Below are 57,671 nucleotides of genomic sequence, written 5' to 3'. Positions count from 1 at the left end.
GTGGTCAAATAATCTTGGGTTTAGATTCTAGTCATCAACAGGCTATTATTCAAGTTAAAGATACGGGAATTGGTATTCCTTTAAACGAACAATCTCGAATCTTTGATCGATTTTATCGAGTCCATAGCGATCGCTCTCGCAAAACCGGAGGATCAGGTTTGGGATTAGCGATTGTTAAAGCGATTATTCAAGCTCATCGTGGTAGTATTGAGGTGGAAAGTCAACCCGGAAAGGGTAGCACTTTTACAGTTCGATTTCCCTTAAAACCAACCGCAACTTTTATGCCTTATTCATAATATCAAGCAGAGAGCTAATTTCTCCTTGATATTATGAAGATTTGCTATTTTTTATAAAGTTTTATCAACTTCACTAGACTCTCCAGCTACAGGAGACTTTATCATAGATCTATCAGTAAAACTGGTTAATTCATCAGAGGGACTGAACCGTCAACAACCCACCACTGACTTGAGTACAAGTACAGTGGGGGCTTGAAATACAGCCCTAGTTGACCCGCCTAAGTCTTAACTGACTCCGTTATTTAGGTCAAGACACCGGAGGATGCGTAGCTAGTCCCCTGCTCTGTCGCTGAGTATTAAACAGCCATTTGGGAGGCAGTGTACTCAGCCTAACNATCCCCCTCCATTTTCCTTTGATTTTAACATTGATCTACAACTTTTTACTCACACTCTACAACCGATTTTAAGGAAAAAATAACCGAACAACCGCACTAAATCCGGGTAATAATGGGGATGTAATTTCATCGGTTTCTAATAAGGTTGCAACTTTAACTAATTGTGCTTGTTCTCGACGATAAATTTCAACTTGTTTCGTGAAATAATTAATAATCCAATATTCTTGAACTCCGGTAATAGAATAGAGTTTTAATTTAGCTTGTTTATCGCGGCGTTCATTTTGTTTTCCGGGGGATAAAACTTCAATAACTAACTCAGGTGCACCTGTTAAATGTCCGGCTTCATCTTCAATTTGTTCAAGTCGTTCATGAGTGACCCAAACGACATCAGGAATGACGCTATCAAACTCGGAAAAGATTAAACCTGGAGCAAAAATTGTTACGCCTAAATGACTCGACTCTGACCAACTATCTAGTTGACTAAAAATTTTACCACAAGTCTGTTGATGGCGACGATGGGGAGAGCGAGTCATAAATAGTTCTCCATCGAGAATTTCATAACATATCCATTCATTTTCTGGTAGTCCCTCAACATCGTGAATTGTCCAGCGTACTTGTTCTAGGGTTTGAATCATAATCACCCTCCATTTTCCTTTGATTTTAACATTGATCTACAACTTTTTACTCACACTCTACAACCGATTTTAAGGAAAAAATAACTGAACAACCGCACTAAATCCGGGTAATAATGGGGATGTAATTTCATCGGTTTCTAATAGAGTTGCGACTTTAACTAATTGTGCTTGTTCTCGACGATAAATTTCAACTTGTTTAGTGAAATAATTAACNAAACCCCAAGAATTCACTATGTTGCATAGACCCCGCCCTCTCTTTCCTCTCACCGCCAAGCTGAGTACAGCTATGGCGGGAGTCTCCAGGGAGGAAGAAAGATGAAAAATAATCGATCTAAAACCAAATTAACAGGCGTTTTGATTGTCACAGGAATTGCTTTTATTTCTCTGGGTAATTCCCCGCCTTTGTTTGCACAACCTAACTCAACTTCTCCCCAACCAGCCCCTACAAATGGCAATAATTTTTATCCCCCCTGTCAACAACTGATGGGGCAAAATCGTCCGATGATGGGTCAAGGTGGAAGGGGAAATCGTTCAGGACGAAAAGGGCAATATTCTGGGCCCATGTATGATCCCAATCGTGCAGAAACTGTCCAGGGAACGATATTAGAAATACAACCCGGAAATCGAGGAAATCAAATGCCTCACGGTATGTATTTATTGATGAAAACGAATACAGAAACCCTCGGACTTCATGTTGCCCCCGTGTGGTATTTAGATCAACAAAACTTTCAAATTCAACCCAATGACACCGTAGAAGTTACGGGAACACGAATTGACGGGGGAGGACAACCCGATTTAATTGTTGGAGAGATTAAAAAAGGAAATCAAACCTTACAATTACGCGATGAAAATGGTTTTCCCCGATGGATGGGATGGCAACAACAAACCCCTAGTAATTAATCCTTAATAGGTTAATATTAAGTAAATCCGGTTTTCTTGATTTTCAATTGTCAAGGATAGCCGGATTTTATTAATTGTATCTCCCAGATTAATGATTAAAAGATATATTCAAAGTTAGCAGTATGAACTGTTGTTTCTCCAAGGTTAATATTGATCAAAATTATTATATCTGCGTTCTGCTTCCCAAAAATGGTAATATCAGCAATCAGCTTGTTCGATAGACAATGATGGATATAGCAGAGTTAGCAGCGCCTTTAGAAACCTTTGGACGACAGAGCCAATTTCAGCAGATCACTCAGGCGTTGGCCCGTGATCGGGATTTGTTAATTGCGGGGGTTCCGGGTAGTGGCCGCCGAACCCTCGTCAGACGGGCTGCGGTGGAGGTAGGGGCGAAAATCATTGAAGTGGACTGTATTCGAGCAACGGATGGCTTGCGGTTGACTCAACTGTTGTGTGAGGGGATTTCCCAGGCGGTTAAAAGTCCAACAGCGATTCAATGTTTGCAACAGTGGACAACAACAGAAGCTGCTGAATTTTTTGTTTGGCAAGGAAATATGGCAAAAAGTTTGCGGTTAATTGCGAAACCGGAAGAAGTTTGGCAAGCCTATCAATTATTAATTCATTTTCCTCAACAGTTAGCAGAATTTGTGGGGCGACAAGTGGTGTTAATTTTGCAAAGTTTTCCTCATATTCGCTCTTGGGATCGACAGGGAGATTGGGAAAAGTTATTGCGTCAAGAAATACAACAACAAAATTCTGTGAGTTATGTTTTAGTGGCAACTTTGGCAGAAACAAGTAATCAAGAGGAGTTTCATAAAAATTTAGATATTGTGCAGTTAACACCCTTATCTAATGATGTAGTAGCGGCTTGGGCGCATGGGGTTTTGCATCGAGAAAATTTAACATTTGATCCGCGATCGCAAGCATTAAAACACTTTTTAGAAGCGGTGCAAGGACATATTGGAGATGCTTCGGCTTTAGTGCGTCGCTTGTGTAGAGTAAAAACAAATAATGGTTTAATTGGGGATGAAGAAATTGAGGAAACGTTACAGGAATTATTAGCGGATCTTTCAACGGTGTTTGAGTCGTTGTTAGTGTTACTTCCATCTTCCCAAGCTCAATTATTAGAGTCTTTAGCGTTAGATCCAACGGATAAACCCCAAAGTCGAGAATATATTACGAAACATCATTTATCGAGGGGAGGAAGTTTACAGGGGGCGATCGCAGGTTTACAACATAAAGGCTTAATTTATGGTTCAGAATTAGGCTATAAATTAGCTTTACCGCTATTTGGGTTATGGATCAAACAACGGTTAAGTTAAATTGATTTTGTTGAATGTTGAATGTTGACTGTTAACTGTCATCCTGAGCTTGCGAAGGATCAACACCTGAAACCCGAAACCCGAAACCCGAAACCTATTTATCAATAATCGTTATAATTTTATGAAAAGAACAGGTTTATTTCTATTGTTATTTTTGTTAACAGGTTGTGAAATCTTATCGGAACATTGGCAACAACTTTCAAAGACCATGAATATTGTTAGCACGAATTCCTCTGGGAAAATCGAACAATGTTCTGAACAACCCCAAGCTAATATTGATCCGAAAAATATTAAATTAATCACTTTAACGGCGGTTAATACCAAAGAATCGGGTCAAATTCGCCAAGGAAATTATTTGGCTTATCAATTTCCTGCCAAAGCAGGTCAACAGTTAAATTATCGCACAGAAGATAATTTATGTATTTGGATTTATGCGCCAGATCGACAACTGATTAAAACTAAAGATTTGCCCCAAACAGGTCAGTATACAATGGTATTAACGGCTTTAAAAGGGGCAACAACTTTTGATATCAAAATGAATTTAAGTTCTCGTGGTGTGACAGGAACACAACCCCTACAACCCTTACCGCCTTTTGCTAATTCTCCGACTCCTTCCCCTACCCCCACAGCAACCGCCTCTATTTCTCCTGAAGTTAAAACCCCAACAGAACGAGTCACTTTTGACCCAGGAACAACGGGAAAAACGGTTACAGGGACGATTAAACCCACTGAAAAACGACAATATACATTAGAATGTGCTGCGGGACAAAAGATGTCAATTGATGTCAAAGAAGGGACGGTTAATATTAATATTATAGACCCTAATGGTCAAACAATCGGCACGATTAAAAATGGTAAAAACTGGCAAGGAGAATTACCGACTAATGGGGATTATTCTATAGAAGTTTCTGCCCCAAAAGACGCGAATTTTAAACTTAATGTTGATGTTTCTGCTTTGTAATGATCTCACTTGAATTCTGAATCAATATTGGATACTATAGAGTGATTAGAGCAAATTTTTAGGGCATAAGTTGATATGACTGTGCAATCTATTTCCCGTTATGTGAGTCGTAACCCTGAAATCCTTCAAGGTGAACCGATTATTTTAGGAACCCGAACTTCGGTGCGAGCTATCGTTGGGTTATGGCGTTTAGGAATATCTCCTGAAGAAATCCCAATACATCTACCCCATCTAACATTAGCACAGGTCTTTGATGCCTTGAGTTTCTATTTAGATAATCAAGAGGAAATTAATCATTATATTGAACAAAATCGAATTCCTAAAGAATTATTAAAACCCTAGCGAGCGAGGACACTCACACTACAAAGATTTCAGGATTTAAAAATATAACAAGGAGTAGAAATGGTGTTTAAAACTTCTTTGTGTCTTTGTTTCTTTGTGGTTAAATTAGAACTGTATTAACTCAACCCAAATAAATGAAAAACTTTATTGATTTGTTTTCTGGCGCAGGGGGAATGTCCTGTGGATTAGAAATGGCGGGAATGAACTGTTTATTAGGAATTGATTTTGATCAATCTTCCTTAGAAACCTTTCAAGCTAATCATCCCCATTCTCAAACAATTTTAGGAGATTTACGCGAAATTACCACAGAATCAATTCAAGATATTATCGGAAATCAAACAATAGATTTAATTTGCGGAGGGCCACCTTGTCAGGGATTTTCGACCATTGGAACTAATGATAAACAAGATTGTCGTAATTTTCTATTTTTTGAATTTTTGCGAATGGTAGAAGCTTTTAAGCCTAATTTTATTATTCTGGAAAATGTTACAGGTTTATTATCTAAGCGCAATGAAAGTACATTAGCATTAATGATTAACAGTTTTAATCAATTGGGTTATACTGTGGATGTTAAGGTATTATCGGCACATCATTATGGTGTTCCTCAAGCGAGACGACGGACTATTTTATTGGGAAATCGTTTCGGAGTTAATAACATTTATCCAGAAAAACAATTTAAAGATTCTGAAAAAGATCCTGATGCTTTACCCTTACCCCGAACTGTTGAATGGGCTTTTAACACCTTATTAGAGTTTGAAGGTCAAAGCTTTAATCATAATTTGCAAACGGCTCAAATTAAAAATGAATTAGAACGCAAAAGAATTCATTATATCCCTGAAGGTAAAGGGATTCGTTATGAACGAGATCAGTTAGCGTATCTTCCGCAGTCATTATGGTATGATATAGATTGGAAAACAATTCGAGAAGAACGATTTCGAGAAACGAAATTAAAGCGTTTAGATCGTTACTCCCATTCAGGTACAATTAATACGAATAAAACCACTTATTATCATCCCACAGAAGATCGTTATTTGACTCCTAGAGAAGCCGCTGCTATCCAATCTTTCCCAGCCCATTATATTTTTTATGGGACATTATCTCAACAATGGCGACAAATTGGTAATGCTGTTCCCCCGTTATTAGCTGCATCAGTAGGAAAAGCTATTTTAAAGTTAGATAAATTGAAAGATAAGTTAGAAAAATCTTATTCTATACCCGATTTTAATACTGTTCGTTCTTATGCGTTTAATTATAGGTTTAAGGAAAAAATAACCGAACAACCGCACTAAATCCGGGTAATAATGGGGATGTAATTTCATCGGTTTCTAATAGAGTTGCAACTTTAACTAATTGTGCTTGTTCTCGACGATAAATTTCAACTTGTTTAGTGAAATAATTAATAATCCAATATTCTTGAACTCCGGTAATAGAATAGAGTTTTAATTTAGCTTGTTTATCGCGGCGTTCATTTTGTTTTCCGGGGGATAAAACTTCAATAACTAACTCAGGTGCACCTGTTAAATGTCCGGCTTCATCTTCAATTTGTTCAAGTCGTTCATGAGTGACCCAAACGACATCAGGAATGACGCTATCAAACTCGGAAAAGATTAAACCCGGAGCAAAAATTGTTACGCCTAAATGACTCGACTCTGACCAAGTATCAAGCAATTTAGAAATCTTAACGCAAGCCTGTTGATGGCGACGATGGGGAGAGCGAGTCATAAATAGTTCTCCGTCGAGAATTTCATAACGTATCCAGTCATTTTCCGGTAGTCCCTCAACATCGTGAATTGTCCAGCGTACTTGTTCTAGGGTTTGACTCATCATAGCCCCCTTTTTGGGTTTGATAATTGTAATTATAGTAAAAATGGTGCCTGTGTAATTATAGTAAAAATGGTGCGTGCGTTAACACTTACGCACCCTACTGGTTAGCAAATACATTAAAATGATTATACCAGAAATCGACCATGACTTCTTGCAATTGACGAGGACTGGCAAAGGCTCTTAATAACCGTCCTCGTTTCGCTTGCTGCATAATTTTTTGATTAAAGCTTTGTTTAATTTTCATCATCGATTTGCTATCTAAACCCAGGGTTTTTGCTTGTTCTAGGGTTTGTTTTTCCGCTAGAATCACCTCACCGGGTTGCCAAATTAATGTATTTAAAGGGTTTAGTCTATATAGTTAATCATTATTTAAACTAGATCTTGAAACTAACCCGAAACTTAAACCCTGATCAATTCGTAATTCGTAATTCGTAATTCGTAATTCGTAATTCCCTATTCCCCATATTGAGCCTCAATAATAAATTCTAAAATTTGACCTTGGGAACTGCCAAATTTTAACTGCATTCCTGATATTAACGGAATTTCTTGATGATGAATGCGCTGCCATTCTTGAGTATTAGAAACTAATGTTCCATAACGGGAAAAATCCCTTAAAAAATAATTGGGTTTGGTTTTACCATCGGAACTATGACGACAAAAAATTTCGGCGTGTTTGGAAGAAACCCACTGTTCAGAAACAATTACATCATTTCCTTCTCCTCGACCCACCCGCACTAATCCGGTTTCAACGGGCCAAACTTGTGCCGCAGTATTCCCCACTGGATTATACAATCGTAACCACGCCCTAGGAACATCCCCAAACCCCGTGACAGCCGTATTAGGCATTTCTGTTCTAATTTGTTCTAACGGCTGCACCAACACCCCGTTAAATTCCGGGTGCATATACAATATGGGTAATGTCCAAGCGGGTTGATTAAATTTATACAAGGCTAACAACTGCTGACGGGCCACCGCAACGGCCTGATCTACCGGAAGACGTTCTCCTAATGCTCTGGCGAAGGCCTGAATAAAGCTTAACGCCTCTGAGTCAGTAATTGAGTCCCGCATTCCCAATACGGCCGGAACCCCGTGATGGATCAAAACCTTTGCTAAACTACTACTAGGGATGGCTTGAAATAAAGGATTAGAAGAAGTTGATACGGCTTCGACCGCAGGTTGAGCGCTCCAACAGGTATTAAACACCGCTAAAATAATTCCACATCGGACTAAAACTTGAGCGAGTTCTGTGCCATTAACGGTGGTATCGGGACGTAAAAATAATAACCCACCATCGGGAGCAGGAACCCCATGTCCGGCATAAAATAAAACATTATAGCGATCGGTTTCTAACTCAGCAATCAGTTGTTCAACGGTCGGTTGAATTAAGGTTTTGACATTACAGGAAACATGGGTATCGATTTTATTTCCTTGAATATCAATGCCACATTGTTCAAAAGCTTTACCTAATGCGATCGCTTCTTCTTCTAATTTTAGTTTTAATTTTAACAGGCAAGATGCCTGTTCCACAACTGCATTGTGAATTTGATTTTCCCCTAAAATTAATAAAATATTTAACCCTTGAGCGACCAAACGCTGGGGTAAGGGGTTAACATCAAAGGTTGTGCGACTAAACCACAGGTTTGGACTCAAGGAAATCGCGGGTTGACCTGCTTGGGGTTGCATTGTTTCCCAAGGAATGGGGATTAAATCTGGATCTCGTAAATCTAAGCGAATTCGTAGGGGTTGATCCTGTCCAATAGCAATACCTTGACTGCGATGTAAACTGGCTTGAATTGACCCTTGAAATAACCATTGCCAGAGATTAATTCCCAATTGTTGCATTAAACGGGTACTGTAACTCAATTGCCGCCCCGAATCAGACGGGGTGATTAAGGGTAAATTAGCGGTTGGTGGAGAGCACAGACTATTGGGAACACTTTGGGGCGAAAATAGTTCTAACCACGCTTGCCAAGTTTGGGAAAGGGGTTCTGGCCAGCTACTATCGTGGTGAACATATCCATTCCAATCGGGAGATTGTACCACCCAAGTTGCAAAATGATCAGCAACGGAGGTATTCATCCGAGCGATGGCAATACTTAAGCAAGGGATTTCTGACAACGACATTCAACTCATCACCCAGTAGGGGGAGGGTTTCCCCGCCCATTTGTTGAAATTAATAGGGATTTTTTGCTATTTTATCTTGTTTTCAGCCGGGATGATCAGTTGTCGGAGCAGTGTACCCCAATTAACGGTAATCTAGGTTAACGTTACAAACTAGAAACCAACATTTCTGTTACACAGAGAATTATTCCACAAGAAACGGGGTCAAGCAATTGAACTTAGCAATTAACAACACAGAAAACCCACAAGGAGTTAAAGGCGTGAATCTTGAGGTCTTGTCCGGTCAAAGTTTCCCCTTGGGATCTACGGTTTATCCAAATGGGGTAAATTTTTGTGTTTTTTCTAAAAATTGTATTGCTATAGAATTATTACTGTTTGATAGCCCGGATGCGTCTGAACCGACTGATATTATTCCCTTTAACCCGAAACAAAATAAAACCTTTTATTATTGGCATATTTTTGTTCCCGGAATTGAAGCCGGACAGATTTATGGCTATCGCGTTTATGGCTTATATAAACCAGAATTAGGCTATCGTTTCGATCCCGAAAAGGTATTATTAGATCCCTATGCTAAAGCCATTGTTAATACTGAAAATTATAGTCGATCAGCGGCTTCTGTGCCGGGAAATAATTGCGCCCAAGCGTTAAAAGGAGTTGTGATTGACAAGAGAACTTATGACTGGGAAGGGGATAAACCTTTAGAATTGCCCTACTCCCAAACGATTATTTATGAACTGCACGTTGGCGGTTTTACTCGCAATCCTAACTCAGGAATTGCCCCAGAAAAACGGGGAACCTATGCGGGATTAGTGGAAAAAATTCCCTATTTAAAAGATTTAGGAATTACCGCCGTTGAATTACTCCCCATTCATCAATTTGATCAACAGGATGCAGTTCCTCCTCGAAGTAACTATTGGGGATATAGTACCATTTCATTTTTTGCTCCCCATCGAGAATATAGTTTCTGTCGAGATGATTTTGGCCCGGTTAATGAATTTCGAGATATGGTCAAGGCATTTCATAAAGCCGGAATAGAAGTAATTTTAGATGTGGTTTATAACCATACCGCCGAAGGGAATGAAGACGGCCCGACGTTATCTTTCCGGGGATTTGATAACAGTATGTACTATATTTTGGAAAAAGATAATCTGGCTTATTATAGTAATTATAGTGGCTGTGGAAATACGATTAAAGCGAATCATGAAATTTCAGGACAGTTAATTATTGATAGTCTGCGATATTGGGTTTCAGAAATGCACGTTGATGGGTTTCGCTTTGATTTGGCTTCGATTTTATCGCGTGATAAAGAAGGAAATCCGATTGATGATGCGCCGATTTTATGGATTATTAAATCTGACCCGGTATTAGCCGGAGCTAAATTAATTGTTGAAGCCTGGGATGCGGGAGGATTATATCAAGTTGGATCATTAGCAGGCGATCGCTTTGGAGAATGGAATGGACAATTTAGGGATGATGTCCGTCGTTTTGTTAAAGGGGATGAAGAACAAGTTGAAAAGTTAGCTTATCGAATTATGGGAAGTCCTGATATTTATCCCCATCCCGATCGAGAAGTGCATTGTAGTATTAATTTTGTCACCTGTCATGATGGCTTTACTTTGAATGATTTAGTCTGTTATAATGAAAAACATAATGAAGCCAATGGCGAAGAAAACCGAGACGGTTCTGAGTATAATTTTAGTTGGAATTGTGGAGTTGAAGGTTCAACGGATGACCTATATATTCAAGCCTTACGCCTGCAACAAATTAAAAACTTTTGGGTGATATTATTACTGTCTCAAGGAACTCCGATGATGTTAATGGGGGATGAGGTTTGTCGAACCCAATTCGGGAATAATAACGCCTACTGTCAGGATAATGAATTAGGCTGGTTTGATTGGAGTGATGTCGGCAAACATCCTGATGTATTGCGGTTTGTGAAAAGCTTAATCCGCTTTAAAAAAGAACTCCATCTGTTTCAATTAGAGGATATTTTAGAAGTGGATATCCAGAGTGAGTTACCCCATGTTATTTGGCATGGAGTTCGCATCGGAAAACCTGATTTAGCTGAAAATTCTCGCACGATCGCGTTTAGTTTATATCATCCTGAAAAAGGCGAACATCTCCATATTATGTTAAATTCCTATTGGGAACCCTTGAACTTTCAGTTACCTCCCCTCTCTAAAGGGGAACGTTGGCATCGTTTGGTTGATACAGCCTTAGCGGTTCCTAATGATATTAGTAGTTTAAATGTTGCACCACCGATTACAGGAAAATATTATCATTTGAGTCCTCGTTGTGCTGTGGTTTTAATAGCTCAATCCTAACTAGGTGTAGCTATAAGGGAATTAAATTCTGCCATCACCGGAAAATGATCCGACGGCCAAATATCTTCGATTTGATTAATATCAATGGTAACAGATTTTAAGGGTAAACGATGGTCATAATAAATCGTATCAACGGCGGCGATCGCTTCCCCTGTAAAATCATGAAAGGTTTGTTGAGATTCTAAGGGAATATCGGATAAACTATCTAATAATTTAATTTTATTAGAAAGGGGTTTTAATAAAGCTAGTCGTTCTTCGCTATTGGGTTCAGCGTTAAAATCTCCGGTTAATATTAATAACGAATTCTCCGGGTTAACTTGACTCAATTGTTTTTGAATTAACGGAATACTCAATTTTCGAGATTGTTCACTGTGATAATCTAAATGGGTATTAAAAACGGTAATTTGTTGTTGGGTTTCTCTGGAAATAAACACCCCAAAACTCACTAATTTAGGCGTAGAATTTCCCCAGGTTGAACTCATACTCCCCACTAAGTTCGGGGTATCACTTAACCAGAAATCTTTTGATTTAATACATTGAAACCGTTTAATTTGATAAAAAATAGCACAATATTCTCCAGTTCCATTACCAATTTGATCCGTCCCAATACTTTGATATTGGGGTAATAATCGATGTAAATCTAAAATTTGATGGGCTTTTCCTTCCTGGGTTCCAATAATATCCGGGTCATGGCTTTGAATTAATTTGGCGATCGCATAACGGCGAAACTTCCAGTCATTGTTACCTTGATCGGGTTTATCATAACGAAGATTTAAAGTTAGAATTTTCATGAGTTTTAATTAAAGCGATCGCCTCCAATTGAAAAACCGTTCTAAAAGGGTTTGTTGCCAAGTATTCGCTGCATATTGTTGTTTTTTTAATAATAAAGCTGCTTTACTATTAACTTCAGATAAAGTCGGATAAATATGAATCCCCGTCAAAGCAGAAACCTTGAGACGATGAGACATCGCTAAAACAATTTCATGAATTAACTCTCCAGCCGATGCACCCACGAGATGAGCCCCTAAAATCTCGCCATTGCCTTTAGTAATAATTTTAGCAAATCCTAGGGTTTTTGCTTCAGCTTGGGCGCGATCAACACCGGAAAAAGGTTGTTTCAAAACATAAACATCCTCTCCATACTGTTCCTTTGCTTGCTGTTCTGTTAACCCCACTCTCGCTAATTCCGGGTCGGTAAATGTCGCCCAAGGTATCACCCGATAGTTAACTTTACTAATCGGAAAAAAGAGGGCATTGGTTAGCACAACAACGGATTCATAACCCGCAACATGAGTAAATTGATACCCACCAATCACATCTCCGCAAGCGTAAATACGGGGATTAATGGTTTGGAGTTTATCATTAACTTTAATACCCGATTGACTAATTGTAACACCCGCCGCTTCTAAATTCAAGGATTCAACATTAGGAACTCGTCCCACAGAGACTAATATTTCATCGACTAAAAAGGTATGATTCCCAGCTATAATTTTCTTTTGACTATTTTCGATTTCTATGCGTTCCGCTTTGGTATTATTTAAAATCACAATATCTTCCGATAACAATTGATCTTGAACCACTTTTGCCGCTTCAGGATCTTCTTTGGGTAAAATCTGATTTCGACTGGATAAAATTGTCACCTTTGACCCTAAGCGCGAAAAGGCTTGTCCGAGTTCACAGCCAATTGGCCCTCCTCCCATAATGGCTAAAGATTGAGGACAATCTTGTATAGAAAACACCTGTTCATTGGTGAGAAAACCCGCTTGATTTAACCCTGGAATATTGGGAATAGCTGGACGCGAACCCGTTGCAATTACAAAAGCTCTAGCGGTTAATTTACGTCCGTTAATAATAAAGGTTTTGTTGTCTAAAAACTGACCGTCTCCAAAAATTACCTCAACCCCTAAAGATTCAAACCGTTCAGGAGAATCATGAGGTTGAATAGTAGAAATAACTTGTTGAACATGACTTGCTGCTTGGGCAAAATTAATGTTATAATTGTCGGTATAAATGCCAAATTTAGCTGCATTTTTAACTTCATAAGCCACCCGTGAGGCATGAATTAAAGACTTACTGGGAACACAGCCAAACCATAAACAATCTCCCCCTAAGCGATCGCGTTCTATTAAAGCAACTTTGGCTTTTAATTGCGCCGCAGCACTCGCAATAACTAACCCCCCAGAACCGCCACCAATCACAACTAAATCATAATCAACAGCCATAATTTATCCTTTAAATTGTATACCTAATTATGAATCAAAATTAGAAATTGAGTAACCAATTTTGAACCCTTAAAATTTGATCTTCAGCCATCAAAGCGGGTGCATGACCAATATTAGGAAGATGAACAACCTCTAAATTAGAATGATCTAGCTGCATTTTTTCAATTGTTTCTGGAAGTAATAATTCCGAATTTTCTCCATGAATTAATAGGGTCGGACAGGTAACTTTAGACCAAGTATCCCATAACTCAATATCTTTTGAAGTTATGCCATTTTGTTCAGCAAAGGGAGCCGCCAGTTGCGGATCATAATGCCAACGATATCCAGCATCAGAATCAGGAACAATTGAGATATTTAATAACTGTTTCCATTGTTCATCGGTGAGATCTCCAAAACCAGCATAAATTGACCGCAGGTTATTTTCTGCAAGTTCTAAATTAGAAAATTCTTTAGGAGAAAATAATAAATAGTTGGCAATTTTTTCCAGGGATTTTTGAGATAGGAACGCTCCCACATCATTTAAGACTAATTTTTTTATCTGTTGGGGAAATTCTGCCGCCATAAACATTCCCATAACTCCGCCTAGGGATGTTCCCAACCAATCAACCTGATGCAAATTTAACTGTTGTAAAAAATACACCAAATCAGCGAAATACGTCGGCCAAACATAATATTTAGGTTCAGTTAACCAATCACTATTTCCTCGACCGACTAAATCAGGACAAATGACTCGATAATGGGAGGATAAAACCGTTGCTAACCTCTCAAAACTTCTCCCATTTAAGGTTAAACCATGAACACAAATTAAAACCTCTCGATTATTTGGATCTCCCCATTCCCAGTAAGCCATGCGATGTTCTTCGGGAGTCGGACAATCAATAAAATCATATCGGGCAGTAAATTCTAACATAAACTATAATTGTTGATGGTTGACTGTTGACTGTTAACCCAAACCTTGATCGGCTAAACCTGAGCCAGACAAAAATCTGTCCTCTGTTTATCTTGAGACTCATAAGCAAGATACGATGATAGTCACAGTATAGATAGAGAATCATCCGATTGTGGATGTTCCGACCCACGTTGTTGACTGACTAAAATAGTTTGCTATGATCAATCTGACTGACTGGCGTTCTGTGTATTCTTCTCTACAATGTTTTCCTGAAATTTGGCCGATTTTGAGCCAAAATATCGGTCAAATTATTGCGCTACATGACCCTCATGGGAAGCCAGAAGTGCGTCTGAGCTATTCGCAAGTGTGGCAGCAAATTCAACAATTTGCCACCGGGTTACAAACCTTGGGAATAGAAGCCACAACGGATGGGCTACCGCCACGCATTGCCCTATTCTCCGATGATAGCCCTCGTTGGATGATTGCGGATCAAGGAATACTCAGTGCTGGAGCGGCGGATGTTGTGCGCGGGGGAACAGCCGATCCCGCCGAATTAGCTTATATTCTTAAAGATAGCGGTAGTACAGGCTTAGTGCTAGAAAACTTTGCTCTGTTGAAAAAATTGCGTCCTGAAATTGAAGATTTACCGATTCAATTTGTGATTTTGCTATCGGATGAAACCCCCAATTCTCATGATTTACCGACGATTCCAGTTTTAAACTTTAGTCAACTGATGGAAAAAGGGAAAAATACCCCTTTTAAACCTGTTCAATACAGTCGAGAAACCTTAGCCACACTCCTCTATACTTCAGGAACAACCGGAAAACCCAAGGGAGTGATGTTAACTCATGGGAATTTACTGCATCAAATTAATGCTATTCCTGATGTAATTAACCCCGACCCCGGAGAAGTATTTCTGAGTATTCTTCCCACTTGGCATACTTTTGGACGCACCGGACAATATTTTTGTTTATCCCAAGGTTGCACCGTTGTTTATACGAGTATTCGCTATTTTAAACCAGACTTAAAACAATTTAAACCCCATTATATGATCAGTGTGCCTCGAATTTGGGAATCGATTTATGAGGGTGCACAAAAACAATTTCGAGAACAACCTCCTAAGCGACAAAAAATAGTTAACTTTTTCCTTTCCGTCAGTGAAAGATATATTTTAGCCCGTCGGGTTGTGCAAGGATTAACTTTAAATTTAGAACCTGCTTCAAGCTCTGAAAAATTCCTCGCTCAGTTACAAACTTGGCTATTAGCGCCTTTGCATCGTTTAGGCGATCGCTTAGTGTATCAAAAAGTTCGAGAAGCCACCGGGGGACAACTGAAATTTGCCATTAGTGGCGGAGGTTCCCTCGCTATGCACCTGGAAAATTTCTATGAAAGTGTGGGGATTAATTTATTAGTGGGATATGGGTTAACTGAAACCGCCCCGGTGTTAAGTGCTCGTCGAGAACGGCATAATTTACGCGGGTCATCGGGTAGACCCATCCCCGAAACTGAACTGTGTATTGTTGACCCCGAAACCCGTCAAATCTTGCCCTGTGGGGAAAAAGGGTTAATCTTAGCACGGGGGCCACAGGTGATGACGGGCTATTTTGAAAATCCCCAAGCCACAGCTAAAGCGATTAATGAGGATGGATGGTTTGATACCGGAGATTTAGGTTGGTTATCCCCGCAAAATGACTTGGTATTAACAGGTCGGGCAAAAGATACAATTGTTTTAACAAATGGTGAAAATATTGAACCCCAAGCCATTGAAGATGCTTGTTTACGCAGTCCCTATATTGATCAAATTATGTTAGTGGGTCAGGATCAAAAAAGCTTAGGGGCGTTAATTGTTCCCAATTTAGAGGCCTTAAAACAGTGGGCAACTCGGCAAAATCTCAACTTGAAACTACCTGAAGAAGCCCTTAACTCAACTCAGGGAATCACCTTAGACAGTCCCAACATCCAAAACCTGTTCCGAGAGGAACTTAACCGGGAAGTCAAAAACCGTCCCAGTTATCGGATTGATGATCGAATCGGCCCGTTTCAGCTACTTCGAGAACCTTTCTCGATTGAAAATGGGATGTTAACCCAAACTTTGAAGGTCAAGCGCCCGGTTGTAATGGAACGCTACCGCGATATGATTAACAAAATGTATGAAACCGTCACCCGTTAGCAATCTAAGCTGAATAGAAACTGATCAACTGAGGATAGCCGTCACCGTCCTACACATTTTGTGTATTCAAGTCGATGAACGGTTGTGTACGGGCGACGTGCGCGTCGCCTTTACGTTGCACGGGTGACGGAGGACTGACAACGGACAGGCATAACAACTTATGGACAATCTCAGACAATTACTGTTAAAACGACCGATCAACGTGAAAGCGGTGGTCACACCCCGTTGGAAGGAAGAAGCTCAACAGCAACTTCAAGTCCAAATTAATCAAATTGATAGTGAGTTGCAACAGTTAGAAATGAATGGACAACGGATGGTGGCAGAAATTAAACGCCAAAGTCTGCATCCCCTTGGCCCCGACGCATTGCAACAAGTAGAAAATATACAAGTTCAGGTTAATGAACGCAAAAGTCAACTCTTAGATCAGAAAAATCAACACTTGCAACAACTTCAACAAGTTCAAACCTTAGAACTTGAACAAGAAGTCAGTCAGGGACAAATTGAAAGTATCTTTACCGTTGTAGAAGGTGACAATTTGATCACTAAAATGCAAGTGGAAGTTCTTTTACGAGATGGTGTCATTGAAGAAATTCGCGGAGACATTTAAAGATTGTTGTCGGTTATCGGTTGACGGTTAATTGGGAATCGGGAATGGGCATTCTCGCAACACCTCAACATTCGTAGGGGCGGGGGCACCCAAGGAGTGTCAACAATCGCGCTAAAAGTAGGCTTGTTACCGAAAGTTCTTTGATTTTTTTGAAGCGTCCTAGATCCCCCCTAACCCCCCTTAACAAGGGGGGAACGATCCCCCCAACCCCCCCTTTTTAAGGGGGATTTAGGGGGATCTAATCTGGGCTATAATCACCAGTTTTTGGCTTAAGTTGACACGCTTTGGGGGTTACCCCGCCCGGACATCGTAAACAATCAACACTGATTTCACGTTTGAACTCTATTTCTGATCACGCTTATGGCAATTCATGAAGTTTTTATGCCCGCCCTGAGTTCCACGATGACCGAGGGTAAAATTGTTTCTTGGCAAAAGTCCCCCGGCGATAAAGTTGAAAAAGGGGAAACCGTTCTGATCGTTGAGTCAGATAAAGCCGATATGGATGTAGAATCCTTCTATGAAGGCTATTTGGCAACGATTATTGTTCCGGCTGGAGAAGCCGCCCCGGTGGGCAATACCATTGCGTTAATCGCAGAAACCCAAGGGGAAATTGAACAGGCGAAACAGAAAGCCTCCTCTGCGAGTGCTTCAGTTTCCGCCCCAGCACCCGCCACTCAAACTGTTGCAGCCAGTCCCGTTGTGGCGACGGCTGTTATGGAAGCGACTACCGTAACGCCTCGGAATGGCCGGATTGTGGCCTCTCCCCGTGCCCGCAAATTAGCGAAAGAACTGAATTTAGATTTAGCGACATTAACCGGAAGTGGGCCTTATGGTCGCATCGTCGCTACTGACGTGGAAACAGCCTCTGGACGTCCGGCTGCACCCCAGACTCAACCTCAGATCCCAGCCCCCGCCGTGAGTCAGCCTGTGGCTAAGGCTCCGGCTCCGGTGGCTGTGGCTGTTCCTCTGGGTCAAATCGCACCGATGAACACCCTGCAAAGCGCCGTTGTCAGAAATATGACGGCGAGTTTGTCTATTCCGGTGTTCCGGGTGGGATATACGATTACAACGGATGCTTTGGATCAGCTTTATAAACAACTGAAATCCAAAGGTGTAACCATGACGGCACTGTTAGCAAAAGCAGTGGCATTAACGTTACAAAAACATCCGATTGTGAATGCCAGTTATGTCGAAAATGGGACTCAATATCATGCGGGTATTAATATTGCGATCGCCGTAGCAATGCCCGATGGCGGTTTAATTACTCCGGTGTTAAAAAATGCCGATCAAATTGATATTTATTCCCTGTCTCGAACTTGGCAAGATTTAGTCGAACGGTCTAGGGCTAAACAGTTACAACCGGATGAGTACAACAGTGGAACATTTACCCTATCCAATTTGGGAATGTTTGGGGTAGATCTGTTTGATGCGATTTTACCTTCCGGTCAAGGTGGAATTTTAGCGGTAGGTGCATCCCGTCCTCAATTAGTGGTTTCTCCCGATGGTTCAATGGCGGTTAAACGCCAAATGCAAGTGAATATTACTTGCGATCATCGAATTATTTATGGCGCCGATGCAGCCGCATTTCTGCAAAGTTTGGCAAAATTAATTGAAACCAATGTGCAATCGTTAACGATGTAATACAGTAATTGTTGACGGTTGACTGTTGACTGTTGACGGGTACGGGCGGGTTAAGTCAGATCTTTCCCGCCTGTAGTAAGCCCTTCAGGGCTTTATTCTCCTTGATTATTTTACCGATTAAGGATACAGACGCGCCATAGCCCATCTCTACACTGATTACTAATTACTGAGGATGACTTATGAAAGCAGTTATTATGACAGCAGTTGGGGAACCCGATGTTTTGCAATTTCAAGAAGTCCCTGATCCTAAAATTCAATCCGCCACTGAAATTTTAGTCCGCTTAAAAGCGGCGGGAATTAATCCTATTGATACAAAATTACGCAGTAGAGGTACGTTTTATCCTGATCAAATGCCCGCTATTTTAGGGTGTGATGGGGCGGGAATTGTGGAAGCCATCGGCTCAGAAGTGGAAAAATTTCAAGTCGGAGATGCCGTCTATTTCTGTAATGGGGGACTCGGTGGAGACTATGGAAATTATGCAGAATTAACCGTTATTGATGAAAAATTCGCTACTTTGAAACCCCAAAGTTTGAGTTTTATTGAAGCGGCGGCATCCCCCTTAGTTTTAATTACGGCTTGGGAAGCGTTGTATGACCGGGGAAGATTACAACCGGGACAAAAAGTGTTAATTCATGGGGGTGCAGGTGGCGTGGGTCATGTTGCCATTCAGTTAGCAAAATTACAAGGAGCAGAAGTTGCCACAACGGTTAGTTCTGCTGAAAATGGGGCGTTTGTGCAGGAATTAGGGGCAGATTTTGTAATTAATTACAAAGCAACGGATTTTGTGGAGAAGGTTTTAGAATGGACGCAGGGAGAAGGGGTTGATTTAGCGTTTGATACTGTTGGCAAAGAGGTATTTTATCAAACGGTTTTAGCGGTTAAAAATTATGGGGATTTAGTGAGTATTTTAGAACCTGATCCCAAGTTAGGAACGTTAAAAGAAGCTCGGTTACGAAATTTACGCATGAGTTTAGAATTAATGTTAACACCGATGTTACAAGCCCGGATTAATGATCAAGTAGATCAGGCTAAAATTCTGCAACAATGCGCTCGGTTAATGGATGAAGGAAAATTAAAAATATTAGTTAATCAAACCTTTCCCTTAGCAGCAGCTTCTGTTGCTCACAAAGTATTAGAAGCCGGAGTCACCAGAGGTAAATTAGTATTAACAATGGAATAAAAAATAGGGGTACAAGAAACAAGGAACAAGGAAAAAATCATCTCATTCGGTGAGTTTTTGACTTGTTCCCCATTGCCTATTGCCTATTGCCTATTGCCTATTGCCTATTCCCCATTCCCTGTTCCCTGTTCCCTGTTCCCTGTTCCCTTAGAAAAATAAGTTTGAAACATGGCTTTAGCAATAGGAGCGGCCGATTTTGAGCCATAACCGCCATTTTCCACCACAACGGCGATCGCAATTTCTGGATTATTAGCAGGCCCAAAGGTCACATACAGGGAGTGAGAGGTTTGTCCCAATACTTCCGAAGTCCCGGTTTTCCCCCCGGTTAAAGGAATTGAACCATCATTCATCCCTTGACCCGTCCCATACTCAACCACAGCAATCAGCCCTTCTTTGATCACCTGAACCGCTTCTGGTTTGAGTCCTGTAGGTTCCGGTTTCGTTTTCGCGGTTTTGGTTAAATCAGCTAATAGATGGGGTTTAACGCGATAACCGCCATTTGCGATCGCAGAAACCATCACCGCCAACTCTAACGGCGTGGCTAACACAGCCCCTTGACCAATAGACATCGTAACCGTATCCCCCAAATACCAGGGTTCCCCATAGGTTTTTTCCTTATCTTCAGGGGTGGGGATAAATCCTTCTGACCCTTCCTGTAATCCTAAAAGCTCTAAACTGGTGTTCCCAATTCCCAAGCGTTTACCCCATTCGGCAATATTTTCCGGCCCCACGGCCATTCCCAATTGATAATAAAACGTATTGCTACTGAAAGCGAGAGCATCTCGAAAGCCAATTACCCCATAACCCCCACTATGTTCATTAAAGGTAATCCCTCCTACCGTAATCGAAGCATAAGTACCCAGCACGGAATCTGGAGTAAATTTACCCGAACCCATAGCAGCCGCCGAGGACACAATTTTGAACGTGCTACCGGGTGGATATCCTTGCAGGGCTCGATTTAAAAACGGATCATCTTCGCCTTGGAGTTCTTGCCATTGTTTTTGACTGATGGGTTTAGTAAAAATATTCGGATCAAACCGGGGACTACTGGCCATTGCCAAAATTTCTCCCGTTTTAGGATTTAACGCCACAGCCGCCCCTCGACGATCTCCGAGGGCTGTTTCTGCGGTTCTTTGTAAATCCAAATCAAGGGTTAATTTAACATTTTTTCCCCCTTCAGAGGCGCGTTCACCCAGTTCTCGTAATTCTTGGTTCATGCTATTGACTTCAATTAAGCGAGAACCCCAAACCCCGGACAGTTGTTGATTAGCCATCGCTTCAATTCCCAACTGTCCCACAACCATCCCCATCGGCCATTGCGGGTGTTTTTTCAACTCCTCGGAGGTGGCTTCACCAATATAGCCCAAGACCTGTGAGGCGATGCTCCCTTGGGGATAATAACGGCTGGATTCGGTTCTGACTTCCAAACCGGGTAACTCGGCGGATTTTTCTCCTAACCAAACAAAAGCCTGGGGTGTCAAAAACTGACTAATTCTCACGGAAGTTGCGGATTGATACCCCACCTTTTCAATCGGAGCTAAAATCTGTTCAGGAGTCATGTTCAGAACTGGACTCAGCATCGCGGCAATTTTCGTCCATTGTTCTGGTGTTTGCTCCTTGGGCCAAATGTATAAGGCACGGGTTAAATGATTGGCAGCTAGGGGTTTATTCTGGCGATCTAAAATATAACCCCGATTGGATGGGACAGGAATCAGGCGAATGCGATTGTCCTCGGCGCGTTCTCGGTTTTTCTCGCCTTCGACAAATTGCAGTTGCACCAGACGAAACGAATGCAAACCCATTGCCAGAGTTGCCAAGAACATTAATAATACGGCACGATGTAAAGGACGGATATCTCGTTTTTGAGCCGATCGCAAAGGAATTTCAGTCTGACGAACACCCGTACCCCAAGAATAATTGCTCTCCATATTCACTCTTATTTAAAATTTTAGATTTATTCACCGAAACACCAAGATAGTACGACTAATAGTACGACTAAAGTTATCGAATTGGGCAAATGTAGGCTTGCGATCGCATCAGTGGGGAGTAAAATCGCCACCTGAGTAACCAACATAGATCCAAATGTAATCAGGCTTAAGAGTAATAACAACATCCATCTTAAAATAGGGAACAGGGAACAGGGAATGGGGAATTACGAATTACGAAACGTGATCCAGATGCCTTCATCCTTTAAAATGAGAAGAGTGGTCTGTAAACAATAATTGGCTATTAATGGTGCTTAAGACCCTTCGAGATGACTTCCGCATTATCTTTGAGCGTGACCCTGCGGCTCGCAACTGGTTAGAAGTCCTGTTCTGCTACCCCGGTCTTCAGGCTTTGTTATTTCACCGCCTAGCACACGGGTTATATGCCTTGGGACTTCCGTTTATTCCTCGTCTGATTTCCCATATCGCTCGCTTTTTGACCGGGATTGAGATTCATCCAGGCGCCGTCATTGGCAAAGGTGTATTCATTGATCATGGCATGGGCGTTGTGATTGGTGAAACAGCTATTTTAGGAGATTTCTGCCTAATTTATCAAGGTGTGACCTTGGGGGGAACGGGGAAAGAAAGTGGGAAGCGTCACCCGACCCTTGGAGAAAATGTTGTTGTTGGAGCCGGAGCGAAAGTTTTAGGCAATATCCAACTGGGTGATAATGTCCGCATTGGGGCGGGATCGGTGGTACTGCGGGATGTTCCAACTGATTGTACTGTTGTTGGTGTTCCCGGCCGTATTGTCTATCGTTCTGGGGTTCGGATTGATCCCCTTGAACATGGCAGTCTTCCTGACTCAGAAGCGCAAGTGATTCGGATGTTAGTGGATCGGATTGAACTATTGGAACAGCAGGTACAAACACTGCAACAACAGTCCTCCGTTGCTCAAGATCAACTTGAAGCGGCTCTGAAATTGGAATATTGTCCTGATCAAGATAGGCTAACTTTCCCAGAACAAACCAGAGATTCTGATCAAGAATACTTGGTTTTGACTGCGACCCATTGCCGTCTTCAAGATCGTACCATTCAAGAGTTTTTAGATGGTGCTGGGATTTAAGAGTTTTAGGAAAAGGGTTGTCAATAGTCAACTAATAATTACGAATTACGAATTACGAATGATTAATTCAATTAATTCGTAATTCGTAATTTTTAATTCTTACTGTTCCCTGTTCCCTTTTCCCTTTTCCCTTTTCAATACTAAACCCACCCCTCTTAGAAGCAGAATAGAGGGCGGGTTTAGGGAGATAATTACTAATCATTAAAGCTGGTCTCGGAACCCGCCCCTACGGTTTAATTGTTGATTATTACTCAAATGCGATCGGATTTTTTCAACAATAAAATGTAGGGGCGGGTTCTGTAATTATCTTCAATTCTGATCAAGAATCTGACTAAACCCGCCCTCTTTTCAATGCGATCGCCTGAGAATAGAGGGCGGGTTTAGGGAGATAATTACTAATCATTAAAGCTGGTCTCGGAACCCGCCCCTACGGTTTAATTGTTGATTATTGCTCAAATGCGATCGCATTTTTTCCACAACAAAATGTAGGGCCGGGTTCTGTAACAATATTCAATTCTGATCAAGAATCTGACTAAACCCGCCCTCTTTTCAATGCGATCGCCTGAGAATAGAGGGCGGGTTTAGGGAGATAATTACTAATCATTAAAGCTGGTCTCGGAACCCGCCCTCTTTTCAATGCGATCGCCTGAGAATAGAGGGCGGGTTTAGGGAGATAATTACTAATCATTAAAACTGGTCTCGGAACCCGCCCCTACGGTTTAATTGTTGATTATTGCTCAAATGCGATCAGATTTTTTCCACAATAAAATGTAGGGGCGGGTTCTGTAATTATCTTCAATTCTGATCAAGAATCTGACTAAACCCGCCCTCTTTTCAATGCGATCGCCTGAGAATAGAGGGCGGGTTTAGGGAGATAATTACTAATCATTAAAGCTGGTCTCGGAACCCGCCCCTACGGTTTAATTGTTGATTATTACTCAAATGCGATCGCATTTTTTCAACAATAAAATGTAGGGGCGGGTTCTGTAACAATATTCAATTCTGATCAAGAATCTGACTAAACCCGCCCTCTTTTCAATTGGATTTCATATTAATTCTGCTTGTAATGCAATTTTAACTTGCTCAAATTCCGTTTGAATTTGGGTGTAGAGCGTTTCAGTTTCGGCTAGGGATAAAGGATTTTGAGTTTGATTATAATGACGCGCTAGAGTTTCTAATTTTTGACATTGTTCTGACAAACTAAAAGCGCCGAGAGTTCCACTAATTGATTTTAGAGAATGGGCGGCGGGTTGTAATTCCTTAGCATCAATATTAGCGATCGCAATTGCAATAGCTTCTAAGAGTTCCGGGGCGGTATCAAGATAAATTTCAATCACTTCTTCCAGGGCTTCTACCTCTCGTAATCCTTGTAAAACTTTAGCATCCAAAATCGTTGGAGTTGAAGTAATTGTTATTAAAGGTAATTGTTGATTTAAAGTAACATTTAAGGGTTTATAGTTCGTTGTTTCAGAATCTAAAGTAACAGGAAGGTCTTGAAGAGGTTGACATTTACTCAGAACTTGGATTAACTGTTCCATGCGGATCGGCTTACTAATATAATCATCCATTCCCGCATTCATACATTCATTGCGATCGCTTTCCATTGCATTCGCTGTCACCGCAATAATTCGAGGTCGCATCAGTTGAGATTGCTGAGGATTTCCATATAATTTTTGAATCTGACGGGACGCTTCTAACCCATCCATTTCCGGCATTTGCATATCCATTAAAATCACATCATAAGGTTGACGACGCAACGCTTCTAAGACTTCAAAACCATTCCCCGCCACATCCGCCCGATATCCCATCCGTTGTAAAATTTGTAACGCAACTTTTTGATTAACCAGATGATCTTCTGCTAATAAAATGCGTAAAGGTAATTTTTCCGCTAATAAAGGAATATCCTGTGAGGGTCGTAACGTTCCCCGATTTCGACTGTGTAAATAGGTTTGACTTTGAACATGAACCTCTAAAGGTTCGCCTCCCAAAATATTAATTAAAACGTTATAAAGTTGGGATTGTTTAATCGGTTTATTTAAACAAGCTGCAATTTCAATCGATTTAGATTTCCCTAAATTTTTTCCCCCCACTGATGTTAATAAAATTAAGGGTAAATTTTGACAGGAGGGTAATTGACGAATTTGTTTTGCTAAGGTTAACCCATCTATCGCCGCCATTTGCATTTCAATAATTGCCACATCAAACTGTTTACGCTGCAACCATTCCAACGCCTTCGCCCCATTTTTAACCGTTTGGCTTGACATTCCCCAAGCTTGGGTTTGCAGCTTTAACATTTGTCGGCTACTAACATTATCATCTACAATTAATAACCGTTTTCCCGCTAACTCATGTAGCGTTGACCATTCAGGAGATAAATTTGAACAAGACTGAGCAACAACAGTAAAATAGAAGGTTGAACCTGGGCGAGTCTCGGTAATTTTTTCGGTTTTATTCTCCTCTTCGTCTGCACCTTCTCCATCTAATATACAAAAAGAATCTAAAGATTGTTCAAGTTTAAAATTCTCTGGAGGATCTCCAGCTATTGCGCCTCGACTTTCCACCCACATTTGACCCCCCATGAGTTCAGCTAATCGTTTACTAATCGCTAATCCCAAACCTGTTCCTCCATATTGACGATTAATCGAAGAATCTACTTGACTAAAAGACTGAAATAACCGATCCATTCCATTCGAGGGAATGCCAATTCCGGTATCTTGAACCGCAACTTTAATTTCATAGAAAGAACAGGATATAGAATGATTAATAGAACTATCTTTATCTGGATATTTTTGTAAATTTTGAGGTTGATCATTACTCGGATCATCGAGTTTTTCAGCCGTTACGGACACAACCACTTCTCCACTCTCAGTAAATTTCACCGCATTACTCAGGAGATTAACTAAAATTTGGCGTAATCTTGCCATATCTCCAATAATTTGATTCGGGGTACAAGGATCAATTAAATAGGCTAAATCCAGATTTTTACTCGCTGCTTTAGTGACTAATAAATCTAAAGATTCTTCAATACAAGTTCTTAAATTAAAAGGATGATTTTCTAAATCCAGCTTTCCTGATTCAATTTTAGAAAAATCTAAAATATCATTAATTAAACATAATAACGCATCGCTACTACTCCGAATCGTTTCTACAAAATCCTGCTGCATGGGGGTTAAGGTGGTATCTAACAGTAACCCCGTCATCCCAATAACAGCATTCATAGGCGTGCGAATTTCATGACTCATTGTTGCCAAAAATTCACTTTTTGCCCGGGTTGCTGCTAAAGCTTGATCCCGTGCCTTTGCTAAAGCACTAGCGGTTTCTTGACGTTCAATTTCACCGCCGATCCATTGTGCCATTAATTTTAATAAATCTCGATCTACCGCTTGAAATGGCTCAGATAAAGCTTGAGAACTCCAAAAACACAGGGTTCCGTATACGTCTCCATCCACAATCACCGGAGTCCCCATATAAGCTTCAATGGGGAGGATTTTATGAGCCGGACAAAAGGGTATACCCGAAAATTTAATCGATTCAAAATAAAGGGGTTGTTTAGCTCGAATTGTGATTTGACAAAAGGTATCTTCTAACTTATAAATTTGTCCGGCTTGAATGGATTGATTCGGGGCAGCTACGGCTATAATTTTATAGGTATAATCAACTTCTTGACTCTCTTCTAAGCGGGGGTAAATTTCGTAATTTCCTATTCCCTGTTCCCTGTTCCCTGTTCCCTGTTCCCTGTTCCCATCGATTTGAACATGGGATAAAATTCCATATTCTAAACCAAATTTAGCACAGCCTAATTCTAAAATCTGTTGTAGTCGAGTTTCAAAAGTGAAGTCCTGACAAGAGGTAATTTGATAAAGTGCTCTAATAGAAGATTCACTGTCTTGAAGTTGTTGTTCTCGTTGTTTGCGTTCAGTAATATCGCGGGATACTCCGATTATTTCCTGAACGCTTCCGGTTGTCAGATCCCGAATCGCACTACTGGTGGTTTCAAACCAAATATAATCGCCGTTTTTATGACTAATCCGATATTCAATAGTGTAGATAACATTTTGTTGTAAAATAATACGATAAGCTTTAACAATCACATCTAAATCATCAGGATGGATGAAACAGGGTAACGGATTTCCGATTAATTCTTCCGGCTCATATCCTAATAAAGTGCGACAAGCCGGAGACGCATATAAAAATACCCCTTCGGGAGAATGGCGGGTAATCATATCGGTTGAATTTTCCGCCATTAATCGATAGCGTTGTTCACTTTCTTGACCTTGAGATTGAGCATCGGCTAAAGCTTGTAACATTCCATTAATAGCCTCGGCTAAACTCGATAATTCATCCTTTCCGGCTACGGTAATTCTTAAGGCTAAATTTCCACTTTCCCCAATTTGGTTAACCGAACTATTTAAAGCGGTGAGTCGAGCCAGCACTAATTTTTCTAATAATAATAGGGTGATTCCTCCGAAAATTAACCCCACGACTAATAAAAATAAAGTGAAATAGGCTAAAGTCGTTTGACCTTGTTGATAAATTGGACGACGAACTTGAACTTGTAAAGATAATTTTGGTTCTCCATTCAAATCTGCTATTGTGGCTGATGCGATCGCAGTTTCTGCATTTAAAGAGTGCAACCGAATGGCTTGAGGATCAATAATTGCTTCTGCGTAGGGTTGAATTTGAGGAGACAATAGAAAGGGATTACTGGCCATTCCTTCCGAAATCCGATCAAGAGTCAATGACAGTTGAGTAATTTCAGCTAATCGTTGAATCTCAGGGGCGTCGAGATAACGCCCTAAAATTAATACCCCTCGACTTGGCCCGGTGGCGGTACTGGTTAAAATCGGTCGGGAAACCACCAATAAAGGACTTTCGGGTAAAACAATAATTCCTTGAATGGGAGAGGGAGTTAAATGTGGTTGTTTGAGACTCGCTAAAAGGGGGCTATTTAAGGTAAGATACGAAGATACACTGGGGGGGATCGGTGTTTCCTGACGGCGTTGGGAATCAAACCCCTTACTAAAAATAATTTCACCTTTGGGGTTCATCAGGATAAATAGGTTGAGCCGTAAATCGGCGAAGGTGGTATCAACTAAGTTAGAAACCACATATTGGCGGTTTTGAGCATCAATAAACCGATAAGTGTCATCCCATTTAGCCTGATCCTGGGCGATCAAATCTAAACTATCTAAGTCATCATTAATCGCATTTAAAGCCCGGACAACATCTTGACGGACATATTGGCTTTCTAGGTGGCGAAAATCATGCACCAGCAACATAGAGGCGGTAATGTACATCGCCACGATTAACCCAATCAGGGCTGCACCAATAATGAGCAGTGTTTTCTTTCGCAATTTCATGGCGGTGTGACCTTAGATGTGCTATTTGGCAGTGAACGAGGTTGTATTTGCACCCATCCTCTAAAGGAAACGATTTTGCACTGATCGTAGATCGGAAATTAACAGTTACACGGGTTTCAATCGCTGAACCGTATTTCCACTGAAATCAATTCCTATCCTCATTGTATCTTGGCTTTTGGAGTCCGTAGAGATGTTCCTTCGGGCCTTTCAGTATGGCTTTGTTTAGGGAGTCTAAACAGGAGTTAAGAGTTAATGTTAAGAGTTAATATTTTATTTTTCATCGGATTAAGTCTGATGAAAAATTGTTAATTTAGTTCAATTAATGATCAAGTTTTGAATTGAATTTAGGCTTAAGGTAAATATTTCTGTACGATCACCCACCCAGATAAAGATACCGCAGTAAAAGCAAAAAATAAACCTATATTCAGGCTAATGTGGAGCGATCGCGCCCAAGGATTTTTAGGATTAATTTGGGTAGCACTCCAACCCGATCCTAACACTAAACTCACCACAATTAATCCCGCAGCCAGATGAATCGAATGTCCTAAACTGCCATAATATCCCAAGGTTCCCACTAAACCAATCGCCAGTAAAGCCAAAACTAAACACACCATCCCCGCACCCACAAAATAATGCAGTGTTCTGAGTCCCTTGGGTCGAGGTTGTTTACTTTGGCGTGAATACAGCATCCATCCTCCCGTCATCGCTAATACAAGGTAAGCGAAGACCGAACATCCCATTGACCAAGCCGCTATTTTCCATAGCCATAAAAACGACGGTAAATTCATAATAGGGATTTTTATATATTAATTCAAAGAATTACTATAGAATTCTATGGCATAATCTCTAAATCGTTCTAAATCTTTTTGAATCGTTGACTCTACTATCCCCCCCAAAAATAAATTATCCATCAGTTGTCCTAAAATTCCGGGGATCGCATAAGAAATCGTCAATTTAACAATACTACTCCCATGACGATCATAAAACCGAATTGCTCCCCGATTCGGTAAACCATCTACTGATTCCCATTGAATAATTTGATTAGGAATTTGTTTTAAAATCCGTGATAACCAACTAAATTCAAAATTCCCCGTCGCTAATTTCCAGCGAGATAAATCAGGATTATCCTCTAAAATTGTAACCGAATCAATCCATTTCATCCATCGGGGCATTTGTTCCAAATCTGACCATAAATTCCACGACACATCAATGGGAACTGGAACTTCAACTTGGACACTATGTTCTAACCAATCAGCCATAATATTAAATCGATGTAATATAATATAGAAACCGGGTTTATGAAGGATATAGGTTAATTTTATCCTATATCACGATTAGAAACCCAGTTTCTTTAACCCCCCTGATCATTAAACAACGACAGGAGAAGGTTTTAGATGAGGAAAACTGGTTTCTAATATGGCTTTAGCCGCTTGTCGTCCCGAAATTGTTGCCCCCTCCATACTATCAATATAATCTTGTTGCGTGTAACTTCCGGCTAAAAAGAAATTAGCAACCGGAGTTTTTTGACTCGGACGATAGGCATCCATTCCCGGCCCTTCTCGATATAGAGATTGAGCTAATTTCACCACACTATACCAAGTCATATTCAGTTCACGGGAACTGGGAAATAAATTCTGAACTTGTTTGAGAACATGGTGGGCAATTTCTTCGTTATTTTGTTTAATAAACGGATCACCCGGAGTTAACACTAATTGCAATAAAGATCCTTGTCCCTTTCGATAATAATCTGCCGGACTCGATAACGCTAAATCGGAGAAACAGGAGAAATCTGCATCAGCCGTATATAATAAATTGTCAATGCCAGCCGCTTGTTTTAGTTGTTGACGTTTTTCGGGATCATTTAATTCCGTTACCCAACCATCAAACCGCAGTTGTACCGTTGCTACGGGAACGGTTTCTAATTTATAAATATTGTCAAATTCCGACCATTTTCGCCAAGCAGAAGGAATCATTTTCTGCACACCGGGAACATCGCCAGCGCAAACATAAGCATCTGCAATAATGGTTTCTTCTGTATCCCCTTTTGCTACTATCATTCCGGTAATATAAGTTTTCCCGTCGATTTCCTCAAATTGAAGTTCTCGAACTCGACGCCGGGTGTGAATTTTTACTCCTCGTTGTTCTAAATAGTTAACAATGGGTTTATGCAAATATTCGGCTGGAGATCCTTCCAACATTCGCAATACAGACGCCTCTGTTTTTGCGGCAAAAAATTGGAAAATCGTTAACATACACCGAGCAGAAATTTCCTCGGTATCGATAAATCCTAACGCATAGGCAATGGGGTTCCACATCCGTTTTAAACTGCCTTCAGAACCGCCATGACTGCGAAACCAGTCGGCAAAACTCACCCGATCTAATTCGCGGATAATTTTCATCGCCCCTTCAAAGTCTACCAACCCTCGGACAATCGGGCTAGTCCCTAATGCGATCGCATTTTGTAATTTATCCAGTACCGAGAGTTGGGAAGTGGTGAAAAAGGCTTTCAACCCGTTAAAGGGGGCTCCGGTAATGAAGCGAAAGTCTAAACTTCCGGTTTTTCCTCCGGTATTGACAAAAACGTGGGTATGGTCTTTTAACCGGAGGTTGTCAATGGCTCCCACCTTTCGCATCAGTTCAAATAAGTTATAGTAGCAGCCAAAAAAGACGTGCAACCCCATTTCAATATGGTTGCCATCGGCATCTATCCAACTGCTGACTTTCCCACCCACAAAGGGGCGAGATTCAAAAATTTCGACTTCGTGTCCGGCATCTACGAGGTCTATTGCCGTAGTCATGCCCGCTAAACCTGCTCCTGCGATCGCAACCCGCATCTTTTAGACTGCCCTTTTCCTTAACCATTTGTTTACAGATTGTAACAAAAAGCGGGAACATTCCAAAGTGGGGGTTGTTGACGGTTGACCGTTGACGGTTGACCGTTGATCAGTTACATCCTATTGAGATTGTTTCAGAAACCCCGTCTTCTTCCCTAACAAAAATCTCTTTTTCCCTTTTAGTTTAAGGAGTTTGATTCGCAAAAAAAATGTAACAAATTATTGAAAATAATTGACTATTTAAGAGTGATAGTTTACAATATATGCTATGAACCGGGACTAAAGTATAATAAAATGCTAGGCTGGTTAACAGCTACGGTTTTTTTGAAGTTTAATCATCAAATTTTTAAGGTCTTGGTTCTAGTTTCAAGCGTTTCAGGCGAGACAGACCCATTAAGAAACTATCTGGAACAGAGATTTCCGGGGAATTGTGATGAATTTCTCTTTGTGTGTCTCTGTACGTCTACGGTTCGTTATTTTTTATTGTTCGTGACTTCTGCGGTGAGTAAGAGTGTTCGTTTTGAACAAGGAGCAAACCGTGATTACTACAGCTATCTTCCCAGCCCGATATGTTCAAGGCAATCATGCGATCCGGTTTCTGGGAGAAGAATTAAGTCGTTTAGGTCACAAAGCCCTAGTGATGATGGGCCCCGTTATTTTTCCTCAATTGCAACCTATTGTTGAGGAGTTCACCCAGGGAAAAATCGAGATTTATCTCGAACGTTTTGGAGGTGAATGTTGCGATCATGAAATTCAACGGATGGTGAGTTTAGGTAAAATTCAGCAAGTTGATTTAATTGTTGGTATTGGAGGAGGAAAAACCATCGACACGGCAAAAGCCACCGCCTATCATCTTCATCTTCCCGTCGCTATTGTTCCAACTATTGCTTCCACCGATGCCCCCTGTAGTGCCCTATCGGTGATTTATACCCCGGAAGGGGTTTGGGAGCGTTATCTGGTATTACCGCGTAACCCCGATCTGGTTTTAGTCGATACCCATATTATCGCTCAAGCCCCTGTCCGCTTCTTGGTAGCCGGGATGGGAGACGCCCTGGCGACTTGGTTTGAAGCCGAAGACTGTCAGATTAAACGGGCTAAAAATATGACCGGACGCATGGGGCCGATGACTGCTTTTAGTTTGGCTCATTTGTGCTACGAAACCTTGCTCGAATATGGCGTTTATGGGAAAATAGCCTGTGAACAACAGGTAGTCACTCCCGCCTTAGAACGAATTATCGAAGCCAATACGTTACTGAGTGGACTGGGTTTTGAAAGTGGCGGACTAGCCGCAGCCCATGCCATTCATAATGGGTTTACGGTTTTAGAAGAAACTCAGAAATTCTGGCACGGCGAAAAAGTGGCTTTTGGGGTGCTGGCGATGTTAATTTTAACCGATCGCCCTAGTCCTGTGATTGATCGGGTGTTCAGTTTCTGTGAGTCCATCGGACTACCGACGACTTTAGCGGATATCGGACTGGAAGGAGTCAGCCGCGATCGTTTATTATTAGCAGCAGAGCGGGCCTGTGGAACAGGTGAAACCATCCATAATGAACCTTGTGAAATCAGCCCGGAAACTGTGTTGGCGGCGATAATAGCTGCGGATGCAGAGGGACGAAGACGGAAACAATTCTAATATGAAATCCTTAAATGTATGCTACAGATAGGGCATCTAAAATAAAATCCCATCCAGTCACAGATTTAATAGCTTGGGGTGTTAACCTGACGGGGTGACAACCCCGTCAGTTTGTGATCGCTATCTGTATAAACCACCTTACTGATAATAAGAGACTGTTTATCAAAGCAGTCCATTGATTAACAGGAGTGGGGCTGACAGAGTAGAAGTGCGATCACTTTTCTGATCTAATTATTTCTTATGTTGACTACTGCTCCTTAGCCCTTTGAATCATAATATTTTTGACTCTTTCACAGAACTCTAGAAAGAACTGAAAAGTTTTAAGGTCTTCAGGTTGATCTCGTACTCTTTTTTGTAGTTCTTCAAAATAGTATTTCTCTTTAGCATCCTTCGGATTCTTCTTGCTATATGTTGTATTTTTTGATCTAAAAACTTCTCTTAAGTATTCATAATGGAAGTCAGCATGATTTCTCATTTCATTCTTTCCCATCTCTTCAGGATTTTTCTGAGAGACATCATAGTAGTTTACATATCTTGCCAATGACAAATCTAATGGTTGCCTAGAGTCAAAAATCCTTTTATTACCCAGCAACCAAGTTTCTATACAGCGATTTTGTATAATAATTTCAACTTTAGTCTTTCCTAAATTGATTTCTTTACCACTAATAAACTCACGTATATATTGAGTCCTTTCCTCTACTGACTCCTCATCAGCATCAACACATATAACGAGATAATCGTATCTTGGAGCTTCTAAAATCTTATCAACAGCGTTTTCAAGTCCGTCATATAGAATTTTAGGATATCCTTCTCCACTGATTAGATAATAGTTGTTATTTTCGACTTGATCATAATACTGAACCCTTACTAGATTAGGAATTAGATATTCAAGCCATTTTGGATATATCTTTCTCTCCGTACTCTTTCCCTCAACCAAAAAGTAAATATTCATCACTACTCCTATAGGTCTGCTTCGTCCTCTAAAACATTGATCAAATCAATGAAAGCTTTTTGTCTGGATTCAGATATATGAAAGTCTTTTGAATTTTTGGCAGTCACCAAGCCAGCTTTCCGAGTAACTATTTTCCAGTAAGCAGGACTAACATTGTTTATTATATAAGGGTGATGGCTAGTAATAATAAACTGTACCTTCTTATTATCAAGTACAAGCTCGGTAACACTGTCTAAGCAATTAACGCCTAAGCTATTTTCAAATTCATCGATTAGGATAATGCAATTTTCAGGAGCTAGATATAACTCACTAATATACATCAATGTTTTCAACATCCCTGAAGAGATATTCTCAATCCAATCTTCTATTCCTTTTTCTTTAATGCTAACAGTGGTAGCTTCCTTGAGTAATTTAGATAATGCAATAGGAATATCGTCATCCTTAATGATCTCAACTTTTATGTCGGAGACGTTTGGGAAAACGGATATAAAAGCTTCTTTAATCTTGTTAAATTCTTCAGGAAGCGTTCTGTAAAGAATAGATAATTTTATTGGCACAGGCAAACCACTTTCCTGCAAAGCAGATAGTGAAGCTTTTTCAAACTTCTTAAAAATAGATACTGGCAAGCGCCAAGCTCTATCACCACTCCCAGAATCAGCCAGTACAATTTTATCTAATGATTCTTTCACAGGAGCAATTTGGTCTTCTTGTTTGAGTAGTTCAACGACACTTTCAAAAGGCGATAGTTTAGGGGTTTTGCTTCCATTAAAAATAATTTCTGAGTCTATTCTCTCGATTAGAACGTTCTCATTGTTACAAACTAATTGCTCATTTATGAGTTTTACTTGCTCGTCCTCTTCCGAAGTTTCATTGATAGAGATAGTGTTTTCTCGTGTTTCAAATTCTCCACTCCAAGTATATTCAAGATTATTGTTGGCTATAAAACAAACATTCCATTTAACACCATTTAGAGATGCACCATTAGCTATAGATTTTAGGCTGTAAATAGCTCTAAGTATTCTTGTTTTACCTACACCAGATACACCAACTAAAAGATTGAGATTTGGCAGAAAATTTACCTCTTCCAGCTTCCATTTGTACTCATCATCGTAATACTCTAATTTTTTGATTTGCATACTGTTACTTTTTTGTCAATCTGTTTATAAGCAAATTTTTAGCTACAGCAAATATTTTAGCATATCTTACAAAGAGATTAAAGGAATTTAAAACTGTCCGAGAATGTGTGGATACCGCCTTTAGAAATTGTCCTAACGTATGCGCGTAGCGCTATAGCATACATTTCAGGATTTCATATAAGCTGATTTTCTCGGCATTGAGAGGCGATCGCTTTTTGAGGGAGTTAAAGAGCGATCGCTATCCTAACTAACGCCTTAAAAAATTCAACAATTCCCGATTTACGGTTTGGGGAACTTCCTGTTGCATCCAGTGACCACAATCAGGAATTAATTGGAGTTTAAACGGGGCTGCAATTAATCGATCTAAACCTTCAGTAAGATGATGACTTAAAAAGGAGTCTTCTTTGCCCCATAATACTAAAGTGGGAGACATCACTTTTTGAGGAGTTCGCACCCAATCTAATAACCAAGTGGGCGGCCAAAATAAATGACGATAATAACTCATCGCCGCTTGTAATACCCCTGGTTTTTCTAAAGCGGCTTCATAAATTTGAGTTTCTTCGGCGCTAAAAGCACCTTTACGAATGGCGTGTTCTCGCAACGCATTGGTAACAAATTCTTTTAAATTTTGTTGAATTAACCATTCAGGAATTCCCGGAACTTGAAAGGCAAACACAAACCAACTGCGGCGAAGTTGATCTAAATTACTGACTAATTCTTGAACAAAACGATGGGGGGGCGGAGCGTTAAGAATCGCCAAACGGTTGAGAGATTGGGGAAACTTTTGAGCGAAATGCCATGCAATTAACCCGCCCCAATCATGCCCAACGATATGAGCTTTGACGTAGCCTAGACGTTCAATTAATCCTTGAATATCAGTACAAAGGGTATCTAAATCATAGCCACTTTCCGGTTTATCCGAATCGTTGTAACCGCGTAAATCAGGGACAACAACTTTAAAATAACGGGCTAGGGCGGGAATTTGATAGCGCCAAGCGTACCAAAACTCAGGAAACCCATGCAGGAGTACAACGAGTTCACCCTCGCCTTGGGTAACCGTGTGTAAACGAATGTTATTCGTCTCAACAAACAGATGTTGCCAATCAGATTCTAGTGTTACCATAAACTCCAATCTTGTTGCTCACAAGCGCTGCGGCTGACATCTTAGAGAATCTCCTCAACGGATTGGAGCAATGCGGAACAGTTCTTCTGATTTCAGATTACCACTTACAGGGAGTTGTCATACTCCCTCAAAATCATTCTTCGGTGCACAACACAAAATTTTGCGTCTTCTACACACGCTGGATGAGTTTGGGAGTCATGACCAAGGGGGAAGCCGATGGCATTCCTCGGTAAATCATTAAGTTGGCCAATTCCTGTAACTGTTGAATAGCTTCAGCCCCTTCTAGTTTCATAAGTTCCCGGTCGTCGCGCATTTCCGTCCAGGTAATTCCATAGTCCGACACCAGGAAACGAATCAGATGATTTTCGCCCAAACTCACCATGAAGGAGGCGCTATTCATCTGACCGCCACAGGTGTAGCAGGAGGCGAGATACCCTTGTCGTTCTAGCACGGTGGCTAGAGCTTGGAGGTTCATCACCAAGTCCTGAACAAATTTGCGGTGTTGTTCTGCAAGTCTGAGAAACATAAATTGTCCTCCTATCACCACACCTAAGATCATTTTCAGAATCTAACATAATCTTAAGGTTTTGGTGCTGAAATATTAATCTTAGTCTGACCCGCCTTAATTGAAAAGATCACCTCCCTCATGTTAAAACACAGAATGTTTTGCAGATTAACGAAACCACTGGTTTAATAAGGTATCTAGGAAAACAATAACGTTAAATTTTTTCTAACTTTACTGTTCTAGTGAGGCTCAGATCCTGATCCACAAAGGTAAGGTAAGGAAACTAGGTCTAAACCTATTAAAAGATTTAATAGTTTTGATAAGTTTAGTCCCTAGGGATCGGATCTTTGATCTCCAGTGTTGGGAAACAGTTCTCCTCACAGAAACACTGATTGAGATGAATATATCTTTCCGGTGAACCTCAATCAATTTGCCACCAGCCCAATCCAGGGCCGATAAATCGAATCGTAACCCAGACGGCAACAAGTAACCCAATGCCTAACCAACTGGCTTTAGAGGTAATCTCTATGAATTGTTGGCTTTGGTTTTTGGTGATCGGCAGCCAAGACACAATCTTTTCTTCTTGGCCATACTGCTCTTTCAGGTTTTGTTTTCGGCGTTTGGCTTCACCCATATTTGTATACAAAAGTTAACAGTGAATCTCATTCAATTTTATTTTATTTCATTTAGGGGAAAGTTGCCGGATCAGAAGTTAATGGGCAACAACAACCCGATCTCGTCCTTGAACTTTCGCCTGATATAAGGCTTTATCTGCCTCTTGAATCACCAATTTTGCCGTTGTTCCCTGTTGGGGAAATATTGCAATCCCTAAAGAAATCGTTACAGGACTTAAAAATTGATTGCGATTGTAAATTTTTAAGTCCTTAATTCCCTGACGAATCTGTTCAGCTTCTAAAGCTAATTGTGCAGCGTTTCGATTCCCTTTTTAAAGATGCCCAAATAAAAATAATCCCAGTCCATTAAATCTCAACAAGGTTACAATCAACCCTGGCAATGACTGACGATTATTCATAAGCTAGATGTCAGGGAACAGTCGCTGCCAAGTCAAGGTGGTGGTTTGAGAACAGAGATGAACTTTCCAGCGCAAGAGATGGGTAGCAGATTGACCAATAAGAGAAAACAGACCTAGAGCCTGTCGAGGGGCTGTCGTGGCTAAGGCGATCGCATCTCCGACGTTACAACAATTCCATTGAACTAAATTTTGCACCCCGATTAATAAGGGTAATGTGGTTCCGGCTAAAGTACCATCGCTTAGACGGGCTGTTCCTTGTTTGACTTCAATTTGTCGTTGATCCCAAGGATAAACACCATCGGGTAGTCCCAAAGGTGCTAAGGCATCACTGACTAAAAACAGGGGGATTAAATTAGTCGTTTCCTGGGTTGCGGTTATTCCCGACATTCGCAAGAGCAACTCCACCATTAAGGGGGAAACGTGTTGTCCGTCAGCAATAAAGCCAGATTGAACCTTTGGATTTACTAACGCCGATCCTAATAAACCGGGTTCTCGATGGTGTAAACTGGGCATGGCATTGAACGCATGAGTTACCATCGTTGCCCCCAGTGCAAAGGCTTGTTCTGCTTGGTCTGCGGTGGCTTGGGAGTGGCCTAAACTCACAATAATGTCTAAATTGGTCAAATGGGGAATAACCGTTCCTGTGGGGTCTAATTCCGGGGCTAAAGTAATGATTTTAACCCAGTTTCCATAGTCTCCTAGAACCCGTTGAACATGATCCAGCGTTAGGGGTAACAAATGCTCTTGGGGATGAGCCCCACGTTTACTGGGATTGAGAAATGGCCCTTCAAGATGAACCCCTAATATTTTAGCGGTGGGTTGGTCTGGAGGAATCTGTTGGATAAATTGGGCAATTGTTGATAGCGATCGCTGTATTTTCTCAACAGAAGTAGTCACAATAGTAGGCATAAAACCATCAATTCCCTGTTGCCATAAGTATTGACAAATTTTGGTTAATTTAGGAAAATCTTGGGGTTCTAAATCGGGAAAGGCTAATCCTAATGCTCCGTTAATTTGTAAATCTATTCCTCCCAAGGATAGCCAATCTCCTTCGAGATCTAACCGTTCTATTTCTGCTGTTGATCCAGGTTGAGACGAAACCTTCATCGGTTCAATATTATAGATTTGACCTTGGCGAATTAAAACTTGTTGTAAATTTTGTGATCCAGGGAGACGGACATTGATAATATCGAAGGTAGCAGTGTCTTGCTGTTGTGTTGTTGTCATGAGGAATAATTTAAGACTTTGAACTCTACATCATTATTTTCTAACTCTACTCCTCCTGTTGTGGGGATTATCATGGGGAGTGATTCTGATTTACCCACGATGAGTGCTGCGATCGCCGTGTGTGAAGAATTTGGGATTTCCCATGAGGTGGCAATTGTTTCGGCGCACCGCACCCCAGAACGGATGTTTGAGTACGCGAAAACTGCCCATCTGCGAGGTCTGAAGGTTATTATTGCCGGGGCAGGAGGGGCAGCGCATCTACCCGGAATGGTAGCTTCTTTAACGCCTCTACCTGTAGTTGGAGTTCCGGTGACAACTCGCACGTTACAGGGGGTTGATTCTCTCTATTCTATTGTACAAATGCCGGGGGGAATTCCGGTGGCAACGGTAGCGATCGGCAATGCTAAAAATGCGGGTTTATTAGCGGTACAAATATTAGCCAGTCATGATTCTGAACTATTACAAAAGGTTTTAGATTATCGAGAAAATCTCAAGCAATCTGTTCTGGAAAAACAAGAGCGTTTAGATGAAGTGGGTTATGCAGAATATTAATAAGAGTTAAAGGGAATTACGAATTACGAATTACGAATTACGAATGGGGAATAGCAATTATTTGTAGCAGACATTTCAGGATTTTTATATTAGTTTTACTAATTATTTATTTTAAATAAATTGGATTTTTAAAAGATTGTCAGGAAATCCTGATATTTTAATGAAAATAACTCTCAAATAGTTGACGAGTTTCTAGGGGTTCTGGTATACTTAAGAAGATGGCATCCAAGGGCTTAGTGTGTCTATATGCAGAAACAGGGGCTAAAACCCTTATGGTGTTGTAAAATATCTTGATTCTCTGACCAAATTTCTGTGTGGCGATGCACGAGTTTTTAGAAGAAACGGTTTAATCCGAAATGACCCGCTTGACAAAATCAACAAGTTATGTAGAGACGTGCCATGGCACGTCTCTACGGGGAAAAGGCGGGTTTTGTAACCGTTATCAACCTACCCCCATCAACATCAATTATTCTTCTTCTGAACTGCTATCAAACTCTTCTTCATCATGACTATCAACTTGGGTGACAGAATTGGCTGAAACCACAGCACCACTGTCTAAAGCCCCTCTAACTTTTTGTTCAATTTCCGTCGCCAAGGCTGGATTTTCTTCCAAATAGGTTAGGGTTTTATCTCGTCCTTGACCAATATTATCACCGTTATAACTATACCAAGCTCCTTTGCGTTTTAATACCCCTGTTTCTTCCGCTAAATCAACTAAACAACCCAAGGTAGAAATCCCTTTTCCAAAAATAATATCAAATTCTGCAATCCGAAAAGGCGGGGCGATTTTATTTTTAGCAACTTTAACTTTAGCCCGAATTCCGTACTCATCGGTTCCCCGTTTTAAAGTTTGAATTCGACGAATATCTAAACGTACAGAGGCATAGAATTTTAACGCATTACCTCCGGTTGTGGTTTCCGGGTTTCCATAGACAACACCAATTTTTTGACGCAATTGGTTGAGGAAAATCACGGTACAATTCGACTTACCAATATTACCCGTAATTTTGCGTAAGGCTTGACTCATTAACCGAGCTTGTAACCCCATGTGAGCGTCCCCCATATCCCCTTCAATTTCAGCCCTGGGAACTAAAGCAGCAACGGAGTCAATCACAATAATATCAACAGCCACAGACCGCACCAACTGATCCACCACTTCTAAACCCATTTCTCCGGTGTCCGGTTGAGAAACGAGTAAATTTTCGGTATCGACGCCTAAGACAGCCGCATAGCTAGGATCTAGGGCGTGTTCGGCGTCTACAAAGGCGGCGACTCCTCCGGCTTTTTGGACTTCTGCGATCGCGTGTAAAGCTAATGTAGTTTTACCCGAACTTTCTGGCCCATAGATTTCAATCACCCGTCCCTTGGGTAAACCCCCTCCCAAGGCTAAGTCTAGGGTTAATGCGCCACTGGGAATGGTTTCCACTTTCATCCGGGTGGCGTCCCCTAAGCGGACAATAGCACCTTTACCAAAGCTACGCTCAATTTGGTTTAAAACTTGGGTTAGAGCTTTTTTCTTTTCAGAACTAGAATTATCTTTTACTGTAGCCATTCGCTGTAATTTTAAGTAACGGTTAACGGTAAGCGTCCCAGCCACCCTAGATGCTAGTCTGCATAACTGGTATGGTAGCAGTTTTGCTTCGGTTGTGACTATGATGGATCTCCATTGCCACCGACGAGCTTAACAATTTTTTGCAGTTTGTCTGCATCAGATCGAATGGAACCTTTTTCTATTGTAAGCCAAACTTGATGTTTTCGTCAATATAAAATTACAAGCTCTAGCATTTTTAATGGATCAAACTTGATAAAAACGAATTGCACTTATGTCCTACCGATATATTTTGTTTTACAAACCTTATGATGTTTTGAGTCAGTTTACCGATGAAGATCCGACAACGACTCCGCGTAAAACCCTCAAAGATTTTATTTCAATTCCGAACGTTTACCCCGTTGGACGCTTGGATCGAGATAGTGAAGGATTATTATTATTAACCAATCATAATTTAGTTAAACATCGGTTAATTGATCCTAAATTTGCCCATCCTCGAACCTATTGGGTACAGGTAGAACGCATACCCGACAAAATCGCCTTACAACAGTTGAGTCGGGGGGTGCAATTATCGGATTATCGGACAAAACCTGCTCAAGTGCAATTACTCCCCACAGAACCCAGTTTACCGCCTCGTGATCCTCCGATTCGATTTCGTAAAACCGTACCGACAGCTTGGCTAGAACTGACGTTAACGGAGGGTCGTAACCGTCAAGTGCGGAAAATGACGGCGGCGGTGGGGTTTCCGACGTTACGGTTAGTGAGAGTGGCGATCGCACATTTAACGTTAAACGGACTCCAACCCGGTCAATGGCGAGATTTAACGGCTATTGAACTTAAAAAATTGATGCAAATCTTAGGACAGCTTTAATTGTTGTAGAGAAGTGAGAGAGCGCATTTTCACAGAAATAGCTTTGGGTGTAATCAGAGAAAATCACCATCTGTTTTTGCACCTAAAGATTTTATGGGATCTTTACAAAAAAAACTAAAATCTTTAAATTACACCCTTTTAATTTCCTGGGTTACTAGACTATATTAAATCTATTGATTATCGGTATTGATCCCTTAATACTTGCTGATTGAAAATTTAATCCAGAAAATTTAACATGAATATTCCATCCAAATCTACTATGAAATCATTCATAGTAGCCACTCCTGTCATTGCTTTATTAAGTAGTATTTCCCCTAGTTTTGCTGGCACATTAGCTACGGCTGAAGCCGAAACTTTAATTTATAATTTTAGTCAAGTTCCTACCAGCATTTCCACGTTTACAGATACTCAAACCCTAGCATTAGCTTTTCCAGGAACTGTATTCGCTGAAGCCAATGCTAATGCCTATTTTGATGTTAATTTTTGTTTAGAACCTGACTATTGTTTTCCCCTGGCTAACAATAGTTCTCAAGCGATAACTGTGGGAGAAGGTCAAGAATATTTAGGTTGGGCTCAAAGTCAAGCAGCAGCTATTGGTTATCAATTTGAAATTGCTGAAAATCAAGAATTTTCTTTTGATTTTTTATCGATTTTAAGTTTAGGAACCCAAAAATCACTGCAACAAGAATCGACTCAAGCAGCAAATTATATCGCTTTCTATTTGTTTGAAGACTCTACCGATACTTTGTTAGATTTCTTTAGTCTAAATAGCTCATTAAATTCTGCTAACAACTATGATTTATCCATAGAGAAAAGTAATGGGTTTGAATTATCGCTGTTGGAAACGACAAACGCTGAAGAAAATCAAGCCTCTGTCAATATTTTGTTATCAGGATTATATTCTCGTCAGCTTAGTGAAGGTCAAAACCTGACATTAATTGCCTATCAAACCAGTTCAACAATAGTCAAAGCACCTGAACCTTCAACATCCATTGGGTTATTAATTATGGGTGCATTAGGAATAGCATTAGGCTGGAAAAAGAAATCAAATTTATCTGATTAATCTTGTTAATTTATTAGTTTAAGCGTGCATCTTATTAGGCTTTAATAAATAACGTCAAAGCAAATTTTTAAGCGTTATAAAGCCGATAATTTAATTCACTAGCTAACCAATCTTTAAATAGTTTTTGAAGAATCTCTTGATAACGTTGAGGAGTTAATTCAGCTTGAATAAACTCCTCAACTAAGATTAAATGATAACCTTGGTCAGTTTTGACTGGACTTAATATTTCTCCGGGAGTTGAACCAAATACAATTGCTGCAAAATCCGCTTTTAATCCCCAACGATACAGTTTACCTTCATATCCGCATTGTTCACGACGTTTAGGGTCAATATCATATAAATGGGCGGCATGATAGAAACTAATTTCTTCTTCTTCTATTTGATAAAATAATTCTCTAGCCAAGCGTTCATAAGGAACAATAATTTGATATAATGAAACTTGCTCAAAATTCAAGCGATTTTGAATAAAGTATTTTTCAACTTCTTTAGAAAATAAAAATTCTGCTAATTTTTGGGATAAAAGACGTTCTCGAATTCCCGCTTCCCAGTCATCGGAAGTGAGCATTTGGTCAGCTAACCAAGCTAAGGTATCCGTCGCCTTTTCTAAGCGTTTTTCATAACGTTCTTGGTTAGCTTGGGTTTGAATTTCTTCAGCCGTTACCGTAATTGCTCTTTCCTCAGCAACTTGATTGATTACTTTTTGAGACAATATCTTCTGATAGACTTCCTTAAATTCCAGATTTCGTTTTAGGAAACCAATAATTTCCTCATCATCAAGTAAGTCTTTGGAAAGTTGAACCATGATCATTTGTGGTAATCCCAACTCTTTTAGCTTAACATTAGCAGATCGTTAGAAATTACTATAAAATCGGCTGACGTTAATTTTGTTTGTCCATTGTCAGAAACTGTACCTAACACAACACCCAGAACTTCAGATTGACTATCGCTACTGAGTTTAATTACGGTAGCATCAAGATTACCATCAGCATCAGAATCAAAGGTTTCTAATATTAACGGTTGTGCGATTAAGTTTTCCGACAATCCAATCTGATCAGCTTCATCTGCATTAAAGTCTGTAATTATATCTGCTAAATTCGGGTTGGTGTTGGGGAAATTGGGATTTGTGCTTAAAACGAATACATCCGCACCTGCTCCTCCTATTAATTCATCCTGACCTAGATCACCAATCAGAATATCATCACCGTTGCCACCGATTAAGATATCATTGCCTTTTCCCCCTCTAACAAAATCTTGATCATCTCCTCCATCAAGAGTATCATTACCTTCGTTTCCTTGTAATAAGTCTGTTCCATTTCTACCTTCAATTTTATCGGCGCCTTTAAGTCCGAGTATTGAGTCATTCTCATTGCTACCAATGAGTTGATCATTTTCGATACTACCGAGTTGTGGTATGCGTTCAATTTCAGAAGCCACAAAGGTCAAAGGATTCGGTTCTGGACTAATCTGAATTAAGATACTAGAACTAGAATTATTATCGTTATTATTATTATCAGGTTCTAGGATTACGGTTGTCTCTGTCGTGGGTAATATATCCGTACCACTAATAGCTGTTGCTGTCGCTTCACTAGAAGTAGCATCAGGAATAAATACAGACTCACTACTGTTTTGGACTTCTCCGGTTGGGGAAGTTGTGGTAGCTTGACTTTCTCCTCCCGCACCGATGTCATTGACAATAGAACTAGAACTAGAACTAGAACTACTCCCCTGAAAATTGGCATCGGGGGAGTTAATTGTGGTAGTTGGAGATACTGTATTTATAAGCTCATCTAGGATGACGAGAATATCGCTCGAACTGTTGGTAATATTGCTCATTTGCCATGAAAGGAAATAAGTTGATGTGGTAAAAATCCAAAAATTCAAGAACTTTCAGATTAGGTATTATTTACCAATTTTGAACACTTTATCAGTCAAATCAGATTGTAACTAAGTTATCAAGATCGTTGTTGCCAAAATGGCAGTTTTTTTATAGATAACTTGTAAAAAAGTAAAAAAGCATAATTTTTTTGATTTTATATAAATAATATTGGATTAGGCTAGTTTCTAGGGTTTTCGCACCCGTCAAAATTAATCTGCCACAATGGCAACATAGGTGAAAAAAGCCTAGCTATATTAACAACATCAAAGGAACACAAGGTTGTTCAGCCAAACAGAAAAAGATTCTGCCAAAATGGCAAGACAATCTGGGTTGACTTTGATAAATTGATAATACAAAAACAAAGCTGTTACCCAATAAAGATTCTGCCAAAATGGCAACACAAAGACCACAAGGCAATCTAAATTAGGTAAGAGGAAAACCAAAAAACACTAACTCTAAACAGGACAAAACCAATGATTATTTCTGATCTGAACTACTTAGAAACTGCTCAAGAAAACATTCAAGGTGGCTATTACTTTGGCGAGAGCACCTACACTTCTACAAAACAAAAATTGAAAATCAAGCTGAAATTAGCCTCTACCGTTGATGTTAAAGGAAACTTTGCTGGTGCTGAAGCAGATGCACTTGCTGAGGGTAATAATACATCTTCTCAGGCAATCACTAGCACCTTTACTGACGATCATACCTCGTTCTCTAATGCCACTTCTACTTCTGGCACTGGTAATAGCTATAGCTTCCCGTGGTAATAAACTGCTTTTTTGAACTGATAGCAATATATTGACTTATCAAAATAAACTAACGTCGGAATCTAAAATTATGTTTCTGGCGTTGGTTTTTATCGTTAATAACTAATATATTGCCAGAAAAAACCTAGATATTAACTCTATTATTAGAATGACAATAGTACCCGGTTTTTTCCTGAAATTTCGCGTAAATCATCAAATATATTCAGTTTGCTTAAAACTTTTTGTGAGGTAGATATGAGCAGTTTCTTAATCATCTCTGACTTAAGTTATTTACAACCCATTACTGAAAGCAATATTGTATTAGGTGGTCGCAGAGTTTTCGCTAGTACAAATACAATGACAGCAACGGGGTCTGAATATGCCGTAGCTGGTGCTGGTGCTGGTGCTATCGGTGAGATGACTTATACGATTACTAATACCAAAACAGAGGTTAAAAAAGTGGGTAGTCTCAAATCTAGTAAATCTAAGGCAACAGCCATTGCTTATGCAAAAACAGGAAATGAGACTGCTTCATCTTCAAGTTTTGATACTTCAATTTCGCTGAATTTAACCCATATTTAATCATCTGACTTTAGCGAAAAAATTAATTAGAATGGCATGAAAATTGATATTATTGACGATTTTCAAACCTTTAATCAAGTCCGAAAAAATTGGGATTTCGTATATGAAGCTGATCCTCATGCTAACTTTTTCTTATCCTGGGTTTGGCTAGTGGGATGGTTGCAGATGGTTGCAGAATTCTGGTTAATATTAGCGGTAAAACCGGAAGCTAAAGATTCATCTTATGTTGCATTTTTTCCTCTAAAACTGATACTAGAACAACAGGATGACGGGGGCTGTTATACTCAACTCTACATGGCAGGAAATAGTGTAGCAGATTACACGGGATTCCTGAGCTTACCTGCTTATGAACAAGAGGTAATTCCAGCTTTTGCCAGTTACATCCAGCAGCAATTAGTCTGGTCTCGTTTTGATATCCAAAATATTCTGGAAACAGATCAACGGATGTTCTTTTTCTTGAAATGTTTTTCTGAAAAACAGTTTGAATTCAGTCAACACCGCATTTTAAATAATGGAGAAAATACGGATAATTATATTGCTCCTTATGTTTTATTAACAGATGACTGGGATCAATATCTTCAAAACAATGTCGGTGCAAATACTCGCCAAAAAATCCGGCGTTTTTTTAGAAAAATCGAAAGTTCTGACGAGTTTCGGATCACCCACATAGACGCAGATAATGTGGATTCTCATATTGATATCTTACTGGGGTTATGGGAGTCAAAATGGAGAGAGAAAAAAGGTGATAAATGTGACCCAATTATGGCTTATATTCGCCAGATTTTACATCATTGTTTTGAGAATAACTGTCTTTATCTTCCGGTTCTCTGGAGAGGGGACAAACCTTTATGTGCGATCGCCAACTTTATTGATATTCATCAGAAGACGATGCTATTTGTGATTACAGGTCGTGATCAAACCTTTAACAATATCCCTACGGGATTAATTCTCCACGCGAATGCCATTCGATACGCGATTCAAAACGGATTTAAAGTTTACGACTTTTTAAGAGGAAATGAGGAATACAAGTATTATTTTGGAGCTAAAGAGCGTCGAATTAAACATATTGTTGCTAAATATAAGACTAGCCCGAATAGAAAACTGGATATCAGAATTCTTCCTTCCGCCTTTGGGCTAACAATTCAGCATCATCGAGAAAACAAACTGACCGAAGCGGAACAGGGATATCGTCAGATTTTGGAAACTCAGTCAAATCACCCAGAGGCACTTTTTGGACTGGGGGTTTTGATGCGGCAAAAAGGCGAGTACCAAAGTGCTGAAAATCTCCTCAAAGATCTGCTTCAAATTCAGCCTAATTCTATCAAAGCTTTATTGAGTTTAGGGAATTTATATCAAGCTCAAGATCGGTTTTCTGAGGCAATAGAAGCTTATCATCAAGTCTTAGTTTTACAGCCTGATCTTGTCGCTGCTCACAATAATATGGGTTATGCTTTGCAACAGCAAGGCAAATCGGAAGATGCGATCGCCTGCTATCAAAAAGCTCTGAAATTACAGCCTGACTGCGTTGAAGCGGAGGTTAACTTAGCTAATATCCTTCATATTCAAGGTAAACTTTCCCCCGAAAAACAAGTCCATTACGCAGCAATAAACAATGATTTAGGCTGCAAATGTAAACAGCTTGGTGATTTAAAAACGGCGATCGCTTACTATCAGCAGTCTATTTTAATGAATCCCAACTTGGCGGAAGCTCACGATAATTTAGAACAGGTACTAAAACGATAATTCGATGGCTTTTAGTTGATATTTTATAGCTTTTAATTCAAATTAAAACAATTAAATTATTAACAAATAATATCAGCTTAAGTATTGACTATTTAAGCTTGATTATGTATGATAAAAATATAATTAATTCCCACAAAAATTATGATGATTGCAGATTTATCCTACTTGGAAAATATTTGTGAAAACGAGTTAATTTTAGGAGGGGCTTTATTGGCATTAACTGCCTCTGCGTCGGTCGGGACTGGGAGCACGTTGGCGATTACAGATGTTGAGATTAAAAATAAAGGTAAAGTGACAAAAGCAACAGGAATAGGAACAGCCCTTGCTCTTGGCACAAATCCTCTAGCTGATGTTGATGTTTACTACCTAGGCTTTGATAAAGTCAAGATTAAAGTTGGTTCTGGAAAAGGAGAAGACTATGCTTTTGAGACTCTGAAGATAAAAGCAATGGACTTGCCCAACTGATCAATCTTGTCACCCAATTTGAATACTCCCTTTACTCTTAAGGAAAAGGGAGGGTTTAATATGTTTAAATCTTTTTAATTAACAAAAATAACTTATGGCATTTTTTTTAGAGAATGTTCAAAAAAAAACCTGCTTGAACACAGGTGACTGTAAAAGATGAAAAGACGTGGAAAAGCGGATTTTTTAAAAAAAGTCAAAAACAGACTCAAAAAATTTTTTTAAACTCAGACCAACAGCAAATTGAAATGGGATCTGGGGTTTAATTAAATGTCCAATGGGTAGACAAGCCTTTGTGAACTTCTAAATTCCGACATCCCCCCGAAACCCCATGACCCGCTTCGGGAATGGGTTCTAAATAAGTTAAGTCCCGAATTGGGTTAACATTAACATTAGCAGAGGTCTTAGTTTTAATGCTGGACTGAACCGAAACACTGTTACTTGGAGGCTGACGATTAGAATTATTATCCTTAGTCAGTCGGTTGTAAGTCCGATAAGGAATATAATGCAGGGGATTATACCCAGCAAAACGCAGAATTAAAACACAAGCCCAAGAATATTTTCCTGATAGAATTGCATCTAGGATTTGTTCAAATTGTTCTTCACTCATCGTTTTAGCAACTTTCGAGTTATTGTAGGAATATTGAGCCGACATTTTCTTTACTCCTCATCTGTAAGTAGTGTTTTACAAATCGATGCCATTTTTCTGCAATTGCAGAATCGGATTAAGTGATTTAAAAACGGCGATGGCTTACTAAGCTGTTACGCATTTAAACTCTCTATCCGCTAAGGGTTGATAATGTAATATCATTATTTGGCTTCCCTTGAGAGTTTCTAAAGCATAAGATTTACCCGTTGTGTCGCTAAATTCTACTTCAAAAACACAGGGTTCGTACACTTCAACAATCGTGCCAACCTGACCTCGATGTAGACCCAATTGGGGTAAATCTTCAAGTAAAGCAACAACATCTAATAGTTTCATAATTCAATCTCCTTAGAGGATATAACAAGTAACTAAACGCGGAAAGTTTTCATCATTTTTCACAATCTAAACGCTATGAATTGTAGCTGTTTTGCCGTTGTGAGTCATTGGGAAATCAATAACATATTTCTGTCCATATTGATTTCGCTTATCGAGAACGGCATCTGGTGTTTTGACCGCTTGCAAAAGAGCAGATTTGAGAACTTCTACATCCTCAATTCCCAAGTCTAGGGCTGACCTAAAAACGCGGGCTTTGTGCTGACCCTCTGTGTGTGAAGGGTTCAGAGAATACCCCTTTAACTTTTGGCTATCAATAATGGCGTTTTCAGGGTTGGGTAGTTTCATTTTACTTAACCTCAGAATCCTGGGAAAGCCCTATCATGCTGACATTTTCTTTACTCCTAATCTGTAAGTAGTGTTTACAAATCGATGCCACTTTTCTGCAATTGCAGAATCGGATTAAGCAGAATATCCAGAATTCGACGACGACGAATGATAATATCCGCACTAGCCGTTTGTCCAGGTTTTAACTTAATTTTCTGCTCCTGTTGCAAAATATAATCCTTTTTTAACACAATTTCTAATTTATAAACAGAGCCAACTCCTTCATCAACTTTAGCATCGGGTGAAATTGAGTTAACAATCCCTTCAAACACCCCATAATTTTGATAAGGATAAGCATCAAATTTGACTTTAACCGACATTCCGGTTTTCACAAATCCGGCTTTGTCATTTGGGAGACTTGCAGTTAAAATCAAGGGTGCATTTTTGGGTGTAATTTCAGCAACGGTTTGTCCGGGTTGAATCACTTCTCCCTTGTTAAACACATTCAAGGTAGAAACAATACCATCAACAGGGGAATAGAGGTATCGTTCTTGAAGTTTGGCTTCAGCCGTTGCGATCAAGTTTTGAGTGTCTTTAATTTGCGCTTGTAACTGCGTTACTTCTAACTCAGTTTGTTGAATTTTTTGCTGAGTTTCGACTTGAATTGTTTTCGCCTCTGCTTGTCTTTGGGCTAACTCCGCATTCAATCGTTCAATTTCAACTTGAGATTGTTTTAATTCTCCTTGAGATTGGGTGATTAATCGTTGTCGATCCCGGAAGGTTTGTTCCGCTTGAAAAATCTGTTCTTGGGTACTATTTTTTTCTGATAATTGCGCTTGAACAATGGCTCGTTGTTGATCCCGCAGATTTTGTTCAGCTTGAAATAACAAATCTTTAGAAATAGCGCCACTTTCTAATAGAGGTTGTAGCCGTTCTAGCCTTTCTTGAGCCGCTAATTCTCCCTCCTGTAATTTTTCAATTAGGGTTTGAGTTTCAGCTTTTAAGGGTTGTAAAGATTCAACTCGTTCTTGAGTTACTTTGGCTTCAAAATTGAGTTGATTTAGTAACCGTTGATTCGAGGCAATTTGGCTTTTTACTCGTTCAATACTCGCCTGTTGAGCTTGAATTTGAGCCCTGGCGATCGCCGATTGAGTTTGGGCTTCTAAATGAATTCGTTCAATTAAGCCTTGTTTTTGAGTCAGTTCAGCTTTAAAAGAGGTGAGTTGTTGTTGTAATCTCGTTAATTCTGTCGTGGCAATCTGTCGATCCAGTTCGGCTAAAACCTCACCTTTTTTAACAGTTTGTCCTTCTTTAATCGGAATTTGAGAAACTTTTCCTAACTCAACGGGATGAATTTTGAAAACTTTCCCTTGGGGTGCTAATTGACCTCTGGCTTGACCCACTTCATCAACGGTTCCAAAATATCCCCAGGCGACAAACGCCACACAAAAAATAAATCCTCCTAACATTAATTGCAGAGGAAAAGACGCTGGCGGTTGATCAAGTAAAGATTGTAAAGCACTTGACCAGTCTGCTTTTGGAGCCGGAACATTGGGTAGATGGGGAGATTTTTTGGGGGCGACATCTGTTACGGGAGGTGTCAGTCCGGGAAAGGGAACAGAACCCGCTATCCCGCCATAAATCTGATCGGTTTGTTCTGTTTTTTCCAGACTGAATTCTAGATCCTGTAAGTATTCCTCCGGTGTGGTTATAGACAATCGGGGGTCTGGGTGATGATCAATATTTGTCTTGAAAGAGGAAAACAGTTTGTGCGGTTTCATAAGCTGATGTAAAAACTAGCCAACAAAAGTTGATATCTCAATGGTTTTTTAGGAAATTAGGTTGAATCGAAAAGCAGCGATGTGATAGCAAGGAACAGGGAATAGGGGGGAAAGACCTCACCATAAGGTTTTCTGTAGCAGTATGAGTCCTAACCCCAATGCCCGCGACTTTTAACAATAAGCGACGACCGATCACAGGTGCTATTCGACTAACTACCGCACGCAAATCAGTATCTAGGGTTTAAGTGATCCCACGTTTAGGCTAGTGTTTTGGTTTTAATCAGAATCCTCTGTATTTATACTAGGGTAACTTGTGATTTGAGACTGCCAATTTGGCAACTTTGTTTAAGAAGTTTTGCGAACAGAGCAGACAGGGGAAACTTCACGTCTCGATTTGAGGTTTCTATTTCGGGTTTGTTCATGTTCATAAATCGAGTTGTTGTTGGGCTAAATGGTAGTAGAGTCCTTGAGTCGCCATCAGGTGTTCATGAGTTCCTTTTTCTACTAAAATCCCTCGGTCTAAAACCAGAATACAATCAGCACTTCTGACCGTTGAGAGACGATGGGCAATAATAATCGTGGTGCGATCGCGTTGCATCTGTTCTAAATTGCGTTGAAAACGGTGTTCACTTTCAGTATCTAAAGAACTGGTAGCCTCATCTAAAATTAAAATTCTAGGACTTCCTAATAAAGCTCTGGCGATCGCAACTCGCTGCCGTTGTCCTCCCGATAAACTTGATCCCCGTTCTCCAACTTTGGTATAATATCCTAATGGTAAACTCTGAATAAACCCATGAACTTCCGCTAATTTAGCAGCCTCAATCACCTGATCTAAATTATATTCATCTCGATACAGAGTAATATTCTCTAAAAGCGTTCCTGAAAATAAATAACAGTCCTGGGGAACAACGCCCATTTGTGAACGTAAAGAAGGGGGAGAAACATGACGAATTTCATGTCCATCAACATAAATCTGTCCGGTTGTGGGATGATACAACCCTTGCAGTAATTTAACTAGGGTGCTTTTCCCGGAACCACTACGCCCCACAATCGCAATAGTTTGACCGGGGGAAAATTTAAAAGAAAGATTTTGCAGAGTATTCGTTTCTGCATCTTCTTGATAACGAAAAGTAACGTTATCGAAATGAATTTCTCCTTGAATTTGGGGTAATATAATTAACGGTTTTTGGGGGCTTTCTTCCGGTTCCTGTTCAAACACATCATTTAACCGTTCAACTGAAATTAAAACTTCTTGCAATTCATCCCATAATCCCACTAAAGCCAGAATCGGACTAATTACATAACCCTGCATCATATTAAAGGCGACAAACTGACCAATTGTTAACTGATCTTGGATCACCAAATTTACACCAAACCAAAGTAAAGCTGTACTGCCAATAGAATTAATTAATCCACTGATAAATCCCAAATTAATCCCTAATTTCTGAGCTTTAAACTGAACATTCATTTGTTGAGTTAATCGTTCTTCCCAACGCCACCGCAATTCCGGTTCCGCCGCTACTGCTTTCACCGTATTAATTCCCGTCATTATTTCCACTAAAGTTGAATTTTGATCAGCAGCGGCATTAAATAATTGACGGGAAATATGCCGTAACATTGGCGTTGCTGCTAAGGTTAAAATGATAATTAAAGGCACAATTGCTAAAATTAAAACTGTAAGTTTCCAGTTGTAATAAAGCATCAATCCTAAATACACAAACCCGGTTACAACATTCAACGCAGACAACAAAATTTGACCGACGAGAAACCGTTGAATTTTCTGATTTTCTTGAACGCGGGTAATGATATCCCCGACACGACGGGACTCAAAGAACTTTAAAGGAAGTTGTAGAGCGTGGTAAATAAACCCCCCAATTAGGGTTAAATCTAAGCGATTTGATAAGTAACTCAATAGATATTGTCGAATCGAAGATAAGCCTAAACTCCACACCCCAAACAATAACAATCCCAAGGCAAATACATTCAAACTGGTGATGCTTTTATTCACCACCACCCGATCTAAAATAATCTGGGTTAATAACGGAGTGACAATTCCAAATACCTGAATTAATAGGGATAACAGAATAATTTGTAATCCCAAAAATCGATGAGGCCAAATTACCCCCGCAAACCGACCGAGAGAACGTTTTTGCTCTTTGAGTTCATAGAATTGATCGGTGGGTTCTAATAGTAAAGCATAGCCCGTCCATCCCGTTAAAAATGCCTGACGAGAGAGGGTTTTTTTGCCCTCCGCCGGATCAGCAATCACCACTTGATGGCGACGAACTTTATAGACCACAATATAATGATCCCCCTGCCAGTGGGCAATCCAAGGGTTTTTTTCAGTTTCTAAACGATTCAAACTTGCCCGTACAGGTCGCGCCTGATACCCTAAGCGTTCTGAGGTGAGGGTGAGGTTTTTTAAAGATACCCCTGAGCGTCCCACATCCGCAATATTACGCAGGGTATTGATACTCAAATATTTTCCCCAATACTGACTAATCATCGCCAAACAAGCAACCCCACAGTCGGAGGAGCTTTGCTGTTCGACAAAGGGATAGCGTTGCCAAAATCCTCGCCAGACTCGTTGACGTTTAGGTTGGGGAAAGCTGAGGGTTTGGGGGGTTTGGGGAACAATAACCGGGGTGGGGTTAACGGTTGCAGGTTTAGGGGATACGGTTATCTGCTGTTTCTGGATCTGGGATTTCCCACCTTGTACAGATGTTGTCTGGAAGGTTTCTGTGGGAAGTTGATACACGACTAACTCCGTTGCAGCCCTCCATTCTGGGGGGATGGGATCGAGTTCTCCCCAACTGTCGCCCACTTGGGGAACAATATCGGCCCCTGTAATTTCTCCTTGGTACAGCCAAAACCGTCCAGGTTCCGTTGGGATCGCCTTCAGTAAGGCAGTTCCAGCGCTGATGTGATGTTCGGTGCAGTTGGATAAAATCTCTTGGAGTCGGTAACTGGTGAACCGTCGCAAGTTTGTTTGTGTTTTGAAAAATAATAACCGTTGTCGGTTTTCAATGGTGGTTTGTAGATAGGTTTGTAGCGCCGGAATCTGTTTAATCTGGGTCTGGAGTTCGACAATGGAAATTGAGGCAACGATGACATCATTGGTGGCGATCGCTTGATAGGATAAATGGGAGTATTCCCATCCCTGTTGATCCCCCCCAAAGGTTTCACCGGGTTCAACAACTAAAACCGAAACCTCCCGATTGAGATGTTTGTCCTCAGCCAGGAGTCGGACGCGACCTGCAAGCACCAAGTAAACCAAGGGTTTTAGGTTAGGTTCGGTATGAACAGTTTTTTGGGGGGAAAGGGGTAAGCTGTTAATACAATCTCCCAGTTGAAACGAGTGGAGATGCCAGTCTTGACTCCAAGCTTCAACATGAGTAGTATCGGCTTGAATTTGTGTTAATAAATTTTCTAAGGTTGCAATCAATAAGGACTGAGAAATCTTGGGGTTAGGAATGGACATCCGCTCCCGTTCAGTAAAGTTGGGGTTAAGCATTGTTGCGAGGGAATAAATAGTGTGAATTGGCAATCGGTGAAACAACCCGTAGAAATATGAAATTAGGCTTCTCTAGCCTTCGGTTCAAAGTTTCTTCGGAAGGGTAATATCCCCATGAAAATCGAGACTCCTACAAACAAGAGTCAAGCGAAATCCAGTAAAAACTTTGGTCTGACAACGGGATTGCTTTTCAGATAAGTAGAGGATTCTGATATTCAACCAAGCTGTCTATGGACGTAAGACCTGTTGCCATAATGGCATATTTTGATCCAGGGTGTCCTTCCATTTCAGGACATTCCGATCAGGTTAATTAAATCTTTAAGTCTATCTTTACATTGACAGATGAAATCTTAGGGCTTGTAATACCTATGATATAAAAGGTTGAGGGGCTTTTGTGTCAAAAGTTTATATAAAGTTAAGATTCGGAGGTTACGGTTAGTGGGACTTAGTTGAACGTAGTGGGACTTAGACAAAAAGGAGTCAAAAATAGCTTCAAAAGCATACAGGAAAAGGATTTGAGCTTGAACGAGAAACAATCCAATAGTGGCAAGGGTTTGCTGCCCTTTTTTGCTGATCGACCTTTTTCCATTACAATAACCGTATTCAAAGCCCACGTCTTTCAAGCGTGGGATGTAAAATACCCGCCTTTAGGCGGAGTGAAAGTTAACGGGAATCTGGTAAAAAATCAGTCATAATTTCATCAGGTTCATCATAGTCTTCATCGTTTGTTAAAAGTTGAGCAAAGGTAGAATTGGGAGGGATAGAAAGCTCAGGAGAAACTATTTTTTCAAGGCTAAATATTTTGGCTTCTAGTTTAGCGACTTGATTTAATAACTGTTCTAAGGACTGAACTTTTTGCTTTAAAATTGATAACTCTTTTTGAATTTCAATATTGGAAGCTTCTAAATCTATTGAGGCTGGAGCAAAAGCAGTCTTGATTCGTGCTAAATATTGACCTAAAGCTTCTTGAACTAATTCTTCTACAGTTCGTCCTGTTTCTAGGGATAATTCCCCTAATTGATCAGCCCATTCTTGGGGAACTGTTGTTTCTATTTTTGTATTTTCTAAGCTCATGGATATCAATTTTTTTAATTAAAATAAACGTCAACAGACTCTTGATTTATAGATATTAGCATATTTGGGTAGAAAATAATACTATTTTTTGATTAGCAATTGATAATTAGAATTTTTGAAGGCAGACCCAAAATGCAAACTACAATTCATTTATCAAGATAAAAGACGCAAAATCTTGCGTCTTTTGAATAACAGAAAATAAATTCATGAGGAATAATAATTGAGTTTTAATTATTATCTGAATTAGGAAAAGTACGCTTAAACTCTTCAATTAAATCATCGATTTCTTCTAAAGCTTGATTAACGTCAATTCTGAGAGTTCCTAAGTTAGGTTTTTCTAACAGCTTCAGCAGAGATTCCCGTTTTGTCTCAATTAAAGCAACTCGTTCTCGAATGGTGTTTGTGTCCATGTTCTATTTCCTGCCAGTAATCAGTTATCAGTTATCAGTAATCAGTCAACAGTCAACAGTTATCAGTCAACAATCAACAGTCAACAGTCAATCTATTGAATATAGTTTAGCACGGGATGCCGAAGAATTAAATCATCGGTTTGATAAATCGTTGATTGGCTCGAATAAAAAACGCGCCTCCTTGATAAGAAATTACTAACCAAGGTTTACCAACTTGATCAAATTTAATCGGATAGCGGTACTCAGGATGCAGCATCAACACCGTACCCGTAGGGAAACGCATATCAATAGAATAGTTAAATCCAGGGCCACTGCGAGCATTTAAAGTTTGAGAACAAATAACTTGCCATTGTTGCCAATTTCCGTTAATAAAATCGCCTAATTCATTAGCAACAGGAGGATGTTGAAGTTGATTAGAATAGGCTGAATTTTGATTAACATCCGTAGAATTTTCAATAGCTGCTACAGCCGATTGAATTTTCAGGCGAGTTGTCTCCCCAACTCTCCCATCAACGGGTAATTCCATTTCTTCTTGAAACGCTTTGATTGTTGCTTCTAACTGTTCATCAAAGGGCATTCCAAACCGCCCAATATTATAGCCTAAACGTTCTAACTGATATTGAATTTCTCGAACCTTCGCCCCGATCTCACCTCGTTTTAAAATCATTTGACTTCTCCTCTCAAAGTTCCGGTTTTGTGCTATCTTATGGGAATACTAAATAACCGTTAACATTGTCTCCTTAATATTAAATCATTCTCCTAACTCAATTAACAAGATTTATCCCCCTTCCCGCCCTTTTTAATGAGGCTAAAATCATGGATAGACGGCAATTTTTAAAATTTGTTGGAATTGTAGGAACATCAGCGATCGCAACTTGGGGCACTCAGGGATGGATTGCTAAAAGTTTAGCAGCTTCTCCCTCCTCAAAACGCTTAATTGTGATTTTCCTCCGAGGTGGAGTTGATGGTTTAAACGTGGTAGTTCCCTATTCTGAACCCGAATATTATACCGCCCGTCCTGTGATTGCTATTCCCAAACCGGGAACCGAAAAGGGTGTCTTAGATTTAGCTTCTTCCGCAAAGAGTGCCCCACGACTGACCCGTTAGGGCAGCGTGGGATACTTCGACAGGCTCAGTAACAGAATTGCTGTCAGGGACTAGAATGTTCAATAATTGGTTATAATTAAAAAAAAGGAGGTGATTTAAAGTGCTGAAGGCTACAAAGGTTAGACTCTATCCAACACCAGAACAGGAATTAGCATTGGCTAAATCTTATGGCTGTGCAAGGTGGTATTGGAATTTTGCCTTAAATGCCTGTATTCAGCACTATCAAGAAACTGGTAAAAGCCTAAAATTATCATCCTATAAGGGAATGTTACCTCAACTCAAAGAAGATTGCTACTCATCGGTTCTTCAATGTGTAGCTATAAACTTAGATAGAGCTTACAAAAACTTTTTTGAGGGACGAGCTAAATTTCCCAATTTTAAATCTAAACATCACAAGCAATCAATTCAGTA

52 protein-coding genes and 1 pseudogene (1 of these 53 running past the window's edge) are annotated in these 57,671 nt (G+C 40.1%); 22 read left to right on the top strand and 31 right to left on the bottom strand.

Features of this window, described 5'->3' with window-relative positions:
- A protein-coding gene (rppB, locus tag PL8927_RS24285; protein ID WP_083626037.1) for a two-component system sensor histidine kinase RppB crosses the window boundary here: on the top strand, positions 1–296 show its end. It extends 1,168 nt beyond the left edge of the window; the window shows 296 of its 1,464 coding nt (coding positions 1,169–1,464); its start codon lies off the left edge, out of view; it ends in the stop codon at positions 294–296.
- 403 nt (positions 297–699) lie between these two features.
- Here rppB and PL8927_RS24280 read toward each other — a convergent pair whose 3' ends face one another.
- Positions 700–1,266 carry a Uma2 family endonuclease gene (locus tag PL8927_RS24280; RefSeq protein WP_083626036.1) on the bottom strand — a complete coding sequence of 189 codons (567 nt, stop codon included), beginning with the start codon at positions 1,264–1,266 and terminating at the stop codon, positions 700–702.
- 315 nt (positions 1,267–1,581) lie between these two features.
- On the opposite strand from PL8927_RS24280, the gene PL8927_RS24270 reads away from it, so the two are divergent.
- The 5 genes from PL8927_RS24270 to PL8927_RS24250 all read left to right on the top strand — a co-directional run bounded on the left by PL8927_RS24270 (position 1,582) and on the right by PL8927_RS24250 (position 6,080).
- A complete protein-coding gene (locus tag PL8927_RS24270; RefSeq protein WP_083626035.1) occupies positions 1,582–2,166 on the top strand; it encodes a hypothetical protein in 585 nt (194 codons plus the stop codon).
- A 224-nt stretch (positions 2,167–2,390) separates the two neighbouring features.
- Positions 2,391–3,488, top strand: coding sequence for an ATP-binding protein (locus PL8927_RS24265; RefSeq protein ID WP_231506133.1), 1,098 nt, complete (start codon positions 2,391–2,393; stop codon positions 3,486–3,488).
- Between the two features lie 121 nt (positions 3,489–3,609).
- Complete coding sequence (locus tag PL8927_RS24260) at positions 3,610–4,449, top strand: flagellar hook assembly protein FlgD (RefSeq protein WP_083626033.1); 840 nt, start codon at positions 3,610–3,612, stop codon at positions 4,447–4,449.
- A gap of 75 nt (positions 4,450–4,524) precedes the next feature.
- Entirely contained in the window at positions 4,525–4,791 is a 267-nt protein-coding gene (locus PL8927_RS24255) for a DUF433 domain-containing protein (RefSeq protein ID WP_083626032.1), read from the top strand.
- A gap of 134 nt (positions 4,792–4,925) precedes the next feature.
- Positions 4,926–6,080: a DNA cytosine methyltransferase gene (locus PL8927_RS24250; RefSeq protein ID WP_083626031.1), complete on the top strand. Its 1,155-nt coding sequence runs from the start codon at positions 4,926–4,928 to the stop codon at positions 6,078–6,080.
- On the opposite strand, the gene PL8927_RS24245 is transcribed toward PL8927_RS24250, so the two are convergent.
- The 3 genes from PL8927_RS24245 to PL8927_RS24235 form a co-directional block, all read right to left on the bottom strand.
- Complete coding sequence (locus tag PL8927_RS24245; RefSeq protein ID WP_083626030.1) at positions 6,049–6,615, bottom strand: Uma2 family endonuclease; 567 nt, start codon at positions 6,613–6,615, stop codon at positions 6,049–6,051. The genes PL8927_RS24250 and PL8927_RS24245 overlap by 32 nt on opposite strands.
- A 97-nt stretch (positions 6,616–6,712) precedes the next feature.
- Entirely contained in the window at positions 6,713–6,925 is a 213-nt protein-coding gene (locus PL8927_RS28155) for a DUF1800 family protein (RefSeq protein ID WP_197047545.1), read from the bottom strand.
- 143 nt (positions 6,926–7,068) lie between these two features.
- The gene (locus PL8927_RS24235; protein WP_083626029.1) at positions 7,069–8,739 is read right to left on the bottom strand and encodes a CHAT domain-containing protein; all 1,671 of its coding nucleotides are present in this window, start codon (positions 8,737–8,739) and stop codon (positions 7,069–7,071) included.
- Positions 8,740–8,996: 257 nt separating this feature from the next.
- On the opposite strand from PL8927_RS24235, the gene glgX reads away from it, so the two are divergent.
- A complete protein-coding gene (glgX, locus tag PL8927_RS24230) occupies positions 8,997–11,060 on the top strand; it encodes a glycogen debranching protein GlgX (RefSeq protein WP_083626533.1) in 2,064 nt (687 codons plus the stop codon).
- Here the strand turns inward: glgX and PL8927_RS24225 are convergent.
- The 3 genes from PL8927_RS24225 to PL8927_RS24215 are packed head-to-tail and all read right to left on the bottom strand — an operon-like array spanning position 11,057 to position 14,192.
- The gene (locus PL8927_RS24225; protein WP_083626028.1) at positions 11,057–11,851 is read right to left on the bottom strand and encodes an endonuclease/exonuclease/phosphatase family protein; all 795 of its coding nucleotides are present in this window, start codon (positions 11,849–11,851) and stop codon (positions 11,057–11,059) included. The genes glgX and PL8927_RS24225 overlap by 4 nt on opposite strands.
- Before the next feature lie 9 nt (positions 11,852–11,860).
- Positions 11,861–13,282, bottom strand: a complete 1,422-nt coding sequence (locus tag PL8927_RS24220; protein ID WP_083626027.1) for a dihydrolipoyl dehydrogenase family protein — start codon at positions 13,280–13,282, stop codon at positions 11,861–11,863.
- A 40-nt stretch (positions 13,283–13,322) separates the two neighbouring features.
- On the bottom strand, positions 13,323–14,192 hold the full coding sequence (locus PL8927_RS24215) for an alpha/beta fold hydrolase (protein WP_083626026.1): 870 nt from the start codon (positions 14,190–14,192) through the stop codon (positions 13,323–13,325).
- Between the two features lie 196 nt (positions 14,193–14,388).
- Between PL8927_RS24215 and PL8927_RS24210 the strand changes: the two genes are divergently transcribed.
- The 4 genes from PL8927_RS24210 (at position 14,389) to PL8927_RS24195 (ending at position 19,770) form a co-directional block, all read left to right on the top strand.
- Positions 14,389–16,341 carry an AMP-dependent synthetase/ligase gene (locus tag PL8927_RS24210; protein ID WP_083626025.1) on the top strand — a complete coding sequence of 651 codons (1,953 nt, stop codon included), beginning with the start codon at positions 14,389–14,391 and terminating at the stop codon, positions 16,339–16,341.
- A 160-nt stretch (positions 16,342–16,501) separates the two neighbouring features.
- Positions 16,502–16,948: a YlqD family protein gene (locus PL8927_RS24205; protein ID WP_083626024.1), complete on the top strand. Its 447-nt coding sequence runs from the start codon at positions 16,502–16,504 to the stop codon at positions 16,946–16,948.
- 360 nt (positions 16,949–17,308) lie between these two features.
- Positions 17,309–18,589, top strand: a complete 1,281-nt coding sequence (locus PL8927_RS24200) for a dihydrolipoamide acetyltransferase family protein (RefSeq protein WP_083626023.1) — start codon at positions 17,309–17,311, stop codon at positions 18,587–18,589.
- A gap of 179 nt (positions 18,590–18,768) precedes the next feature.
- The gene (locus PL8927_RS24195) at positions 18,769–19,770 is read left to right on the top strand and encodes a zinc-dependent alcohol dehydrogenase family protein (RefSeq protein ID WP_083626022.1); all 1,002 of its coding nucleotides are present in this window, start codon (positions 18,769–18,771) and stop codon (positions 19,768–19,770) included.
- Between the two features lie 104 nt (positions 19,771–19,874).
- Here the strand turns inward: PL8927_RS24195 and mrdA are convergent, their stop codons facing one another.
- Entirely contained in the window at positions 19,875–21,698 is a 1,824-nt protein-coding gene (gene mrdA / locus PL8927_RS24190; RefSeq protein ID WP_083626021.1) for a penicillin-binding protein 2, read from the bottom strand.
- Positions 21,699–22,005: 307 nt separating this feature from the next.
- Here mrdA and cysE point away from each other — a divergent pair, with 307 nt between their 5' ends.
- Positions 22,006–22,821, top strand: a complete 816-nt coding sequence (gene cysE, locus PL8927_RS24185; RefSeq protein WP_083626530.1) for a serine O-acetyltransferase — start codon at positions 22,006–22,008, stop codon at positions 22,819–22,821.
- A 532-nt stretch (positions 22,822–23,353) separates the two neighbouring features.
- On the opposite strand, the gene PL8927_RS24180 is transcribed toward cysE, so the two are convergent.
- From PL8927_RS24180 to zds, 5 genes are all read right to left on the bottom strand, one after another.
- Positions 23,354–23,509 (bottom strand): hypothetical protein, encoded by a 156-nt coding sequence (locus PL8927_RS24180; RefSeq protein WP_156093320.1) that lies wholly within the window; start codon positions 23,507–23,509, stop codon positions 23,354–23,356.
- A gap of 358 nt (positions 23,510–23,867) precedes the next feature.
- Positions 23,868–28,181: a response regulator gene (locus PL8927_RS24175; RefSeq protein WP_083626020.1), complete on the bottom strand. Its 4,314-nt coding sequence runs from the start codon at positions 28,179–28,181 to the stop codon at positions 23,868–23,870.
- 350 nt (positions 28,182–28,531) lie between these two features.
- Positions 28,532–28,969 carry a DUF4079 domain-containing protein gene (locus tag PL8927_RS24170; RefSeq protein ID WP_083626019.1) on the bottom strand — a complete coding sequence of 146 codons (438 nt, stop codon included), beginning with the start codon at positions 28,967–28,969 and terminating at the stop codon, positions 28,532–28,534.
- Positions 28,970–28,987: 18 nt separating this feature from the next.
- Positions 28,988–29,440: an SRPBCC family protein gene (locus tag PL8927_RS24165; protein ID WP_083626018.1), complete on the bottom strand. Its 453-nt coding sequence runs from the start codon at positions 29,438–29,440 to the stop codon at positions 28,988–28,990.
- A gap of 108 nt (positions 29,441–29,548) precedes the next feature.
- The gene (zds, locus tag PL8927_RS24160) at positions 29,549–31,015 is read right to left on the bottom strand and encodes a 9,9'-di-cis-zeta-carotene desaturase (protein ID WP_083626017.1); all 1,467 of its coding nucleotides are present in this window, start codon (positions 31,013–31,015) and stop codon (positions 29,549–29,551) included.
- 538 nt (positions 31,016–31,553) lie between these two features.
- On the opposite strand from zds, the gene PL8927_RS24155 reads away from it, so the two are divergent.
- Positions 31,554–32,648: a glycerol dehydrogenase gene (locus PL8927_RS24155; protein WP_083626016.1), complete on the top strand. Its 1,095-nt coding sequence runs from the start codon at positions 31,554–31,556 to the stop codon at positions 32,646–32,648.
- Positions 32,649–32,895: 247 nt separating this feature from the next.
- Here the strand turns inward: PL8927_RS24155 and PL8927_RS24150 are convergent, their stop codons facing one another.
- From PL8927_RS24150 to nagA, 7 genes and pseudogenes are all read right to left on the bottom strand, one after another.
- Positions 32,896–33,600: a hypothetical protein gene (locus tag PL8927_RS24150; RefSeq protein WP_083626015.1), complete on the bottom strand. Its 705-nt coding sequence runs from the start codon at positions 33,598–33,600 to the stop codon at positions 32,896–32,898.
- 8 nt (positions 33,601–33,608) lie between these two features.
- Positions 33,609–34,736 carry an AAA family ATPase gene (locus tag PL8927_RS24145; protein WP_083626014.1) on the bottom strand — a complete coding sequence of 376 codons (1,128 nt, stop codon included), beginning with the start codon at positions 34,734–34,736 and terminating at the stop codon, positions 33,609–33,611.
- A 247-nt stretch (positions 34,737–34,983) separates the two neighbouring features.
- Complete coding sequence (locus tag PL8927_RS24140; protein ID WP_083626013.1) at positions 34,984–35,859, bottom strand: alpha/beta fold hydrolase; 876 nt, start codon at positions 35,857–35,859, stop codon at positions 34,984–34,986.
- Between the two features lie 169 nt (positions 35,860–36,028).
- On the bottom strand, positions 36,029–36,385 hold the full coding sequence (locus PL8927_RS24135) for a DUF1815 family protein (protein ID WP_083626012.1): 357 nt from the start codon (positions 36,383–36,385) through the stop codon (positions 36,029–36,031).
- 400 nt (positions 36,386–36,785) lie between these two features.
- On the bottom strand, positions 36,786–36,998 hold the full coding sequence (locus PL8927_RS24130; protein WP_083626011.1) for a DUF2839 domain-containing protein: 213 nt from the start codon (positions 36,996–36,998) through the stop codon (positions 36,786–36,788).
- Between the two features lie 78 nt (positions 36,999–37,076).
- Positions 37,077–37,280 (bottom strand): annotated as a pseudogene (locus PL8927_RS29205) (GGDEF domain-containing protein); the annotation flags it as partial.
- Positions 37,281–37,400: 120 nt separating this feature from the next.
- Positions 37,401–38,624, bottom strand: coding sequence for an N-acetylglucosamine-6-phosphate deacetylase (gene nagA, locus PL8927_RS24120; RefSeq protein ID WP_083626010.1), 1,224 nt, complete (start codon positions 38,622–38,624; stop codon positions 37,401–37,403).
- A gap of 72 nt (positions 38,625–38,696) precedes the next feature.
- Between nagA and purE the strand changes: the two genes are divergently transcribed.
- Complete coding sequence (purE, locus tag PL8927_RS24115) at positions 38,697–39,176, top strand: 5-(carboxyamino)imidazole ribonucleotide mutase (RefSeq protein ID WP_197047554.1); 480 nt, start codon at positions 38,697–38,699, stop codon at positions 39,174–39,176.
- Positions 39,177–39,642: 466 nt separating this feature from the next.
- On the opposite strand, the gene recA is transcribed toward purE, so the two are convergent.
- Positions 39,643–40,728: a recombinase RecA gene (recA, locus tag PL8927_RS24110; protein WP_083626008.1), complete on the bottom strand. Its 1,086-nt coding sequence runs from the start codon at positions 40,726–40,728 to the stop codon at positions 39,643–39,645.
- A gap of 271 nt (positions 40,729–40,999) precedes the next feature.
- Between recA and PL8927_RS24105 the strand changes: the two genes are divergently transcribed.
- Complete coding sequence (locus PL8927_RS24105) at positions 41,000–41,596, top strand: pseudouridine synthase (RefSeq protein WP_083626007.1); 597 nt, start codon at positions 41,000–41,002, stop codon at positions 41,594–41,596.
- A gap of 259 nt (positions 41,597–41,855) precedes the next feature.
- Complete coding sequence (locus PL8927_RS24100) at positions 41,856–42,659, top strand: PEP-CTERM sorting domain-containing protein (RefSeq protein ID WP_083626006.1); 804 nt, start codon at positions 41,856–41,858, stop codon at positions 42,657–42,659.
- 67 nt (positions 42,660–42,726) lie between these two features.
- On the opposite strand, the gene PL8927_RS24095 is transcribed toward PL8927_RS24100, so the two are convergent.
- Positions 42,727–43,461, bottom strand: coding sequence for a peptidylprolyl isomerase (locus PL8927_RS24095; protein ID WP_083626005.1), 735 nt, complete (start codon positions 43,459–43,461; stop codon positions 42,727–42,729).
- Positions 43,462–43,487: 26 nt separating this feature from the next.
- Positions 43,488–44,492, bottom strand: coding sequence for a calcium-binding protein (locus PL8927_RS24090; RefSeq protein WP_083626004.1), 1,005 nt, complete (start codon positions 44,490–44,492; stop codon positions 43,488–43,490).
- A gap of 516 nt (positions 44,493–45,008) precedes the next feature.
- On the opposite strand from PL8927_RS24090, the gene PL8927_RS24085 reads away from it, so the two are divergent.
- From PL8927_RS24085 to PL8927_RS24070, 4 genes are all read left to right on the top strand, one after another.
- Positions 45,009–45,302, top strand: coding sequence for a hypothetical protein (locus PL8927_RS24085; RefSeq protein ID WP_083626003.1), 294 nt, complete (start codon positions 45,009–45,011; stop codon positions 45,300–45,302).
- Between the two features lie 234 nt (positions 45,303–45,536).
- The gene (locus PL8927_RS24080; protein ID WP_083626002.1) at positions 45,537–45,863 is read left to right on the top strand and encodes a hypothetical protein; all 327 of its coding nucleotides are present in this window, start codon (positions 45,537–45,539) and stop codon (positions 45,861–45,863) included.
- A 36-nt stretch (positions 45,864–45,899) separates the two neighbouring features.
- Entirely contained in the window at positions 45,900–47,606 is a 1,707-nt protein-coding gene (locus PL8927_RS24075) for a GNAT family N-acetyltransferase (protein WP_083626001.1), read from the top strand.
- Positions 47,607–47,747: 141 nt separating this feature from the next.
- On the top strand, positions 47,748–48,071 hold the full coding sequence (locus PL8927_RS24070) for a hypothetical protein (protein ID WP_083626000.1): 324 nt from the start codon (positions 47,748–47,750) through the stop codon (positions 48,069–48,071).
- Between the two features lie 259 nt (positions 48,072–48,330).
- On the opposite strand, the gene PL8927_RS24065 is transcribed toward PL8927_RS24070, so the two are convergent.
- The 8 genes from PL8927_RS24065 to PL8927_RS24030 all read right to left on the bottom strand — a co-directional run bounded on the left by PL8927_RS24065 (position 48,331) and on the right by PL8927_RS24030 (position 56,820).
- The gene (locus tag PL8927_RS24065) at positions 48,331–48,723 is read right to left on the bottom strand and encodes a HetP family heterocyst commitment protein (RefSeq protein WP_083625999.1); all 393 of its coding nucleotides are present in this window, start codon (positions 48,721–48,723) and stop codon (positions 48,331–48,333) included.
- Positions 48,724–48,822: 99 nt separating this feature from the next.
- Positions 48,823–49,050 (bottom strand): DUF4926 domain-containing protein, encoded by a 228-nt coding sequence (locus PL8927_RS24060; protein WP_083625998.1) that lies wholly within the window; start codon positions 49,048–49,050, stop codon positions 48,823–48,825.
- 66 nt (positions 49,051–49,116) lie between these two features.
- Positions 49,117–49,395 (bottom strand): DUF6883 domain-containing protein, encoded by a 279-nt coding sequence (locus tag PL8927_RS24055; protein WP_083625997.1) that lies wholly within the window; start codon positions 49,393–49,395, stop codon positions 49,117–49,119.
- A gap of 74 nt (positions 49,396–49,469) precedes the next feature.
- Positions 49,470–51,155, bottom strand: a complete 1,686-nt coding sequence (locus tag PL8927_RS24050; RefSeq protein WP_083625996.1) for an HlyD family efflux transporter periplasmic adaptor subunit — start codon at positions 51,153–51,155, stop codon at positions 49,470–49,472.
- Between the two features lie 424 nt (positions 51,156–51,579).
- Positions 51,580–54,669 carry an ABC transporter transmembrane domain-containing protein gene (locus PL8927_RS24045; RefSeq protein ID WP_197047544.1) on the bottom strand — a complete coding sequence of 1,030 codons (3,090 nt, stop codon included), beginning with the start codon at positions 54,667–54,669 and terminating at the stop codon, positions 51,580–51,582.
- A gap of 663 nt (positions 54,670–55,332) precedes the next feature.
- A complete protein-coding gene (locus tag PL8927_RS24040) occupies positions 55,333–55,743 on the bottom strand; it encodes a hypothetical protein (RefSeq protein ID WP_083625993.1) in 411 nt (136 codons plus the stop codon).
- Between the two features lie 227 nt (positions 55,744–55,970).
- Entirely contained in the window at positions 55,971–56,153 is a 183-nt protein-coding gene (locus PL8927_RS24035; RefSeq protein WP_083625992.1) for a hypothetical protein, read from the bottom strand.
- Positions 56,154–56,280: 127 nt separating this feature from the next.
- On the bottom strand, positions 56,281–56,820 hold the full coding sequence (locus PL8927_RS24030; RefSeq protein ID WP_083625991.1) for a peptidoglycan-binding domain-containing protein: 540 nt from the start codon (positions 56,818–56,820) through the stop codon (positions 56,281–56,283).
- 149 nt (positions 56,821–56,969) lie between these two features.
- On the opposite strand from PL8927_RS24030, the gene PL8927_RS24025 reads away from it, so the two are divergent.
- Positions 56,970–57,260 carry a DUF1501 domain-containing protein gene (locus PL8927_RS24025; RefSeq protein WP_156093318.1) on the top strand — a complete coding sequence of 97 codons (291 nt, stop codon included), beginning with the start codon at positions 56,970–56,972 and terminating at the stop codon, positions 57,258–57,260.
- 100 nt (positions 57,261–57,360) lie between these two features.
- Positions 57,361–57,671, top strand: a 311-nt coding sequence (locus PL8927_RS24020; protein WP_156093317.1) for a helix-turn-helix domain-containing protein, incomplete at its 3' end; no start/stop codon positions are given.

It is taken from the genome of Planktothrix serta PCC 8927 (assembly GCF_900010725.2).
In the GTDB taxonomy this organism is placed as follows: Bacteria; Cyanobacteriota; Cyanobacteriia; order Cyanobacteriales; family Microcoleaceae; genus Planktothrix; species Planktothrix serta.
The sequence above is the reverse complement of the archived record's forward strand: the minus strand, read 5'-3'. Positions and strand labels throughout refer to the sequence as shown.

Excerpts from the sequence above, each read along its gene's own strand:
- PL8927_RS24280 (WP_083626036.1), bottom strand. The coding sequence starts at position 1,266 with ATGATTCAAACCCTAGAACAAGTACGCTGGACAATTCACGATGTTGAG.
- PL8927_RS24270 (WP_083626035.1), top strand. The coding sequence starts at position 1,582 with ATGAAAAATAATCGATCTAAAACCAAATTAACAGGCGTTTTGATTGTC.
- PL8927_RS24265 (WP_231506133.1), top strand. The coding sequence starts at position 2,391 with ATGATGGATATAGCAGAGTTAGCAGCGCCTTTAGAAACCTTTGGACGA.
- PL8927_RS24260 (WP_083626033.1), top strand. The coding sequence starts at position 3,610 with ATGAAAAGAACAGGTTTATTTCTATTGTTATTTTTGTTAACAGGTTGT.
- PL8927_RS24255 (WP_083626032.1), top strand. The coding sequence starts at position 4,525 with ATGACTGTGCAATCTATTTCCCGTTATGTGAGTCGTAACCCTGAAATC.
- PL8927_RS24250 (WP_083626031.1), top strand. The coding sequence starts at position 4,926 with ATGAAAAACTTTATTGATTTGTTTTCTGGCGCAGGGGGAATGTCCTGT.
- PL8927_RS24245 (WP_083626030.1), bottom strand. The coding sequence starts at position 6,615 with ATGAGTCAAACCCTAGAACAAGTACGCTGGACAATTCACGATGTTGAG.
- PL8927_RS24235 (WP_083626029.1), bottom strand. The coding sequence starts at position 8,739 with ATGTCGTTGTCAGAAATCCCTTGCTTAAGTATTGCCATCGCTCGGATG.
- PL8927_RS24225 (WP_083626028.1), bottom strand. The coding sequence starts at position 11,851 with ATGAAAATTCTAACTTTAAATCTTCGTTATGATAAACCCGATCAAGGT.
- PL8927_RS24220 (WP_083626027.1), bottom strand. The coding sequence starts at position 13,282 with ATGGCTGTTGATTATGATTTAGTTGTGATTGGTGGCGGTTCTGGGGGG.
- PL8927_RS24215 (WP_083626026.1), bottom strand. The coding sequence starts at position 14,192 with ATGTTAGAATTTACTGCCCGATATGATTTTATTGATTGTCCGACTCCC.
- PL8927_RS24210 (WP_083626025.1), top strand. The coding sequence starts at position 14,389 with ATGATCAATCTGACTGACTGGCGTTCTGTGTATTCTTCTCTACAATGT.
- PL8927_RS24205 (WP_083626024.1), top strand. The coding sequence starts at position 16,502 with ATGGACAATCTCAGACAATTACTGTTAAAACGACCGATCAACGTGAAA.
- PL8927_RS24200 (WP_083626023.1), top strand. The coding sequence starts at position 17,309 with ATGGCAATTCATGAAGTTTTTATGCCCGCCCTGAGTTCCACGATGACC.
- PL8927_RS24195 (WP_083626022.1), top strand. The coding sequence starts at position 18,769 with ATGAAAGCAGTTATTATGACAGCAGTTGGGGAACCCGATGTTTTGCAA.
- mrdA (WP_083626021.1), bottom strand. The coding sequence starts at position 21,698 with ATGGAGAGCAATTATTCTTGGGGTACGGGTGTTCGTCAGACTGAAATT.
- PL8927_RS24180 (WP_156093320.1), bottom strand. The coding sequence starts at position 23,509 with ATGATTAGTAATTATCTCCCTAAACCCGCCCTCTATTCTCAGGCGATC.
- PL8927_RS24175 (WP_083626020.1), bottom strand. The coding sequence starts at position 28,181 with ATGAAATTGCGAAAGAAAACACTGCTCATTATTGGTGCAGCCCTGATT.
- PL8927_RS24170 (WP_083626019.1), bottom strand. The coding sequence starts at position 28,969 with ATGAATTTACCGTCGTTTTTATGGCTATGGAAAATAGCGGCTTGGTCA.
- PL8927_RS24165 (WP_083626018.1), bottom strand. The coding sequence starts at position 29,440 with ATGGCTGATTGGTTAGAACATAGTGTCCAAGTTGAAGTTCCAGTTCCC.
- zds (WP_083626017.1), bottom strand. The coding sequence starts at position 31,015 with ATGCGGGTTGCGATCGCAGGAGCAGGTTTAGCGGGCATGACTACGGCA.
- PL8927_RS24150 (WP_083626015.1), bottom strand. The coding sequence starts at position 33,600 with ATGAATATTTACTTTTTGGTTGAGGGAAAGAGTACGGAGAGAAAGATA.
- PL8927_RS24145 (WP_083626014.1), bottom strand. The coding sequence starts at position 34,736 with ATGCAAATCAAAAAATTAGAGTATTACGATGATGAGTACAAATGGAAG.
- PL8927_RS24140 (WP_083626013.1), bottom strand. The coding sequence starts at position 35,859 with ATGGTAACACTAGAATCTGATTGGCAACATCTGTTTGTTGAGACGAAT.
- PL8927_RS24135 (WP_083626012.1), bottom strand. The coding sequence starts at position 36,385 with ATGTTTCTCAGACTTGCAGAACAACACCGCAAATTTGTTCAGGACTTG.
- PL8927_RS24130 (WP_083626011.1), bottom strand. The coding sequence starts at position 36,998 with ATGGGTGAAGCCAAACGCCGAAAACAAAACCTGAAAGAGCAGTATGGC.
- nagA (WP_083626010.1), bottom strand. The coding sequence starts at position 38,624 with ATGACAACAACACAACAGCAAGACACTGCTACCTTCGATATTATCAAT.
- purE (WP_197047554.1), top strand. The coding sequence starts at position 38,697 with ATGGGGAGTGATTCTGATTTACCCACGATGAGTGCTGCGATCGCCGTG.
- recA (WP_083626008.1), bottom strand. The coding sequence starts at position 40,728 with ATGGCTACAGTAAAAGATAATTCTAGTTCTGAAAAGAAAAAAGCTCTA.
- PL8927_RS24105 (WP_083626007.1), top strand. The coding sequence starts at position 41,000 with ATGTCCTACCGATATATTTTGTTTTACAAACCTTATGATGTTTTGAGT.
- PL8927_RS24100 (WP_083626006.1), top strand. The coding sequence starts at position 41,856 with ATGAAATCATTCATAGTAGCCACTCCTGTCATTGCTTTATTAAGTAGT.
- PL8927_RS24095 (WP_083626005.1), bottom strand. The coding sequence starts at position 43,461 with ATGGTTCAACTTTCCAAAGACTTACTTGATGATGAGGAAATTATTGGT.
- PL8927_RS24090 (WP_083626004.1), bottom strand. The coding sequence starts at position 44,492 with ATGAGCAATATTACCAACAGTTCGAGCGATATTCTCGTCATCCTAGAT.
- PL8927_RS24085 (WP_083626003.1), top strand. The coding sequence starts at position 45,009 with ATGATTATTTCTGATCTGAACTACTTAGAAACTGCTCAAGAAAACATT.
- PL8927_RS24080 (WP_083626002.1), top strand. The coding sequence starts at position 45,537 with ATGAGCAGTTTCTTAATCATCTCTGACTTAAGTTATTTACAACCCATT.
- PL8927_RS24075 (WP_083626001.1), top strand. The coding sequence starts at position 45,900 with ATGAAAATTGATATTATTGACGATTTTCAAACCTTTAATCAAGTCCGA.
- PL8927_RS24070 (WP_083626000.1), top strand. The coding sequence starts at position 47,748 with ATGATGATTGCAGATTTATCCTACTTGGAAAATATTTGTGAAAACGAG.
- PL8927_RS24065 (WP_083625999.1), bottom strand. The coding sequence starts at position 48,723 with ATGTCGGCTCAATATTCCTACAATAACTCGAAAGTTGCTAAAACGATG.
- PL8927_RS24060 (WP_083625998.1), bottom strand. The coding sequence starts at position 49,050 with ATGAAACTATTAGATGTTGTTGCTTTACTTGAAGATTTACCCCAATTG.
- PL8927_RS24055 (WP_083625997.1), bottom strand. The coding sequence starts at position 49,395 with ATGAAACTACCCAACCCTGAAAACGCCATTATTGATAGCCAAAAGTTA.
- PL8927_RS24050 (WP_083625996.1), bottom strand. The coding sequence starts at position 51,155 with ATGAAACCGCACAAACTGTTTTCCTCTTTCAAGACAAATATTGATCAT.
- PL8927_RS24045 (WP_197047544.1), bottom strand. The coding sequence starts at position 54,669 with ATGCTTAACCCCAACTTTACTGAACGGGAGCGGATGTCCATTCCTAAC.
- PL8927_RS24040 (WP_083625993.1), bottom strand. The coding sequence starts at position 55,743 with ATGAGCTTAGAAAATACAAAAATAGAAACAACAGTTCCCCAAGAATGG.
- PL8927_RS24035 (WP_083625992.1), bottom strand. The coding sequence starts at position 56,153 with ATGGACACAAACACCATTCGAGAACGAGTTGCTTTAATTGAGACAAAA.
- PL8927_RS24030 (WP_083625991.1), bottom strand. The coding sequence starts at position 56,820 with ATGATTTTAAAACGAGGTGAGATCGGGGCGAAGGTTCGAGAAATTCAA.
- PL8927_RS24025 (WP_156093318.1), top strand. The coding sequence starts at position 56,970 with ATGGATAGACGGCAATTTTTAAAATTTGTTGGAATTGTAGGAACATCA.